Here is a 57,385-nt window from a genome sequence, read left to right as displayed (position 1 = left end):
CCTGCCGCTGACCCGCGCCGGCGCGCGCACGCTGGTGGCGGTACCGGTCGGCACACCGGCCTCCGGTGGCGTGCTGCTCGTCGCCGACGAACAGCGCCTGCGCCCCGACCCGACCACCGTCAACCTGATCGAGCTGCTCGCCGGGCAGGCGTGGACCTGCCTGGACCGGCTGCGGACGCTCGCCCGGCTCCGCGAGCAGGCCAGCTCGGACCCGCTCACCGGGCTGCGGCACACCGGCTCCTTCGGGCAGCGGATCGCCACCGCCACGCCGGGGCGTACCGCGCTGCTGGCGATCGACGTGGACGGGTTCAAGGACGTCAACGACACGTACGGCCACCAGGCCGGCGACCGGCTGCTGGTGGGTCTCGCCCGGGCCCTCGAAGGCGCGTTGCGTCAGGGCGACGAGCTGTACCGGACCGGTGGCGACGAGTTCGTGGCGGTGATCGAGGTGAGCCGCCCGGAGGAGGCGGTCCGGATCGCCGAACGGCTCACCGAGGCGGCCCGCCGTACCGGCCGGACGATCAGCGTCGGCGTCGCCCTGCCGAGACCCGGCGAGTCCCCCGAACGCACCCTGCACCGAGCCGACCAGGCCCTCTACGCGGTAAAGCGCCACGGCCGAGACGGAGTCCACCTCAGCGCCGCCTGACCCACCCCACCCCTCTCCCCCGCGATCTTGCACTTTCCGCCCGGGCGAAAGGTGCAATTACCCTGCCTTCAGGGCCGAAAGTGCAAGATCATCGCCAGGAGGCGAGGGCGCGGCCCGGGCGACGGCGGTTACGGGCGGGTCAGGTCCTTGGCCAGGAGTTCGGCGATCTGGGCCGTGTTGAGGGCGGCGCCCTTGCGGAGGTTGTCGCCGGTCACGAAGAGGTCCAGGGCGCGGGGGTCGTCGACCGCTCGCCGGATGCGGCCCACCCAGGACGGGTCGGTGCCGACCGCGTCGATCGGCATCGGGAACTCCCCGGCCGCCGGGTCGTCGACCAGGATCACGCCCGGGGCGTTGCGCAGCGCCTCGCGGGCGCCCTCGGCGTCCACCTCGGTGGCGAAGACCGCGTGCACGGCGACCGAGTGACCGGTCACCACCGGCACCCGTACGCAGGTGGCGGACACCTTGAGGTCGGGCAGCCCGAGGATCTTGCGCGACTCGTTGCGCAGCTTCATCTCCTCGGAGGACCAGCCGCCGTCGGCGAGCGAGCCCGCCCACGGTACGACGTTGAGCGCCAGCGGCGCCGGGAACGGACCCAGCTCGTCGCCGACGGCCTGTCGCACGTCACCGGCGCGGGAACCGAGCACCCGGTCACCGGCGATCTTGCCGAGCTGGAGGTGCAGCGCGTCCACGCCGGCCTGCCCCGCCCCGGAGACCGCCTGGTACGAGGCGAGCACCAGCTCGCGCAGGCCGTACTCGCGGTGCAGCGGCGCGACCGCCACGATCATCGCCAGCGTGGTGCAGTTGGCGTTGGCGATGATCCCCTTGGGCCGGTTGCGTACCTGCTCTGGGTTGATCTCGGGGACGACGAGCGGCACGTCGCGGTCCATCCGGAACGCGCCGGAGTTGTCCACCACCACCGCGCCGCGCGCGGCGGCGACCGGGGCCCACTGCGCGGAGACGTCGTCCGGCACGTCGAACATCGCCACGTCGACGCCGTCGAGCGCGTCGGCGGTGAGCGCCTGGACGGTCAGCTCCTCGCCCCGGCACTGCACGCGCCGGCCCGCCGACCGCTCGGAGGCGAGCAGCCGGATCTCGCCCCACACGTTGCGCCGGGAGGAGAGGATCTGGCACATCACCGTACCGACGGCACCTGTCGCCCCGACCACGGCGAGGGTGGGCAGCGACGGCATGGCGCGTTACCGCCCGGTGCCGGCGTAGACGACGGCTTCGGTGTCACCACCCAGCTCGAAGGCGTCGTGGATGGCCCGGACCGCCTTGTCGAGGTCGGTGTCGCGGCAGACCACGGAGACCCGGATCTCCGACGTGGAGATCATCTCGATGTTCACGCCGGCCGCGCCGAGGGCGGCGAAGAAGCCGGCGGCCACGCCCGGGTGCGAACGCATGCCCGCGCCGATCAGCGAGACCTTGCCGACGTGGTCGTCGTACAGCAGGCCCTTGAACTTGACCGACTCCTGGATCTTGCTGAGCGCGGTCATCGCGGTCGGGCCGTCGGCCTTGGGCAGCGTGAACGAGATGTCCGTGCGGCCGGTGCCCTCGGTGGACACGTTCTGCACGATCATGTCGATGTTGATCTCCGCGCCGGCCACGGTGTCGAAGATCGCCGCGGCGGCACCCGGCTCGTCGGGCACGCCGACGATCGTGATCTTCGCTTCGCTGCGGTCGTGGGCGACCCCGGTGATCAGTGCCTGTTCCACAGGAAGGTCCTCCATCGATCCGGTGACCATCGTGCCGGTGTTGGTCGAGTATGACGAACGGACGTGGATCGGCAAGCCCGCGCGCCGCGCGTACTCGACGCTGCGCAGGTGCAGCACCTTCGCGCCGCAGGCGGCCAGCTCCAGCATCTCCTCGTAGGTGATCTGCTTGATGTGCCGGGCGTTCGGCACGATGCGCGGGTCGGCGGTGAAGATGCCGTCCACGTCGGTGTAGATCTCGCAGACGTCCGCCTCCAGCGCGGCGGCGAGCGCCACGGCTGTGGTGTCCGAGCCGCCCCGCCCGAGCGTGGTCACGTCCTTGGTGTCCTGCGAGACGCCCTGGAAGCCGGCCACGATGACCACCGCGCCCTCGTCCAGCGCGCCCTTGAGCCGCCCCGGGGTCACGTCGATGATCCGGGCCCGGCCGTGCACCGAAGTGGTGATCACGCCGGCCTGGGAACCGGTGAACGAGCGGGCCTCGTACCCCAGGTTGTGGATGGCCATGGCGAGCAGCGCCATGGAGATCCGCTCCCCGGCGGTGAGCAGCATGTCCAGCTCGCGGCCCGGCGGCAGCGGGCTGACCTGGTTGGCCAGGTCGAGCAGCTCGTCGGTGGTGTCGCCCATGGCGGACACCACCACCACCACGTCGTCGCCGGCCTTGCGCGCGGCCACGATGCGCTCGGCCACCCGCTTGATCCGCTCGGCGTTGGCGACGGAGGACCCGCCGTACTTCTGCACCACGAGTGCCACGACGGTGCACTCCCTCCCAGCGACGACCCTGAGCGTGCCGACGCCGCCGGGTCTCTCGGTCCGGCGGCGCGTGTCAGACCGCCTCAGCCTATCGGGCGGGCCGCGACGCCGGGCCGGGTGATCCCACCATCCGGCCCCGGCGTGGGGCGGCTCACCAGCCCGGGAGGACGCGACACGCCAAGCGGTACAGCCGTACGGTGGGATGACCGGGACCGTGTCCACGACGCAGAATGAGCCGGTGCACGCTCATCGACGTGCGGCCCGCCTGACCGGCGTGGTCGCACTCACCCTGCCGGTACTGCTGGCCGCCTGCGACGGCGGCACTCCCGAGGCGGCGCCCACCGGCACCGCCGACCCGGTTCCGGTGCAGGTCGACGCCGCCCGCGAGGAACTGGCCGGGCTGGCCGCCGCGGCACAGGACCGGCACCTCACCGCCACGTACGCCTTCGCGCCCGCCGAGGGCTCCCCCCGCACGGTGTCCTTCACCAGCGCCAACGACGGCAGCTGGCGGGTCGACGTGCCCGGCTGGGGGCACGCCGGCACCGTGGACGTCTCGCTCGCCGGCACCTCCGACGGGCTGTTCCAGTGCGCGCTGCCGTCGGCCGGCTGGGCCCAGGCGGCGACCTGCGTGCGCCTCGGCGACGCCGACGACGCGGTGCCGCGCCGGCTCGACCCCCGGGTGCAGCACCCGTTCACCGACTGGCTGGAGGTGCTGACCGACCGGCGCGCGCCGCTCGCGGTCTCCCCCGCCGAGCCGCTGCCCGGCGCCGACGGCCCGTGCTACACGGTCGACAGCACCTCGGCGTCGCTGAACGCGCCGCTGGACGTGGGCATCTACTGCTTCCGGGAGGACGGCACACCGGCGGCGGTAAAGGCCGGATTCGGCACCCTGACGCTGACCGGCGAGCCCGGCGCCGCGCCGGGCACCGTCGAGCTGGCCGGCGCGGTGACCGACGGCGAGCCGGTCAGCCGGGACGCCCCGAGCCCGGGAGCGCCGTAGCCGACCACCGATCCGGTGACTCCGATCCCATAGTCCGGACCAGCCTTCCCACCGCACGTCCCACCACGTAGGGTGACCTTGTCATGTGGCGCGCGTACCTTCTCCTTGGCTGCCGCGACGAGGCCTGACCGGCCGGCACCTCGTCGCGGAGTAGAAACGCGCCGTCCAGCACATCCGATCTTCTTCTCGGCACCGCCGCGCACCGTCGCCCGGCATCTCGCCGACACCTTTCCGATCTGCTGACGCCACATGTTCCAGGGAGCACTCCGAGATGGCTCAACCTGTCACCGAGACCGATCCGTTCGCCAGCCAGCGCCCCAGCCGGATGCCGGTCCACCGCTACGTTCCGTACGACCGTGAGTTCGGCGTCGACCTGCCGGACCGCGCCTGGCCGACCCGCCGCGTCGAGGCCGCGCCCCGCTGGTGCGCAGTCGACCTCCGCGACGGCAACCAGGCCCTGATCGACCCGATGTCGCCCGAGCGCAAGCGCCGGATGTTCCAGCTCCTGGTGCAGATGGGCTACAAGGAGATCGAGGTCGGCTTCCCGTCGGCGAGCCAGACCGACTACGACTTCGTACGGCAGCTGATCGAGCAGGACCTGATTCCCGAGGACGTCACCATCCAGGTGCTGACCCAGTGCCGGGAGCACCTGATCGAGCGGACCTTCGAGTCGCTGCGCGGCGCCCGCCGAGCCATCGTGCACTTCTACAACTCCACCTCGACGCTGCAGCGCCGGGTGGTCTTCGGCCTGGACCGCGACGGCATCACCGACATCGCCACGCAGGGCGCGCGGCTGTGCCAGAAGTACGCGGAGATCCACACCCCGGACACCGACATCCACTACGAGTACTCGCCGGAGTCGTACACGGGCACCGAGCTGGAGTACGCGCTGGAGGTCTGCTCGGCGGTCATCGACGTGATCGACCCGACGCCGGACCGGAAGCTGATCATCAACCTGCCGGCCACCGTCGAGATGGCGATGCCGAACGTCTACGCCGACTCGATCGAGTGGATGCACCGGCGCCTGCCCCGGCGGGACAGCCTGGTGCTGAGCCTGCACCCGCACAACGACCGGGGCACCGGCGTGGCCGCCGCCGAGCTGGGCCTGCTGGCCGGCGCCGACCGGATCGAGGGCTGCCTGTTCGGCAACGGCGAGCGCACCGGCAACGTCGACCTGGTGACGCTGGGCCTGAACATGTTCTCCCAGGGCATCGACCCGATGATCGACTTCTCGAACATCGACGAGATCAAGCGCGCCGTCGAGTACTGCAACCAGCTGCCGGTGCACGAGCGCCACCCGTACGCGGGCGACCTGGTCTACACGGCGTTCTCCGGCTCGCACCAGGACGCGATCAACAAGGGCTTCGCCGCGCTGAACGCCGACGCCACGGCGGCCGGGGTGCCGGTCGACGACTTCACCTGGGCGGTGCCCTACCTGCCGATCGACCCGAAGGACCTGGGCCGCACCTACGAGGCGGTCATCCGGGTCAACTCGCAGTCCGGCAAGGGCGGCGTCGCGTACATCATGAAGACCGAGCACCAGCTCGACCTGCCGCGCCGCCTCCAGATCGAGTTCTCCGGCGTGGTGCAGCAGGTCACCGACCACGACGGCGGCGAGGTCGAGCCGGGCGCCATGTGGGGGATCTTCGCCCGCAACTACCTGGTCGACCACCAGGTCGACCCGGCCGTCAAGCTGGCCGAGTACACCATCGGCACCGTCGACGGCAAGGTCGAGATCGACGCCCGCGTCGGCTTCGGCGGCGACACCCGCGCGCTCACCGCCGTCGGCAACGGCCCGATCGACGCGTACGTCAACGCGTTGCAGTCCCTGGGCGTGGCGGTACGGGTGCTCGACTACCACGAGCACGCGCTGTCCTCCGGCGGGGACGCGCAGGCCGCCGCGTACGTGGAGTGCGAGGTGGACGGCCGCACGATGTGGGGCGTCGGGGTGGACGCCAACATCGTCACCGCCTCGATCAAGGCGGTCACAAGCGCGGTGAACCGCACCCGCGCCTGATCCCGGCGACGCGGGGGTCCGGCCTCAGGCCGGGCCCCCGCTCTGCTTCGGCGGGCGGTGGATCAGCACGGCGGCGAGCACCGCGCCGGCGAGCAGCAGCCCGGCGCACCACGCCAGCGCCCCCCGGTACGCGTCGGCCAGTGCGCCCTTCTGCTCGTACCCGGTGCCGGAGAGCCCGACCAGCAGCGGCAGCGCGGCCACCGCGAGCAGGCCGCCGGCCCGGGAGGCGGCGTTGTTGAAGCCGCTCGCCACCCCGGCGAAGCGGTCCGAGACCGCGCCGAGCACCGACGTGGTCAGCGGCGCCACCACGAGCGTGAGCCCGGCGCCGAACAGCGTCACGCCCGGCAGCACGTCCACCCAGTACGACGCGCCCGGCCCGACCCGGCGCAACAGCAGCAGACCCGCCGCGGCGATCACCGGGCCGACGGTGAGCGGCAGCCGGGGGCCGATGCGGGCCGACAGCGCGCCCGCGCGCGGCGAGCCGACCAGCAGCAGCACCGTCATCGGCACCGTGGCCAGGCCGGTGAGCAGCGCCGACCAGCCGACCACGTTCTGCAGGTAGACGGCGAGGAAGAAGGTGAACCCGCCGAGCGCCGCGTACACCACCACCGTGAAGACGTTCAGCACGGAGAACAGCCGGCTGGAGAACAGCCCGGTGGGCAGCATCGCGGTGTCGCCGCGCCGCCGCTCGACCAGCACGAACACCACCACGGCGGCCACTCCGAGCACCGCCGTGACCAGCACCGCCGGGGAGTCCAGGCCGCGCGCCGGCGCGTCGATCAGCGCGTACGTGACCCCGCCGAGCGCGAGCGCGCCGAGCAGCGCACCGGCCACGTCGAACCGACGCCCCTCCCCGGTACGCGACGCCTCCTCGTCCCGGCTCTCCGGCACCCAGCGAAGCGCGGCGAGCACCACGCCGACGGCCAGCGGCAGGTTGACGAAGAAGATCCACCGCCAGGAGAGCGTGTCGATGAGCCAACCGCCGAGCAGCGGACCGAGCGCTGTGGACACCCCGGACAGCCCGGACCAGGTGCCGATGGCCCGGCCCCGGTCGTCCGGGTGGAAGCTGGCCTGGAGCACCGACAGCGAGCCGGGGGTGAGCAGCGCCCCGCCGGCGCCCTGGAGGAACCGGGCGGCGACGAGCCACCCGGTGTCCTGGGCCAGCCCGCAGAGCACCGACGCCACCGCGAACCAGACCACGCCGAGCAGGAAGACGCGCCGCCGCCCGAACCGGTCCCCGAGTGCGCCGCCGAGCAGCACGAACGCGGCGAGCATGAGCAGGTAGCCGTTCACCGTCCACTGCAGACCGGCGACGGTGGCGCCCAGTTCGGCGCCGAGGCGCGGCAGCGCGACGTTGACGACCGTGCTGTCCAGGAACACCATGCCGGAGGCGAGGATCGCGGCGAGCAGCGTGCCGCGTCCGGCGGCGGAGCCGGTACGCAGCGCGGGAGCGGGTGCGGTCACGTCTCACCACTCTGCCCGCCGCCCACCGTCGACGCCACGAATCGCGGAAACCGCCGCCGGGTACTGTGCGGACTCGCCCGGAGCACGCAAGCTGGAGAGGTGTCGTCTGTGCGTACGAGATCAGGAGCCCGTGCCGGGCTGGCGGCCGCGCTGAGCGCGGTGCTCGCCCTCGGCGTGGCCGGCTGCGACGTGTCGGTCACCGAGCCGGAGGCGCCGCCGAGCGCCGCCGGGAACGTCAACAAGCAGCTCGGTGAGCTCACAGTGGCCACCGCCGGGTCGATGAAGGGCTACAGCCGCTCCCGTTTCCCGCACTGGCGCGGCACCGGCAAGAACTGCGACGTACGCGACAGCGTGCTGCAACGCGACGGCGAGGGCATCAAGCTGTCCGGCTGCAACGTGGTCGGCGGCCGGTGGGAGAGCGTCTACGACGGCGTGGTGCTCAACGATCCGTCGGCCGTGGACATCGACCACACGGTGCCGCTGGCCGCCGCGTGGCGTTCGGGCGCGGACGAGTGGGACGACTCGAAGCGCGGCGACTTCGCCAACGACCTGACCCGGCCGCAGCTCATCGCGGTTTCGGCGCGGTCCAACCGGGCAAAGGGTGACCAGGATCCGTCCCAGTGGAAGCCGCCGAACCGGTCGTCCTGGTGTCAGTACGCGGCGGACTGGGTGACGGTCAAGCACTACTGGCGGCTGACTGTGACAAGTGCCGAGAAGGCCGCTCTCACCGACATGCTGGAGGGCTGCACATGGGCGAGCAAACCGTGACCGGGCCGGACGCCACACCGGCCCCGGAGGCAGGCGGCGCACCGGCCCCGGAGTCCGCACCGGCCGGCCCGGCCTCGGCCGGGATGACGGCGGACGGCCGGCAGCCGGCGTCCGCCGACGTCGCCGGGGCGGGCATGACCGCCGACGCGGTGCCGGGTGCGCCGGCCGGCGGCGCGCCGGGTGGACCGGCGGACCGGACCGCTGACATCACCGCCGGCCCGGGCGGGGTCATGACGGACGAGGTGGGCGTGGTGACCGGCGAGTTGACGCTGCGCACCGAGCACGCCGACGGCCGGGTGACGCTGCGGGTGCAGTACAAGGACGCCGACGAGTGGTACGCGGTCACCGGCGGTTCCGCGCCGCTGGCCGACCCGGCCGCGCTGGACGCCGTGCACACGATCGCGGTGGGTCTGCTCAACCGCCCCGAGGGCTGACCGACGAACGAGCGCGTCCCCACCCGGGCCGGGTGGGGACGCGCTTCGTCGTGTCAGACGTACGATCCGGGCTCGCTGGGCGCGGAGACCACGCCCGGCTCCTCGCCCTCGCCCTCCGGCCGGGTGATCTTCGCGGTCACCTCGTGCGGGCGCAGCTCACCGGCGGCGATCTGCTCGGCCCAGTGGCAGGCGACCCGGCTGGCGCCGATCTGGCGCAGCTCCGGCCGCTCGTCGGCGCAACGGGTCGGCTGCGCCCACGGGCAGCGGGTGTGGAACCGGCAGCCCGACGGCGGGTTGGCGGGCGACGGCAGGTCACCGGCGAGCAGGATGCGCTCGCGCCGGTCCTCCACGTCCGGGTCCGGCACCGGCACCGCCGACATCAGCGCCCGGGTGTACGGGTGCAGCGGCTCGGTGTAGAGCCGCTCGCTCGGCGCCTCCTCCACCAGCGCGCCCAGGTACATCACGCCGACGATGTCGGAGATGTGCCGCACCACGGCCAGGTCGTGCGCGATGACCAGGTAGGTCAGGCCGAGGCTGTCCTGGAGTTCGTCGAGCAGGTTCACCACCTGCGCCTGGATCGACACGTCCAGCGCGGAGACCGGCTCGTCGGCGACGATCAGCTCCGGGCCGAGGACCAGGGCGCGGGCGATGCCGATGCGCTGGCGCTGGCCGCCGGAGAACTCGTGCGGGTAGCGGGACAGCGCCCATTTCGGCAGGCCCACCGCGTCGAGCGTCTCGCCGATGATCCGCCGCCGGTCATCCCGGTTCGCGCCGATGCCGTGGGTCTGGAGGCCCTCGGTCAGGATCGACTCGACGTTCTGCCGGGGGTCCAGGCTGGACATCGGGTCCTGGAAGATCATCTGCATCCGGCGGCGCATCGTGCGCAGCTTGCCGGCGGGCAGCGTGGTCAGCTCGACGCCGTCGAACGTCACCTCGCCGCCGGTCGGCGGGGTGAGCTGGAGCAGCGCCCGGCCGAGCGTGGACTTGCCGCAACCCGACTCGCCCACCAGCCCGTACGTCTTGCCGCGCGGGATGCTCAGGTCGACCCCGTCGACCGCCTTGACGTGCCCGACGGTCCGGTCGAAGATCACGCCCCGGCGGATCGGGAAGTGCACCTTCAGGTCGCGGACCTCGACGAGGATGTCGTCGTCGCTCATGGGGTCTCCTCCTCGCGCGGAGCCGGTCCGAAGCCGGGCACGGCGGGCGGGTCGGCCGGTTCGGCCTGGGCCGGCACGGCACCCGGTTCGGTGGTCGTCGGCGCGGTCGCCCGGGCGTCCGCCTCCGGGGTCAGGCCGGGGATCGGCACCGGATTGACGCAGCGGTAGCTGCGCGCGTCGTGGGTCAGCACCAGCTCCGGCGGTTCGCCCACGCACTCGTCGACCCGGCGGGCGCAGCGCGGGGCGAACGCGCAGCCGTCCGGCCAGGGCAGCACGTCGCGCACCGAGCCGGGGATGGGGTTCAGCCGTTCGCCACGGCCGGCGTCGAGGCGCGGCACCGAGGCGAGCAGACCCTCGGTGTACGGGTGCCGGGGCTGGCGGAACAGCGGACGGCGGGTGGCCGTCTCCACCACCCGACCGGCGTAGAGCACGTTGACGGTGTCGCACATGCCGGCCACCACGCCGAGGTCGTGCGTGATCATCACCAGTGCGGTGCCGGAGTCCCGGACCAGGTCCTTCAGCAGTTCCAGGATCTGCGCCTGGATGGTGACGTCGAGGGCGGTGGTCGGCTCGTCGGCGATCAGCAGCCGGGGCTGGCAGGCGACAGCCATGGCGATCAGGGCCCGCTGCCGCATGCCGCCGGAGAGCTGGTGCGGGTACTCCTTGAGGCGCCGCCGAGGGTCCGGGATGCCCACCCGGTCGAGCAGGTCGGCGGCCTCCCTGGTGGCCGCCTCGCCCTTCATGCCCCGGTGCCGGGCCAGCACCTCGGTCACCTGGAGCCCGATCGGGATGACCGGGTTCAGCGAGGAGAGCGGGTCCTGGAAGATCATCGCCACGTCGCGGCCGCGGATGTCGCGGCGGGCCCGGTCGTCGAGCTGGAGCAGGTCGGTGCCGTCGAAGACCGCCTTGCCGCCGACCCGCAGGCCCGGCTGCTTGGGCAGCAGGCCCATGATGGCCAGCGACGTGACGCTCTTGCCGCAGCCGGACTCGCCGACCAGGCCGACCACCTCGCCGGCGTCGACCGAGAAGGACACCCCGTCCACCGCGTGCACGGTGCGCTGCCCACGACGGGCGAACGTGACGGAGAGGTCGTCCACTTCGAGCAGTGCCATGGCTGACTGACCTACTTCCGCAGCTTCGGATCGAGAGCCTCGCGCATCGCCTCACCGAGCAGGGTGAACCCCAGTGCGGTGATGATGATGCCGAGCGCCGGATAGATCGCCAGGCCCGGCCGGATGCCCAGGTACGGCTGCGCGTCGGCGAGCATGACGCCCCACTCCGGGATGGCCGAGTCGGGGTTGCCGAGACCGAGGAAGGACAGCGCGGCCGCCTCGATGATCGCGGTCGCCAGCGTCAGCGTGGCCTGCACGATGACCGGGGCGATCGAGTTCGGCACCACGTGGGTGAGGGCGATCTTGGACCGCTTCACGCCGAGCGACGTCGCGGCCAGCACGTAGTCGCTGTTGGCCTGCGCGATCATCGAGCCGCGCAGCAGCCGGGCGAAGATCGGCACCGACACCACACCGACGGCGATCATCACGGTGGTGAGGCTGGCGCCGAGCAGCGCCGCGATGCTCACCGCGAGCAGCAGGCTCGGCATGGCCAGCAGCATGTCGATGAAGCGCATCAGGGTGGTGTCGATCCAGCGGCCCCAGCGCCCGCCGAGGCCGGCCGCGGCACCGGCGACGCCGCCGATCAGCGCGCCGACCGCGAGACCGATCAGGGTGGAGACCACGCCGACGAGCAGCGTCTGCCGGGCGCCGACGATGAGCCGGCTGAACTCGTCCCGGCCCTGGTGGTCGAAGCCGAGCCAGTGGTCGGCGGAGACGCCCGGGATGATGCCCTGGCCGGACTTGACCAGGCCCTCGCGGATGCCGATGGAGTCCGTCGGGCTGTACGGGACGAGGAACGGCCCGATGACCGCGACCAGGACGAAGACCGCCAGGATGACCACGCCGATGACGGCCGCCGGGTTGCGCCGCAGCCGGCGGAACGCCTCCTTCCAGAGGCTCACCCCCTGCTCGTCGTCGCGGGCGGCCAGCTCGGCGAGCCGGTCGATCTTCTCGCGCTTCTTGCCAGTGGTGATGGTCATCGCACCCTCACCCTCGGGTCGATCACGCTGTAGGAGAGGTCGACCAGGAGATTCACCAGCACGTACACCACCGCAATGATCATGATGAAGCCCATCAGCACCGGGTAGTCGCGCTGACTGATCGACTCGGCGACGAACGCGCCGATGCCGCTGAACGCGAACACGGTCTCGGTGAGCACCGCGCCGGAGAGCAGGAGACCGGTCTGGAGACCGATCGAGGTGGCCACCGGCAGCATGGCGTTGCGCAGCACGTGCCGGCGGCGGACGGTCCGCTCGGTCAGGCCCTTGGCCTCGGCGGTGCGGACGAAGTCCTCGTTGAGCACCTCCAGCACGCTGGCCCGGGTGATCCGGACGATGATCGCGAGCGGGATGCTGGCGAGCGCGATGCCCGGCAGCACGAGGTGCCAGAGCGCGTCGGCGGCGGCGTCCCACTCGCGGGTCATGAGCCCGTCGAGGACGAAGAAGTTGGTGACCCGGGTCGCCCCGATGGTCGGGTCCTGCCGGCCGCTGGAGGGGAACCAGCCCAGGTTCTCCGCGAAGATCGCCTTGAGCACGTACGCCAGGAAGAAGACCGGGATGCAGATGCCGATGAGCGATCCGCCGACCGAGGCGTGGTCGAGGAACCGGCCGCGGCGGCGGGCGGCCAGGTAGCCGAGCGGGATGCCGATGCCGACCGCGAGGATCATGGCCATGACGGTCAGCTCGACGGTGCCGGGGAACCGCTCCACGAACTCCGTGGTGACGGCCCGCTTCGTACCGGTCGAGGTGCCCAGGTCGAGCCGGATCATCCGCCGCAGGAAGCGGGCGTACTGGACCAGGATCGGCTCGTCGAGGCCGAGGTTGCGCCGGATGGCGGCGCGCGTCTCGGGCGTGCCCCGTTCACCGAGGATCGCGGTCTCGGGCCCGCCGGGAAGTCGGTGGAGCCAGATGAACAGCAGGACGGAGAGCCCGAACAGCGTTGGTATCAGCTGTAGCAGGCGTCTGATGATGAACCGGAACACGGGCGCCTCGGAAGGGGTGCGGAGGGGTGCGGGCGGGCGCTGTGGTCACAGCGCCCGCCCGCGTACGGTGCCTTCAGATCACTTGAACTCTGCGGTCGCGTACCGCTCGTCGGTGAGCGGGCTCGCCTTGATCCCGGTCACGTCCTTGCCGAACACGATCGCCGGCGGGGAGTGCGAGATCGGCACACCCGGCAGGAAGTCCATGATCGACTTGTTCAGTGCCTTGTACTTCTCCGTCCGCGCCGCCGCGTCGGCGGTGGTGTCGGCGTCCTTGAACTGCGCGAAGAGTGCGGGGTTGTTGAAGCCCCACTCGTCCTTCGGACGGTCGAAGAAGGTGCCGATGAAGTTGTACGCGTCGCCGTAGTCACCGGTCCAGCCGAGGAAGTGCAGGTCGTGCTTGTTACCGGAGGTGGTGGCGTTGAGGTAGTCCGGGCTCCACTTCAGCGGGATGGCCTGGACGTTGATGCCGACCGCCTTGAGGTCCGCCGAGAGCAGCTCGAAGATGTCCTTCGGGTTCGGCATGTACGGCCGGGTGACCTCGGTCGGGTAGTGGAACTTCAGCGTCAGGTTCGACGCGCCGGCCTCGGCCAGCAGCTGCTTGGCCTTCTCCGGGTTGTAGTCGTACTTGGTGACGTCGCCGTTCCAGCCCTCGACGGTGTCCGGGAAGAAGTTCATCGCGACCTTGGCGCCCGGGGGCAGCTTCGAGTCGACCAGGGCCTGCCGGTTCAGCGCGTGCGCGATGGCCTGCCGGACCTTCAGGTCGGCCAGCTTCGGGTTCCCCTTCTGGTTGATCGCCAGGTAGAGGATGTTGAAGGCGGGCCGGGTGAGGACGTTGAAGCCCTCCTTCTTCAGCGGCTCGACGTCGGCCGGGCCGACCAGGTCGTAGCCCTGGATGTCACCCGAGCGGAGCGCCTGCTTGCGGGCGTTCTCGTCCGAGATCGTCTTGAAGATGATGGTCTTCAGCTTGGCCTTGTCGCCGTAGTAGTCGTCGTTGCGCTCGATGGTGAGCGACTTGTTCGCGACGTCCCACGCCTTGAACTTGAACGGGCCGGTGCCGGTCGGGTGCTCCATCGCGTACGCCGGGTACTTGATGTCCTCGGCGGTGCCGGTCACGTTGCTGGCGTCGTACTGCTCCATCGCCTTCGGGCTCTGGATCGAGAACGACGGCAGCATGAGCGCGGCCGGGATCTTGCTGGAGACCCGGGTGAACGCCAGGTCCACAGTGGTGGCGTCCTTGGCGGTGCAGGACTTGAAGAGGCTCGGCGGCAGGTCCGGGTTCTCGTTCTTGGCGAACCCGCCCATGACGTCCTGCCAGTACGCGGTCACGTCCGGGCTCTGCATGAGGCCCTTGGCGTTGTACCAGCGGTTGAAGTTGACGCAGACGGCCTCGGCGTTGAAGTCGGTGCCGTCGTGGAACTTGACACCCGAGCGGAGCTTGAACGTCCAGGTCGTGCCCGCCGCATCCGGCGTCCAGGACTCGGCGAGGCCCGGCGTCACCTTGGTGCCGCCCTCCTCCGGACGGACCAGGGTCTCGAAGACCTGGCGTGCCACGCGCAGCGACTCACCGTCGCTGGCGAAGCTGGGGTCGAGCACCTTCGGGTCTCCGGCGACGCCGAAGACGAGGGTGTCCTTCTTGCTATCTCCGGAGCCACTCTCACGGTCGCTCTCGGCGCAGCCTGCAACCGCGAGGGCCGCGACCGCGACGGCCGCGATTGCGACCTTCGGCCTGGATGCACGCATGGTGCTTCACCTCGTCCTTGGGGGTACGGACAACGTGGTGACAGGGTCACCGATGTGCGCAGACCTTAGCCCTCGGGTGGACGGCGCGGAAACGGGCGGGGGGCGGGTTGGTATCGAATCGTGTCTGTTCCGCAACGAGGCATACGAATCGAAGGAGGATCCCTTACCTCGCCGAACTTTCGTCGGTTTGAAGGGCGAATTTATTACGTCGATCCGGTCCCGGACGCACGTTCCTGTTAGATCGACGGACATGCCGGTACGGCCCGGAGACACGTCCGGCGGGCACCCCGCAGGGCACCCGCCGGAGGCGGTACGACTGGATTCAGACGGCCCGTCGGCCCTCGAAGGCCCGGCCCAGCGTGATCTCGTCGGCGTACTCCAGGTCGCCGCCGACCGGCAGTCCACTCGCGAGCCGGGTCACCGCGATCCCCATCGGCTTGACCATCAGCGCCAGGTAGGTGGCGGTCGCCTCGCCCTCGGTGTTCGGGTCGGTGGCGAGGATCAGCTCGCGGACCTCGCCGCCGCCGAGTCGGGTCATCAGCTCACGGATCCGCAGGTTGTCCGGGCCGATGCCCTCCAGCGGATTGATCGCGCCGCCGAGCACGTGGTAGCGCCCGCGGAACTCGCCGGTCCGCTCGATCGCCACCACGTCCTTCGGCTCCTCGACCACACAGAGCACCTCGTCGGTGCGCCGTGGGTCGCGGCAGATCCGGCACTGCTCCGACTCGGCCACGTTGTAGCAGGTCGTGCAGAACCGGACCAGGTCCTTGACCTTGCGCAGCGCGCCGGCCAGCCGGTTGACGTCGGCCGGATCCGCCGACAGCACATGGAACGCGATCCGCTGGGCACTCTTCGGGCCCACGCCCGGCAACCGGCCCAGCTCGTCGATCAGATCCTGGATGGCACCCTCGTACATCTGCCGGCTCAGAACCCGGGCAGGCCGAGGCCGCCCATGCCGCCCGCGAGCGGGCCCATCTTCTTCTCGGTCAGCTCGCGGGCCGCCTCGGCGGCGTTGTGCACGGCCGCGACGACCAGGTCCTCGAGCGTCTCGACGTCCTCCGGGTCGACCGCCTTCGGGTCGATCTTGATCGCCTTCAGCTCACCGGTACCGGCGACGGTCGCGGTGACCAGGCCACCGCCGGCGGTGCCGGTCAGCTCCGCCTCGGCCAGCTCGGCCTGGGCCTTGGCGATCTGCTGCTGCATCTTCTGCGCCTGCTTCAGCATCTGCTGCATGTTCGGCTGTCCACCTGGGCGCACGGACCGCTCCTTCTTCCACTCGTCTGCTCGGCCGCGCCCAGCCTAGTCGGGCCACGGCACCGCTGAATCGCGGTCGGCGCGCGCTCAGCGCGCGTCCACCTCGTCGATCTTCTCCGCCCCGAACGTCTCGCGCAGCAGCTGCACCGCCTGCTCCTCGCTCGACTGCCGGGCGGTCCGCTCGTCGATCACCTCGTCCAGCGGCTCGTCGCCCGGATCGAACCCCTCGTAGGCGGGCGCCGCCGCCGGCGCACCCCCGCCCCGCACCGGGCCGTCGAAGTCCGGGTCGTAGGGCGGCTCGCCCGCCCACTCGGCATCAGCCGTCTTCCGCGCCGGCTGCGCCGCGCGCGGCCCCTTGCCGGGACCACCGCCCGCAGCGGCAGCCGCCGCGGCCGCACGCGCCGCCGCGATCGCGCTGTTCTTCGCCCCCGCCGGCCTCGCCCCACCGGCAGGCGCCGGCGCCGCCGCGGGTGCAGCAGGCTTGGGTACGACGACAGGGGCCGTAGCGGTCGCCGTGCCCCCGCCCGGACGGGCCGCCGCCGGCCAGTCCTCCCCGTCGCCGCCGCTCGCGGCCGAGGCGGTGCCGGTGGCAGAGGCCGTGCCACCGGGCCGGGCCGGCTCCGGCCAGTCCTCCTCGCCGGCCTGGTCTGCCGCAGCGGTCGCCGTCGAACGGTGCGAGGCGTCGGGCGAACCCGCGCCTGCCCGGCCCGCCGGTCCCCCGGCCTGGCTACCAGTGGCCTGGTTACCAGTGGCTCGGCTGCCCGAGCCGGATACCGGCCGTCCCGGGGCGCCGCCGACCGCGTCGGAGGCCGGGCGTCCGGCGACACCGGAGTCCGGACGGCCTGGCCCGGCGTGGGCCGAACCCGGGCGGCCCGGTCCTGCGTCGGAGCCGGGGCGGTTGGGTCCGGTGTCGAAGCCGGGACGGCCCGGTCCCGCGTCGGCTGCTGCCGAGTGGGAGGCGGCCGCGCCGACGGAATCGGGGCGCGCGTGAGCGGTGCCGGCCGCGCCGGAAGTGTCCTGTCCATACCCCGCGTCAGCCGCGCCCGCGTTCGGGCGGACACGCCCCGCGTCGGCGTCCGGACGGCCCTGAGCGGTACCTACCGCCCCGGAATCCGGGCGACCGGACCCGGTGTCGGACGCCGGGCCGGACGGGGCGGCCGCCGGGCGGGCCGGGGCGTTGTCGGACGCGCCTCGCCCCGGTGCGGCGTCGGTCTGCCCGCGGCTCGCTCCGGACGGGCGGGACGGGCCACCGAGTGAGGCCGCGCCGCGCTCGCCCGCCACCTCGCAGCGGATCTGCCAGCGACCGCCCAGCTCCTCGTAGAGCGCGTCGGTCAGCACGGCGGCGTGGTCGGCCATCATCTTCGCCAGCACCGTGGACTTCACGGTCAGCACCAGCGTGTCGCCGTCCAGGTCGCGTACCACCGCGTCCCGCATCAACGCGGCGATCCGCTTGTTGCTGCGGTTGACCTTGCCGACCACCTCGGGCCAGACCCGGCGCACCGCGACCGCGTCGAGCGCGCCGGGATTGCCCGCTCCGGGTCGGGGCGGCTCGGGCGTGGCCGGGTCCGGCATCACCGCGGAGGGCGGTACCGGGCGTCGGGCAGCGGCCTGCCCGGACGTCGTCGAGCCGGCGGCGGGTCGCTCGGCGGCGGCCGGCGCAGGGAACCCGGCGTCCGTGTCGGTGTGGACCTCGGCAGCCGCGGCCGCTTCGGTCGCCACCGGGGCGGGACGCGGGCCGGACTCGGCAACCGCACCGGCCGGCGCGGGGCGGGAATCGGCGCCCGCACCGGTCGGGGCCGGACGGGAACCGGGTGCGGCGTTCCGGGTACCCGCCGCAGCGGCGGCAGCGGCACGTGCGGCGGCGGCACCGGTCGGGGCGCCGGCAGCCGCCGGCGTGCCGGCGGAATCCGGGTGGACCGCGGCGGCAGCCGCGCCCGGGGCGGGAGCCGCCGGGCGTACCCCCTGGGTCTGGGTTGGGTGCGCGGAGTCGGCGGCGGCCGGCGGCAGCTCGGCGCCCCCGAGCGTCAGCCGGCGCTCCATCCGCTCCAGGCGCTGGAGCAGGCCGGCCGAGGAGTCGTCCGCGCCGGGCAGGAGCATGCGCGCGCAGATCAGCTCCAGCAGCAGCCGGGGCGCTGTGGTGCCGCGCATCTCGACCAGGCCGTTGTGCACGATGTCGGCGCAGCGGGACAGCGTGGCCGGGCCGAGGCGCTGGGCCTGGGCGGCCATCCGCTCGATCTGGTCGGCCGGGCCGTCGATGAGGCCCCTGGCGGCGGCATCGGGCACCTGCTGCAGGACGATCAGGTCACGGAGGCGTTCGAGCAGGTCGGCGGCGAAGCGGCGCGAGTCGTGCCCGGCCTCCGCGACCCGGTCGACGGTGGCGTACGCGGCGGCACCGTCACCGGCGGCGAGCGCGTCGCACATCTCGTCGATCAGCGCGGCGTCGGTGACCCCGAGCAGCGCGGCGGCCCGGGCGTAGTCGACGCCCTCCGGGCCGGCCCCCGCGATGAGCTGGTCGAGCACGGAGAGACTGTCGCGCATGCTGCCCCCGCCGGCGCGCACCACCAGCGGGAAGACCGCCGGCTCGACCTTGACGCCTTCTGCCTCGCAGAGCTGCTCGAGGTAGGGGCGGACCACCTTTGGCGGGAACAGCCGGAACGGGTAGTGGTGGGTCCGCGACTTGATCGTGCCGAGGACCTTCTCCGGTTCGGTGGTGGCGAAGATGAACTTGACGTACTCCGGGGGCTCCTCGACCAGCTTGAGCAGCGCGTTGAAGCCGGCCGACGAGACCATGTGCGCCTCGTCGATGATGTAGATCTTGAAGCGGCTGCGGGCCGGGGCGAAGAACGCCTTCTCGCGCAGCTCACGGGCGTCGTCGACACCACCGTGGCTGGCCGCGTCGATCTCGATGACGTCGATCGAGCCGCCGCCGTCGGGAGCCAGCCCGCGGCACGAGTCACACTGCCCGCACGGCTCGGGGGTGGGGCCCTGCTCGCAGTTGAGGGAGCGGGCCAGGATCCGGGCGCTGGAGGTCTTGCCGCAGCCCCGCGGACCGGAGAAGAGGTAGGCGTGGTTGAGCCGCCCGCTGCGCAGCGCCTGCGACAGCGGCTCGGTGACCTGCTCCTGGCCGATCATCTCGGCGAACGTCCGCGGCCGGTACTTGCGGTAAAGGGCCAGTGCCACCCGTCCCGCCTCCTCTCGACCGAGCCATTCTGCGCCGGTCGGCCCCGGGTGACCACCCACCACCCCGTGACCCGACCCGCAGCGACGTTACCCGGCCCGGGAGACAGAAAGGCCTCCCGTGCACCCGGCAGAGCTCGCTTATCCTTGCTGCCTTCCGGCCCTGGGGAGGTTCACGAGGTACCGCCGCACGGGAGGTGACGCCAAGCCTACCCGAAGGGTTGTGGATCTTCCGGGAGGGTGGGGTGGCCCGCCGTCGGGAGACCTGTATCCTGGCTCGCGGAGGATTCGCCTAGAGGCCTAGGGCGCACGCTTGGAAAGCGTGTTGGGTTAACACCCTCACGAGTTCGAATCTCGTATCCTCCGCTCTCTTGAGCAGCACGAACGCGAGGGCCGGCCCCGTCGGGGACCGGCCCTTCGTCGTCTCTACGGTCGCTCTCGTCTCAGTTGTCGTCTCATTTGCCCTGTTCCAGCCCCTCTGGCTGCCACTCGCCGGACTCCCCCGGCCGGCGCGGCGGGTCGCCCTCAGAGCAGCCCGCCAAGTTTGCTGCGCGATGTCGCGACGAACCTGATCGGTCATTGCTGGTACCGGACGGCCATTGCCGAGTTCGACCAGCCCATGATGCCCATCACGACGCGGCCGAAAACGCCGAGTACCAGGAGGACGGTCGCGGCGGTGTGCCGGGCGTCGTGCAGCCGGCGTCCCGCACTCCGGCGAGCTTGAGTAGCCGCTTCCATTCGTCGTAGTGCCTCGCCTGATGGATCGCTTCTCCGTTGGCGAGGCGAATACCCACCCCTCATCGCGTCAGAGCTGCGCGCGGTTTTGCGCTCGGCGTTCTGTTACTTTTGGTGCTGCCGGAGTAGTTCGATCAGGGATCCGGCAGGCCGATGGAGCGGCGGCCAGCGCACAATTTGGTGTCGCCGATACCGGGCGTTCGTTCACTCGGTCAGGGCATTGACCGGGGGTCTTATCCGCACTTTCCGTCGCACCATGCCGCCCTTTCGGCCGGAGTAGCGCTCGCCGCACGGTGGGTCATCCCGTGGTCTAAATCGACGTCCGGCCATTCAGGCCGAGCGCTTCGCCCTGGCGTAGCCCGCACACCGATTCATATCCGGTGAAGTGAAAGCCAAGTGGCGCGAAAGCGTTCCCGCGTTGCTACATTCGGATACCGCCACACGAAGGCCATTAGCGCAAAGGACATGGCGCACGTCGCCTCTAAAATATCCAATGCCTGCTCCAGAATGTCGTCGTGAAACAACTCTTCCACGATAGCATCAGCAGGAGATCTTGCGTGGGGCGGAAGGTGTCGTATCTTTACCGTATCTGCCAGGACCTCGTAGTCGTAATGAGCCTCAGCATTACGAAGCGTGCGGTCGACGCTACTCGTAATTGTTGGCGCTGAACCCGTCAGATCCCTATGAACCCCGCTTAAACGCCTGTTCTGAAATAGCGTCTCAGAGTTCAGCGAAGGAGCAGTCCCGGCTGCGACCTTTCCGGCGACGACGAGCAGCGATCCCAGTCTGCGGAAGGGGCCTTCCGCAATTTTGCTAAGCGCGTCGAGAACGCCGTCAACACGGACTAGGGAGTTTGCGCCTTCGAACTCACCGAGAATCCGTGCCGATTGGGAATTCAGTTGGCTCCACGCTGCAGAGAAGCTATCAACAAAGAGCGCCCCATCTTCAATCCAATTCGGATTGGAGATACTAGCGCTTTCGAGAATGTTCGCCGCCTCACTGAAGCGCTCTTCCCGTCGGTGCCGGTCCTGGCCCACCCGAGCCATCAGTTGGAGCTTCTCGACTGGACGAAGCATTGCAGGGTCGGCACGTGCGACACTAGAGAGCTCTGGAAACACCTCAATGACCGACCCCAGCGCGACGCCACTAACAGAGGCGAGAGGTATGCGACGCGCAGCGACTGGGGTTAGATTCCCAATGAGTTCGGCAACGTCGGACAAAAGGATTCCAGCTGCCAGCATATAGCTTTCGAATTCCTTAGCCCTCGCTATTGCCGCGCCTGGATCAGGTGCCACGAAACACCCCACGAATTCAGCGAGGGCCCGGGCAGCCCTCGTAACCGCTCGTATGCTCTGCCGGTGAATCGCGAGCAGGAGGATAGGCGGAACTACCAAATGCCCTTTGATAGCGCGGTCTATCGCATCGTGGCATATTTCCTGTACGCCAGTCCAGCCTGCAACCGTCCGAGCATTCTCGACATCATTCCAATTCGTCTTATCGAAAATATGGTTCAAGCGCTGGGTGTATTCCGAGAAAGGCTCGAATACTTCGCGATGAAGCCATCGCGAATATTCTCCCACCTCGGCGCGGCGCCCCTTCGAGGCGAATTCCATGTTGAGCAATGATTGAACTCGTTCTTGCAGCAATGTAATTTCCGGCCCGTACGCCGATTTGCGTTCGGACACTCGCTGATCCTCTTGGGCAGCATCTTTACCGAACGCGCCACAATGGAGGCACTTACCCTCCGTCGTCAGTCTAGAAACACCACCGCATTCTTCACAATCCCAGACTGTGAACGCAAGCGAAAGCCGAAGCCCTTCCAATTCTTCATTATCGTCAACCGTTCGTACGCCGCAAAGCGGACAATGCGAAAGGTGCTCACTGGAACGAAAGTCACAGTGTGGACATTTGCAGGGTTTGCGCCTTCCGAACAAAGCCGCACCTCTCGCCTGAAATCGACTTGGGGGATGGGGCGTGCGTGGTTCCAGCAAATCTACCGCCTCGCCTCGTTGAGGCGCACTTCCGAAACGGCTGTCGCGCAGGATGCGCGTAAGCTGGCACCTAGGCCGTCGTATCGCCTCGGCGACCAGCAGAGCAACCTGACGCCGCAATTAGCAGCTGTCGTGCCTCGTTCGTTCACGTACGCCAGTGCCCGGCGAGGTCCTTTCCAGAAGTGCTACACAGGCTGCAGACCGCGTGTTCGCTGGTGAACGGCAGCAAGCAGACTTCGAAAGCGTGCTGGGTTTCACACGCTCACGAGTTCGAATCTCGTATCCGCCGCTCGCAGACGTCAGGGCCGGTACCCGCAGGGGGACCGGCCCCGAGCCGTTCTCTGCGGCACCCCTCACCGGCCGCCCAACTGGTCCCGTCGCCGCTTCAGGTACGCCGTCTCCGCGCTGTTGCCCGCCAATTCGATCGCCCGGTCGTACGCCGCCCGCGCCTCCCCACCCCGCCCCATCCGGCGCAACAACTCGGCGCGCGTCGCGTGGTACGCGTGGTAACCCTCCAGCGGCAGCCCGTCCACCTCCGCCAGCGCCACCTGCGGCCCGTCCAGTTCGGCGATCGCCACGGCCCGGTTGAGCCGCACGATCGGTGACGGGTCGACCCGTACCAAATGGTCGTAGAGCGCGGCGACCTGCGCCCAGTCGGTGTCCCGGGCGTCGCGGGCGTCGGTGTGGACGGCGTTGATCGCGGCGAGGATCTGGTAGCGGCCCGGCGGCCGGCCGGCGGCGATGCACGTGCGGACCAGGGCGTGGCCCTCGGCGATGAGGTCGCGGTCCCACGCGCTGCGGTCCTGCTCGGCGAGGACGACGAGTTCGCCTGTCGCGGACACCCGGGCGGGTCGGCGGGCCTCGGTGAGCAGCATCAGCGCCAGGAGGCCGGCAGCTTCGTGGTCGTCGGGCAGCAGCGTACGGACCAGCCGGGTGAGCCGGATCGCCTCGGCGGTCAGGTCGGCGCGGACCGCCTCCTTGCCGGGGTCGGAGGCGAGGTAGCCCTCGTTGAAGATCAGGTACAGGACGGCGAGCACACCGCTGACCCGGGACGGCAGGTCGTCGCGGGACGGCACCCGGTACGGGATCCCGGCCGCCTTGATCTTCGTCTTGGCCCGGGTGATCCGCCTGCTCATGGCGGCTTCCTGGACCAGGTACGCCCGGGCGATCTCCGGCACGGTGAGGCCGCCGACCAGGCGCAGCGTCAACGCCACTCGCGCCTCCATGGCCAGCGCCGGGTGGCAGCAGGTGAAAATCAGACGGAGCCGGTCGTCGTCGATGACACCGAGCGGTTCCGGGGCGTCGGCCAGCATCAGCGCCTCCCGGTGCTTGTCCTCCCGCCGGCTCTCGCGCCGGATCCGGTCGACGGCCCGCCGGTACGCGGTGGTGGTGAGCCACGCGCCGGGGTTCGGCGGTACGCCGTCGGCCGACCACCGCTCGACGGCAGCGGCGAACGCCTCGGCTGTCATCTCCTCCGCGACGTCGAGGTCGCCGATGCGCCGGGCGAGCGTGGCGACGACCCGGGCCCACTCCTCGCGGTGGACCCGGGTGAGCGCCTCGCCGACGTCTGTCACGCGCTCAGGAACGGCCGCAGCTCGACCCGCCTGTTGCACCGCTGCGACGCCAGCGCGGCGAGTGGCAGCGCCACGTCGAAGTCCGGCGCCTCGATGATCCAGAACCCGCCGACGTACTCCTTCGTCTCCACGTAGGGCCCGTCGGTGAGCAGCGGGCTGCCGTCCCGCGCGTCCACGACTGTGGCCGTCTCTGGCGCCGCGAGCCCACCGGCGAAGACCCAGTGGCCGTCGGCTCGCAGCTGCTCGTTGAACTCACCGATCGCGGCCATCTCCGCGTCGGTGGCCGAGCCGGTCGTGTCGTCGAGTACGGAGATCAGGTACTGCGCCATCGGTCCCTCTTTCGCTCTCGTCGGCCGCCGGCCGGGCCGCCGTCACCCCGGCTACGAACGCCGCCACCCCGATCCGACAGCCTCCGACGAGGTCGATCAGGCGATTCTCGTACGTGGCACGTCAAAGCTCTCGTCGTAGTCATGGCCGGTTATGCGTTGCATGTATAACCGACAGTCACTGAGCAGGTTGAATGAGTACGTGATCGAGGCATCGAGGCCAAGCAGGTGTGCGCGCTGCGGCGCCAACCTGGCTGCCGACAACGGCTCGGGACGGTGCGCTCCCTGTCAACGAGCGGAACGGGACCGCATCGTCGCTGCTCCCGACGTTCCACCCAGCTTCTGGTCCCATGAACCGCTTCGCCATGCGCTTGCGGATCGGCACCTCGGTCGCGTTGTCCGCGCCTACCGTCACCATCCCTATCACGGGCGACAGCCGCTGCCCCAAACCACGGTCGCTGGCTGGTTCGGGATTACGCAGGCGCAACTGAGCCGCATCGAGAACGGACCGGCGGTGGTGCACCTCGACCGACTGGCACATTGGGCCCGCGTGCTGCGGATACCCGCGCACACCTTGTGGTTCCGACTACCGGCCGCACCAGGCGACACCCCGCTGCCGGCCGATGTCGTGGAGGTGGGTCCTCAACTGATCCGCGCACTCCGGTCCGCAGATCGTCAAGTCGGCGGCAAATACCTCTACAGCACCGTGCTGGCACACCTCGCCACCTTCTCCACGCCGACAGGTCGTCCTCCTGCCATGCCCCCGCAAATACTCATGGCGGTGGCCGCCCTGCACGAGATGGCCGGTTGGATGGCACACGATTCCGGGGACAGCACGACGAGTAGACGGCACTTCCTTGACGCCTTGGCGCTCGCCGTCGACAGCAGAGACGCGCTGCTGGTGGCGCAGGTACACGGAAGCCTGAGCCACCTCGCCTGCCACGGCGGAAGCGCGGAGGCCGCGATCTCACATGCCAGCGACGGGCTCGGGGCCGTCGCTCAAGAGGAGGCCGGTGCTCTGATACGCGCCCGTCTTCTCGCCTTGCAGGCACGCGGCCTCGCCGCAGCGGGTCTCACCGCCGACTGCCACGCTTCCCTTCAGCGGGCTGAGTCCGCCTTCGCGGAGGCGGCACCTGCACCCACCGAATGGCTGACTCCATTCGACCGCACCTCGTTCGATATCGAGTCGGCGCGCTGCCTGCTTCGCCTCGGTGACGTCACGGCCGCTCTTCGCATCCTCAACGGCAACGTCGCCGAGCGGCCGGGCGGCCGGGTGCGGAGTCAGGCGCTCGCCCGGATGCTCCTTGCCACCGCGCTCGTCGGACAGGCCCGGATCGAGGAGGCGTGCGACCTGACGCACCAGACCGTCGAACTCACCCACGGTCTGGGCTCGGCTGTCGTCCTCGACCAGCTCAGACATCTCGCACTGCTCCTGCGGTCGCATGCCGTCCGGTGCCCGGACGTGCCACAGCTTCTGGACCGGCTTCGCGACACCATCTGGGAGCGGAGATGGGTGGCGCTGCCGCTGCCGACGGGGTGAGGACGGCTGACAATCGTCGGTATGGCCGACGAGCGTCCCCTGTACGAGCGAGATCCGGCTGCCTGGCAGGTCCACCTCGCCGAGGGCAACGCGCGGCAGCCCCGGAAGCGGGTGGGAGCCGACGTACTGCTGCGCAACGGTGACGGCGACATCCTGTTGGTAGATCCACGCTACAAGCCCGACTGGGACCTGCCGGGCGGCATGGCGGAGGCGAACGAGCCGCCGCACCTGGCCGCCGAGCGGGAGGTACGCGAGGAGCTGGGTCTCGAACTGCGCGTCGGACCGTTGCTGGTGGTGGACTGGGTGGCACCGCACGGCCCCTGGGACGACAGCTTGATGTTCATCTTCGACGGCGGCGCGCTGCCTCCCGCCGAGCCGTTGAAACCGGCTGACGGCGAACTGGCCGACGCACGATTCGTTGCGCTCGATGATGCGCAGGCGCTGCTTCGCCCGTACGTTTGGCATCGGCTGCGTCACGCGGTGGCCGCGCTGAGCGACGGACGCCCGAGGTACCTGACCAACGGAACCGCCTGAGGCCGTCGTACACATGTTCCATCCACAGCCTGTGGACGCCGAGAGGACCGGATGAGTTACCAGCTCAGCGCCGTGGTCGCCGACGTCGAGTTGCTTCGTGAGCAGACCGCCGACCTGGACCACGCGGTGCTCGCCGCGCTCCGCCAGGACTTCGCGCTGCTGCCGGTCACCCCGCAACTGGTGCAGGAACTGACCGGCGGCCTGCCGGACTACGCCACCGACGAGCCGCGCGCCGAGCGCCCGTTCCGGCTGGTGCTGTCACCGCCGCTGGCGGGGGTGCTGGCCCGGTGGTCGAGGAGCGGCCCGGTGGCGTACCTGGAAGCGGAGTTCGCGGGCGGCCTGGGCCACCAGTCGGCCGTGGTGTGGCTCGGCGGCGAGGTGAGCTGGGGCCCGCGGTACGACGCCGCGCTGGACCGGCCGCGGACCGAGTGGCCGATCAACACGGCGCTCGCCCGCCTGGGCGCGGAGCCGGGCGCGTGGATCGACCCGTTCGCCGAGCTGGGCCTGCACCTGGAGCGCGACACGGACGGCTGGCTGGCGCACGGTCGGCGTGGACTGTCCGCCGACTACTGGGACGAGCTGGCCGAGGAGTGGGAACTACGCCAATCCGACCAACAACAGCAACCTCATCGCCCCGGTCCCGTTGGTGACTGGGGGATTGCATGAAACTACGACAATTCGGCTTTATTGCCGCACTGCTTGCTGCCGCGTCCGCGGCCGGCAGCGGCGTTCATCCACAGTGGCCCGCCCGCCCGGTCGGCGCCGCTCAGGTGGTCAGCCTGGAGGGCCTGCGCAACGCGGAGTTCGGCGACACCGAGGCGGACCTGACCCGGCGCGGCGTACTGCGCGCCGACGAGGCGGCCTGCGGGCCTGCGCTGGTCGGGCACGGTGCGGTCAGCCCGATCTTCGTGGACGACCGGCTCGTCCTGCTCTGGCTGGACGACCCGATGAGCACGCCCGAGGGCATCAGCGCCGGCACGCCGGTCGGCGAGGTCCGCGCCGCGTACCCCGGCGCCGTCGACCTGCCGGCGCCGCCCGGCAGTCACCGCTTCGACGGGCTGCTCGCCCGCGACGGCGACCGCGCGTACCTGTTCCTGCACGACGGGGTCACCGTCCGCGAGATCATCGCCGGGTACGCGGACTGGGCCCGCCGCCTCTTCGAAGAGGGCTACGGCCCCTGCTGACATCCGGCTCGACCCAGCTGTCGAACGCCCGGCCGAGCTGACAGCGGTCAGTACTTCCGCGACGGCTCGGCACCCGGCACGCTCGCGGGCAGTGCCGGTTGCAGGGCCTCCAGCGCCCGGCTGACGCCCAGGCCGACGAGGACCGCCAGCGCGAAGACGACCGTCGACAGCCACCGGGGGCCGTCCGCGAGGAGGATGGTCATCTGCACCAGGCTCAGCAGGGCGACTCCCAGCACGGTGCCCGCGAAGCCGCCCCGCCCGCCGGCCACGCTCACGCCACCGAGCAGGACGGCGCCGGCCACGAACGCCAGCTGGCCGATGTCGGCCGACAGGGTCGTGGCGCCGATCCCGCCGACCAGCAGGACCCCGCCCGCGCCCGCGATCAGGCTGGAACCGCCCAGGCCGACGACCGCGCCCAGCAGCCGTGCGCCGAGGGGCGACGGCGGCTCCCCGGCGACGACCCGGTTGCCGCTCAGCGCCCGCCGCACCGCCGGGATCGACCACACCACCGCGCCGCCGATCGACAGCAGGAGAAACAGCACCAGCCACCCGGCCGCGGCGCCGTCGGATCGGATCCAACCTTCCCTCGCGAGCCGCTGCGGACCGCCGCTGCCGATGGCGGCGAGCAGTATGCCCTGCGTCAGCGCCAGCCCGCCCAGCGACACCGCCCACCCGGGCGCCCGCAGCAGCCCGGCGACCAGGCCCATCCCGAGACCGACGAACGCCGCGGCGGCGATCGCGGCGACCGCCGCGACGAAGACCGGGGCGCCGCCGTCGAGCACCTCCGCGTACGTCAGGCCGGCGAGGGCCGCGACGCCGACGACCGCGAGGTTGGGCGTGGCCGTGCGCATCGACAGCGCGAAAGCGGTCGCCAACAGGCCGGTGGAGGCGATGTTGAACACCAGCGGCGACAGCCGCGACCCGTCTTGGGAGTACCACACCACCGCGGCGACGACGGTCAGCGCCAGCAGCACCGCCTCCCAGAACAGGTGCGGCCGAAAGGAATTATCGGAACGGGACGTGACCGGTCCGGCGGGTGCCGACGGTTGTGCAGGCGTGAAAACCACAGCGATTCCTCCCTTGCGCGGACGCTGACACTAACCCGCAGATCACCGGAGATACACGAGCCCGGATACGTAGGCCGGGCCGGGGTCGAGTACTCAGCTCCACCACACGGCCAGATGCGGAACGCCCGGCCGATCCTCACGGATCGACCGGGCGTTCTCGCTGTTCACGAGCGGTGGCGGCGGGATTTGAACCCGCGGAGGGCGTAAACCCTCACACGCTTTCGAGGCGTGCTCCTTAGGCCACTCGGACACGCCACCGCCGACGAGGGTACAGGACCGCCGGCTTGGACGCCGAACCGGTATCCCTCGGCCCGGCCTGGCAGGATCTTTGCCATGAGTACGCACATCGGCGCTGAGCCGGGAGAGATCGCCGAGCGGGTCCTGATGCCGGGCGACCCGCTGCGGGCCAAGTGGATCGCGGAGACCTACCTGGAGGGGGCCCGCTGCTACACGACGGTGCGCGGCATGCTGGGCTTCACCGGGAAGTGGAACGGTGTCGACGTGTCCGTCCAGGGCTCCGGCATGGGCATGCCGTCCGCCTCGATCTACGCCCACGAGCTGGTCAACGAGTACGGCGTGAAGTCGCTGATCCGGGTCGGCTCCTGCGGGGCCCTGACCGAGGATCTGCAGCTGCGGGACGTGGTGGCGGCGATCGGGTCGTCCACCGACTCGAACATGAACCGGATGCGCTTCGACGGGCTGATCGACTACGCCCCGGTGGCCGACTTCGGGCTGCTGCGTACCTCGGTCGAGGTGGCCGAGCGGCGCGGCATCAGCATGCGGGTGGGGCCGATCCTGGCGGCGGACGCCTTCTACACGGACCGGCCGGACCTGTACGACCGGCTCGCCGACTACGGCGTGCTGGCGGTGGAGATGGAGTCGGCGGCGCTCTACACGATCGCGGCGCGCTTCAAGGCCCGCGCGCTGACCATCCTGACCGTCAGCGACCACATCAAGACCGGCGAGAAGACCACGTCGCAGGAGCGCGAGCAGACGTTCGGCCAGATGGTCGAGATCGCGCTGGACACCATCATCGCCTGACCTGATCGATCCTGGACCGCCTCGTCGCCGCAAGGTGGCGGGGCGGTTCGCGTTACCCGGGTCACAGAAATAAATACGACCGGTCGTGCTTGTTTCCTCTACGCTGACCGCATGACCTCCGACGGCCGCGTCGCCCGTGGCGACCGCACCCGCACCGCGGTGCTGGACACCGCAGTGGCGCTGGCCACCGAGGTCGGCCTGCACGGCCTCTCCCTGGCCCAGCTCGCCGACCGGCTGGAGGTGAGCAAGTCCGGCCTCTTCGCGCACTGGCGTTCCAAGGAGGCGCTGCAACTCGCCACCGTCGAGCGGGCGGTCGCGCAGTGGCAGGAGCGGATCGTCGCCCCCGCCCTGCACGCCCCACGGGGCGTACGCCGGCTGCGGGCGCTGCACGAGGCCCGGATCGACTTCTACGCCGCCCGGGTGCTGCCCGGCGGCTGTTTCTTCGCCAACACCGAGTTCGAGTACAACGCCCGTCCCGGCCCGGTCCGGGACCGGCTCGCCGAGGCGTTCGCCCGCTGGACCGCGCTCCTCGAACGCATCGTCCAGGAGGCCGTCGACCTCGGCGAACTTCCCGCCGACCTGGACGTGCCGCTGCTCGCGTACGAGATCGACGCGCTGGGGATCAGCGCGGTGATGCGGTCCCGGCTGCTCGACCCGGACGCCACCTACCGGCATGCCCGCCAGGGCCTGCTGACCCGGCTGCGGGCGCTCTGCCCGGATCCGACCCTGCTACCGGAAGGCCAGTCATGAGCCACGCCGCAGTCGACCGGCCGGTCGCCGAGTTCGGGCACGTCGAGCACGTGCCCGTGCACTTCGACGACCTCGACGCCATGGGCATCCTGCACAACGCCCGCTACGCGGTGCTGCTGGAACGCGCTTTGACGCCCTACTGGGCCGAGCGCGGCGTCGCCTTCCGGGGCGACGTGCACGCCGCCCCCGACGTGTTCCACGCGGTCCGCGAGTTCACCATCACCTACCAGGCGCCGGTCATCGGCGTCGGCACGGTGGCGGTGCACTTCTGGCTGGAGCACTTCGGCACCAGCAGCGCCCGCTACGCCTTCGAGTTCCGCTCGACCGACGGCGACACCGTGCACGCCACCGGCACCCGGTCCATCGTCCGGCTGGACCCGGCCACCCTGCGCCCGACCGCCTGGACCGAGGTCGGCCGCGCGATCGCCGCGACGCTGCTGCGTCCGACGACGACGCACGCCTGAGTCGGGACGGTCAGCGGAAGAAGGCGCGCAGCACCGCCGCGCTCTCGCGTTCCAGCACGCCGCCGTACACCTCGGGGCGGTGCGTGACGCGGCGGTCGCGCAGCACGTCCCAGAGCGACCCGACCGCGCCGGTCTTCGGTTCCCAGGCGCCGAACACCACAGTCGAGACGCGGGCCAGCGCGATCGCACCGGCGCACATGGTGCACGGTTCCAGCGTCACCACCAGCGTGCAGTCGTCCAGCCGCCAGCGGCCCAGCCGCTGCGCGGCCCGGCGCAACGCCAGCACCTCGGCGTGCGCGGTCGGGTCGCCGGTCAGCTCCCGCTCGTTGCGTCCGATCGCCAGTTCGGTGCCGTCGGGGCCGTAGAGCACCGCGCCGACCGGCACGTCGTCGGCGTCGGGGGCCGCGTCGTCCGGGCCGGTCACCGCGACCTCGAGGGCCCGGCGCATCCACAGCTCGTGCCGCTGCCGGCGACCCACCGCGCCCGGGTCGGCGAGCGCCTCGTCGGCGCCGGGACCGACGCGCGCGGCCCGGCCGGGGGTGGGCTGCCCCGGGCGTACGGTCTCCAGCGCCGGATCGGTCGCGTCGGCCGGTTCGGCGGCGCCGGGCGTCAGGGACTCCCCGGGCTCAGACCTCACGCAGCTCCTCGACCTCGTCCGCGCAGCCGAGCACCTGGCAGATCTCGGCGGTCACGTCGGCCGGCATGGAGCCCTCGTGCGCGCAGAGCGCCAGCAGCTTCTGCGCCGGGATGCCCAGGTCGGCGAGGAGGTCCGCGTCGCCGACCGGGTCGGCCTCCGGGTCCACAGCGGGCTGCTCGGTGTCGTAGTCGCCGCCGGAGGCGCGCGGCTCGTCGACGTCCTCCAGGCCGGTCACCGAGGTCTTCAGGTCACCGACGAGCAGCGCGCCCAGCCGGGACTCCTCCGCGTACGCCGAGTCCGAGCCGAAGATCCGCAGATCCTCCCCCTCGTCCAGGCGCAGGATGACCAGGTACGTGTCGTCGGCCTCGACGAACAGCAGCGAGAGGTCGGCGTCCGGCTCGACGTCGCGCAGCCGGTCGGCCACCTCCTCGATGTCGGTGACGCCACGCAGGCTCACCTCACCGGCGGTCCAGCCGCCGTCGACGCGCGCCACGGCAGCAGCGAAGTACGACACGGTCCCCCCAAATTGGCCTCGGCAGCACGCCGACACGTCACGCGATGCACGTTAACCGGTCGGGTCGGCGGGCGAGCGGTCAACGCCCCGTATGGGCCGGCCGTTCCTTCAGAGAAAAGCCGGTCAGCCGACGACGCGCCGGCGGGTGGCGATGAGTTGGCGCAGCCGCTCGGTGCGGGCCCGCTGCGGCCGCTGGCGCTGCTGTACCGCACGGGCACCGGCCAACTCGGCGAGGAGTTGCAGGCGACGGCGGCTCCGATCGGGGTCGAGCCGCGGCGGTGTGGTCCAGGCCATACCGCGAGCGTGGACCGTCCTCAGGCGTACGTCAAGGTGGCCTTCGCTACGCAGCGAGACCGGCACCGAAGGTCACCAGAGCGGCCAGTCTCCGGTCTGCGCCCACCGCGTCGCGACGATCGCGGCGGCGATGCTCCAGCCACCCGCGGTGACGATCGCCACGCCCGTCGCCACCCCCCGGTCGCCGTGGCGGACCAGCACCGCGGCGGCCAGCCACGCCAGGCCGCCGGCCAGCAGCGTCCACCAGGCGTAACCGGCGACGCCGCCGCCGACCAGCCCGAACAACAGCAACCAGGCGAACGCGACGAGCGCGCCGACCGCGACGCCGGCGCCGGTGACCGGGTACGGCTCGCGGTAGCTGGGCCGCATCGACGTGCTCGACGGGAACAGCCCCGACGGCGTACGCGGCGGCGGTGGGAACGCCCCCGGACCGGTCCCCTCGGGTCCGCCGTGCCACCCGTGCGTCACCGCCGCCCCCTTTCCCGGGCCGTCCGTCCCGCGTTCGGCTTTCGTCCCTACGGTAGTGGTCTGTCAGGATGACCGGATGCGCTCGCCATCGATCGGTCGTCGCACGCTGCCGGCGTACCCGGTCCTGCTGCTCGTCGCGGCGCTCGCCGCCGGGTGCGGCTCCCCCACCGGGCGGGCCGACAGGTGGCAGGAACCGAGCCCGATGGCGACGGCCGCGCAGCGCGCCGACTCGGCCGGTCCGGTACCGCCGGCCGCCTCCCCGCCGTCACCGGCGCGCACCGACGTGAAGCGGGTCTTCCCGGTGCGGGCCGGCAACGTCGACTACCACCCGACGCACGGCGGCTACCCGGGCACCGACGTGTTCGCCGACTGCGGGGAACCGGTGGTGGCGGTCACCGACGGTGTGGTGCTGGAGGTGAGCCGCGTCGACCGGTTCGACAGGCGCGGGCCGCTGGGCCCGAACAACGGCGGGCTCTCCGTCTCGCTGCTCGGCGACGACGGGGTGCGCTACTACGGCTCGCACCTGAGCGCGATCGACGCGGGTGTCGACGCCGGGGTGCGGGTGCGCGCCGGGCAGCAGCTCGGCAAGGTCGGCCGCACCGGCAACGCCAACAACGTCTGCCACCTGCACTTCGGGCTGTCCCCGAAGTGCACCGGCGCCGACGACTGGTGGATCCGCCGGGGCGTGGTCTGGCCGGCGCCGTACCTGAACTCCTGGCGCAAGGGCGGCAACCGCTCGCCGGTCGCCGAGGTCACCGCCTGGCAGCGCAAGCACGGCTGCCCGGCCTCGCCCGGCCGGTCCACCCGCAGCGGCTGACCGACTCGCGCCGCGGGGACACGCGGCGGACGGCGGATGCGCGTAGTTTCCAGGACATGAGTGCCCAGGATCCCATCGCCGACCTGCGCCGGATCGCGTTCCTGCTGGAACGGGCGAACGAGGCCACGTACCGGGTCCGGGCGTTCCGGTCGGCGGCGAAGACGCTGGGCGCGCTGCCCGCCGCCGAGGTGGCCGAGCGGGCCCGCACCGGCAAGCTGACCGAGCTGTCCGGCGTCGGTGACGTGACCGCCCGCTGCGTGGCCGAGTCGCTGGCCGGTGAGGAGCCGGTCTACCTGCGCCGGCTGCTGGCGACCGAGGGCACCGATCTGGACGAGGCGGCGGCGAAGCTGCGGGACGCGCTGCGCGGCGACTGCCACACCCACTCGGACTGGTCCGACGGCGGCTCGCCGATCGAGGAGATGGCGCTGGCGGCGGTCGAGCTGGGCCACGAGTATCTGGTGCTCACCGACCACTCGCCGCGGCTCACAGTGGCCCGGGGTCTGACCGCGGAGCGGCTGCGCAAGCAGCTCGACCACGTCGCCGCGGTCAACGAGGCGCTGCCGAAGGGTTTCCGCATCCTCACCGGCATCGAGGTCGACATCCTCGCCGACGGCTCGCTCGACCAGGACGAGAAGCTGCTGGCCCGCCTGGACGTGGTGGTCGGCTCGGTGCACAGCGGCCTGAACGACGACCGGGCGAAGATGACCCGCCGGATGCTGACCGCGATCGCGAACCCGCACCTGGACATCCTCGGCCACTGCACCGGCCGGATGGTCTCCTCCCGGCCCGCGGGGGTGACCGGGCCCGGCGACCGGGGGCACCGGGCGCGTACCCGCAAGGAGAGCGAGTTCGACGCGGACGCCGTCTTCGCCGCCTGCGCCGAGCACGACGTGGCCGTCGAGATCAACTCCCGGCCGGAGCGGCAGGACCCGCCGAAGCGGCTGATCCGCCTCGCACTGGAGGCCGGGTGCCGGTTCGCGATCGACACCGACGCGCACGCGCCCGGCCAGCTCGACTGGCAGCGCTTCGGCTGCGAGCGGGCCGCGCTGTGCGGCGTACCGGCGAAGCGGGTGGTGAACACCTGGACGGCCGACCGCCTGGTGAAGTGGACGGCCGGCCGCGGCTGACGGTCAGCCCCGCGTGGCCGGTTCGGCCGTGCGGGCGGCGGTCGTAACCGCCTCCGGGCGTGGACGGCGCCGCCCGAACAGGCCCTGGGCGACCGCCACGCCGACGAGCACCACGAACGCGCCCACCGGTTGGTGCCAGTTCATCCGCTCGCCCAGCACCACCGCGCCGACGAGCACCGCGAACACCGGGATCAGGTACGTCACTGTGGACGCCGTACTGGCCCCGGCCAGCCGGATGTTGCGCATGTTGATCACGAAGGCGAGCCCGGTGCCGAGCGCGCCGAGCGCCAGCACGCTCGCCGCCACGCGCGGGGAGAGGCCGATCGGCGACGGCGTCGTACCGACGAACGGCGCGACCAGCGCGAGCTGCGCGGTCGCCACCAGCAGCTGGGCCGCCGACAGCGACAGACCGGAGTACGCGCTGCCCGCGACGAACTTCTTCTGGTACGGGATCGCCAGCCCGTAGCAGGCCGCCGCGCCGAAGCACATGAGCTGGCCGACGAAGTGGGCGCCGCCCACGCCCTCCCAGACGCCGAGCACCACGAGCACGCCGACGAAGCCCAGCCCCAGCCCGACGGCACGGCGGGCGGTCAGCCGCTCGGTGCGGAACACCAGCACCGCCAGCGGCAGCACGATCAGCGGCGTGGTGGCGTTCCAGATGCCGGCGAGCATCGACTCGACCCGCTGCTCGCCGTAGCCGAACAGCGTGAACGGCACGGCGACGCCGAACGCGGCCACCACGAGCATGTGCGCCCACACCCGCAGGTCGCGGGGCAGCCGGTCGCGCAGCACTGCGAGCACCACGAGCAGCGTCAGCGCGCCGGTGGCCACCCGGTAGAGCGTGAGGTGCACGGGGTGCAGCTCGGTCACGCCGACCTTGATGAACAGGAAGCTGGAACCCCAGATGGCGGCGAGCGCGACGAACCCGGGCAGCCAGCTCCGCACCGGCGCGCGGTCAGGAGTGATCTCGACGTTCACCCCTGACACTCTGCCGCAGAGGTACGACGAAGTCGCGCGGTATTCCGGATGCGGCGTCACGTAGGGTCGCCTGGTGGGACGAATCGATGACCTCGCCAACCGGTACGTGGCCGAGTGGGCTCCGCTGAGCCCGACCGGCGCCACCTACGTCGGCATCGCCGGCTACGACGACCAGCTCGACGACCTGTCGCCCGAGGGTTACGCCGCCCGCGCCGAACTGGCCCGTCGCACGCTCGGCGAACTCGACGTGACCGAGCCGGAGACCGAGGCGGAGCGGACCGCCAAGGAGGCCATGCAGGAACGCCTCGGCCTGGAGCTGGCCCGCCACGACGCGGGCGAGACCGGCAGCGAGGTCAACGTGATCGCGAGCGGGCTGCACGAGATCCGGATGGTCTTCGACCTCATGCCGACCGACGGCGAGGAAGCCCGGGCGAACGTGGCCGCGCGGCTCAACCGCTTCGCGTCCGCGCTGGACGGCTACAAGCGCACGCTGCGCGAGGCCGCCGCGGCGGGACGGGTCAGCTCGCGGGTGCAGCTCGTCGAGGTCGCCAAGCAGTGCGACGTCTGGGTCGACCCGGAGGGCGACAACTTCTTCCACGGGATGGTCGAGCGGATCGACGCCGACGGCGCACTCGGCGCGGAGCTGCGCAAGGGCGCCGCCGCCGCGACCGCCGCCACCGCCGAGTTCGGGCAGTTCCTGCGCACCGAGCTGGCGCCGGTGGGCCGGGAGAAGCAGGCCGCCGGGCGGGAGCGCTACGAGCTGGCCTCGCAGTACTTCCTCGGCGCGAAGGTCGACCTGGACGAGACGTACGCCTGGGGTTTCGCGGAGCTGGCCCGGCTGGAGGCCGAGATGCGGGCGGTGGCCGCGCGGATCGCCGGGCGCGGCGCCTCGGTCGACGACGCGGTACGCGCGCTCGACGCCGACCCGGCTCGGACGGTACGCGGCAAGGAGGCGTTCCGGGACTGGATGCAGGCGCTCGCCGACAGGGCGGTCACCGAGCTGAACGGCACCCACTTCGACATCCCCGAGCAGGTGCGCCGGATCGAGTGCTGCCTCGCGCCGACGAGCGACGGCGCCATCTACTACACCGGCCCGAGCGAGGACTTCTCCCGGCCGGGACGGATGTGGTGGGCGGTGCCGCAGGGCATCACCGACTTCTCCACGTGGCGCGAGGTGACCACCGTCTACCACGAGGGCGTGCCGGGTCACCACCTCCAGGTCGCCCAGACCGCCGTCCGGGCCGACCTGCTCAACCGCTGGCAGCGGCTGCTGTGCTGGGTCTCCGGGCACGGCGAGGGCTGGGCGCTCTACTCGGAGCGGCTGATGGACGAGCTGGGCTACCTCGACGACCCGGGTGACCGGCTCGGCATGCTCGACGGGCAGGCGCTGCGCGCGGCCCGGGTCATCGTGGACATCGGCATGCACCTGGAGCTGGAGATCCCGAAGGACAACGCGTTCGGCTTCCACCCGGGCGAGCGGTGGACGCCGGAGCTGGGCTGGGAGTTCATGCGGGCGCACTGCCGGGTGCCGGACGAGAACCTGCGCTTCGAGCTGAACCGCTACCTGGGCTGGCCCGGGCAGGCGCCGTCGTACAAGGTGGGCGAGCGGATCTGGTTGCAGGCCCGGGAGGACGCGAAGGCCCGCAAGGGCGCCGACTTCGACCTCAAGGAGTTCCACCGCCAGGCGCTCGACCTGGGTTCGCTGGGACTCGACCCGCTGCGCAAGGCGCTGGCCCGGATCTGAGCCGGTGCCGGGTGCCGGCGGTGAGTCCCGCCGGCACCCGCACGCGTCAGGCGCCGAGCGTCAGCCGCAGCGTCGGCCGGCCGGTGAGCGTGTTGCTGGTGACGTACGCCAGGTCGATGACCGGGTCGGTGAACGTCACCGGGATGGGCAGCGTGACCGGCAGGCCGTCCGGGAACGGCAGGTCCGGGGTCAGCGTCAGCTTGATGCCGGCGAGCTTGCCGACGAACCGGGTGCAGTAGAACGCGACGTCGTCGCGGACCGTGAGGCGGTCGGTCGCGTACCGCTGGGTGCGGCCCCGGGGACCGTCGGCGACCAGCAGGAAGTCGTCGGTCACCGCCTCCTTCATGCTGAACTTCAGCACCTTGAGCACGCCCTGCTCGGTCTGTAGGTCGGTGATCCCCTCGAACCGCAGCCCGGTCATGGTCACCTTGGAGCCGGTGAGCTTCGACGGCTGCTGGCCCACCTTCGGCAGGCTCGGGTCGGCGGCGATACGCGGCAGCGGCTTGCCCGGTTCCACCTTGCCGGGCTTCGCCGGTTCCTCCTTGCCCGGCTTGCCCGGCGCCGGGCAGTCGGTCGGGCCGGGACGGGTCGTCGGCTTGCTCGTCGGGGTCGCCGACCCACTCGCGGTCGGTGTGGGCGAGGGCGTCGCGCTCTTGTCGCTGCCGCCCTTGAACAGGTCGCCGATCCCGTCGAAGAAGTCGGTGATGATGTTGCCTTCCCGCGTCGGGCTCGCGCTCGGCGTCGGGGTGGGCGTCGCGGAGGGTGCGCTCGCGCCGGACGACGGCGTGGCGGACTTCGACGGGCAGGCGCTCGCGGCGGGCTTGCTCGGGGCGGCCTGCACCGCCTGCGGCTGTACGGCCAGGCCGGCGGCGGCGAGGCCGAGCACCACGAGGACGATGCCGAAGGTGCGCGGGTCCGCCGAACGTCCCGCCCACTCCGGCGGGCCGCCGTCGGATCCGGCCGCCTGCCCGTTCGCCGACTGCCGAGGGACCGGCCGCTCCCCGCCCGGCCGCTCGGCAGTCGGCTGCTCGACGGCCGGCCGGACGCCGACCGGCACCTCGACGGTCGGCCGCTCGTCCGCGGTCTGTGCGTCCACGGGCTGTGCGTCCACAGGCTGCGCGTCGACGGGCTTTGCGTCCACGGGCTGTGCGTCCACGACGGTCTCGGGCTCGTCGTCCACCGTGGTGCCGGGCTCGTCGGTGTCGCGCTCGACCTCGGCCGCTTCGGCACCGGCGGGACCGGCCGGCGGGGTCGGCACCCAGGCGAACGCGAGCGCGCTGCCCACGATGCCGAGCAGCAGGCCGAGGAAGAAGCCGCCGAGGTTGAGCCCGATCAGGGAGTAGACGGCGGTGATCGCCGCGACGATCGAGTAGAACAGCCGCTGCGCCGGACTGAGCCAGAGCAGCACCCCGCAGGTCACCAGGATGCCCGGGATCAGCAGGGAGAGCAGGCCGGTGGCGCCGCTGCTGAAGCTCAGGCCGTTGAGGGTCAACCGGGTGGAGGCGAGCATCTCCACCCCGGCCAGGATGATGAACAGCCCGCCCCAGAACGGCCGGGTCCGCTGCCAGCGGCGGAAGGTCCGCCAAGCCCGGGCCGCGGTGCCGAGCCGGGCGTGGGACGGTTCGACGGTTGTCACGTACTCCTCCTGGCGGAGCGGGGACGGGGACGGTGGGGCGGGCCCGCGGTGGTCGGCCACCGCGGGCCGTGCTCAGCTCAGAAGCACTCCTTGCCCTTGGCGTCGTCGCCCACGTTGACCTTGAGCCGGAGCCCGACCAGGTTGAACGTCGAGGAAGTGGTGTAGCGGGACACCTGCTTCAGATCACGGATGGTCACCCGGTCGGAGTTCTGGCCGAACGAGCCTCGCTGCGCCGTCGGGTTGAGGTCGCTGGCGTCGCGGCCGATCTGGATGTTGGTGAAGGTGGCGTTGCCCTCGAGCGAGTCCATCGCGATGACGAGGTCCTTGGCCCGGGCGGGGTCCTTGCCCTCACCGGCGTTGATGGTGAGCACCACCGGCAGGCCGGGCAGGTCGGCGCGGACGGACTGGCAGAGCTTGTACAGCTCGGCGCTGCTGATCTCGGCCATCGCGACCGGGCGCGTGGTGCCGGCCTTGCCGTCCTCGCCCTTCTCGCGGACGATGCCGCCGTACTGCTTGAAGCCCTCGCCCTCCAGGCGCTCGGCGCCGATCTTGAACGTCTGCCCGGATACGGTGATGTCGGAGGCGATGGCGCCGGTCGACATGCCGAACAGGATGGCACCGGCGGCGGCCGTGGTGGGCACGATCATGGCGGCGAACCGCCGCCACCGGGTACGACCCTGGTTGTCGAGCCGATTCTGCACGGAGTTCCTCCTCGAACGAATGTGCGCGGCGGCCGGTTGCGAACCGGCGGCCCGCGCCGGGCCCGTCCTTCTGTTACCGACGGGTAACGATCGAGCCTGATCGTGCACCCGATGCGGTGTGGCTCACAACCCCCTGATTACCCGGCGGTAACACCGGGGGGATACGGGCAGGTGACCGGGCGTCACGAAATCCCAGGCCACGGCGGGAGATGAGGGCGAAATGTCGCGCCAAACCGGGCATCGATGGCGATGAGCGCGACGGAAAGTTACCGGATATCTCGCCGTTACAATCGAGTAACGAATGTAAAGTACGGTCGCCCGCATGGGCGATCTGCACGACGGAGGGGTGGACCGCGGTGCGGCCCACCCCTCCGTCGTGCTTCCGGCGTACCGGTCAGCGGCGTTCCACCTCACCGGCGCCCGAGCGCTGGGCCGGCACCGACGGATCGTCGGACCGCCAGTTCGTCGACGCCGGCGGGATCTCGTCGTCGAGCGGGCCACCGACGGGCTCCTGGTCGACGCGGGTGGGCGTCGGGTCGGAGGTCGGCGCGTCCGCGCGATGCCGGGCGTTGCCGTCGCCCTTGGGCCGGGTCACCAGCCACACGCCCGCGATCAGGGCGATCAGGCCCAGCACACCGGCGATGATCGGGCCCCAGACACTGATCATGCCGATCTTGAAACGGTTGTCCTTCACCGTCTCGACGCTGCGGCTGATCGTGTCGTCGTTGTAGTTGAAGTCCGCGTCCAGCAGCACGGTCGGGGCGCCGGTGTCCGGACGCAGCTCCTTGTACTGCTGCTCGCGCACCTTGATGTAGGCGCCGGTCACCGGGTCGACCCAGAGCGTACGGGTGTTGCTGTAGACGACCTGACCGCTGGTCGCGGTCGGCGCGAACTTGCCCAGCAGCGTCTTGACGCTGTCCGCCGGGGTGTTCAGCGGCTCGTTCTCGATCCGCTGCTCGAAGCGGTACGTCTCGACGCCCTTGATCTTCTCGGTGCCGGTGAACCGCGCCGGGAAGGTCTTCTTCAGGTCGCGGTCGAACACCTGGTAGTCACGCTTGCCGGTGCCGAACGGGAACTTGTAGATCTGGCCGGAGTAGCGCACGTTGCCGACCGGGGTCTGTTCCGCGCCGGACTCGTTGAGCCACTGCTCGTCCCACGGCGCCGCCGCGCCGGAGATCCGGTAGAGCGCCAGCTCGGTGCTGTACTGGCTGATCACATCCTGGTTGTCGCTGCGCTTGACCGTCTGGAAGACGTTCCAGATGACCGCGTCGCCCTTCAGCTCCTTGGGCACGCGGTCCTTGGTGTCCTCCGGCTGCGGGATGACCTCGATGCTGGACACGAGATCGGCCTGCGGCACCTCGATGCTCACCGCGCCGGCTTCGGACTTGATCTGTAGGAACTTCGCGCCCTTCGCCTCCGCGACGGACGTCGTTGGTTCCAGGTCATAGGGCAGCTTGGTCACGGCGGGGGCCACGTAGAACGGCAGCCCGGCCGCGAAGACCAGCAACAAGACACCTAGCCCGAAGAGCGCGGCGCCCACGCGAAGCTTCACTCATCCTCCTGTAACCTGCCGCCCTACGGTCTGTCGTCCGGGGCACCCGATCCTTAGCATTGGCGGGAGGTTACTCCCCAGTCACCTTCAAAAGCGACCCCCTGGATGTCCAGATGTCCACAGCCACCACGCCAACAGTCCCGGAGCCATCGGTAACGGGCCGTCTTCCCGCCCTCGACGCGCTGCGAGCGATCGGCGCGGTGGCGGTCGTCGGTCACCACGTCGGCTTCCAGACCGCCGTCACCATGAACACCACGTGGGGCGGCTGGTTGGCGCGCCTGGACGTGGGCGTGGCGATCTTCTTCGTGCTGTCCGGCTTCCTGCTGTTCCGCCCGTGGGCGCTCAGCGTCGCGACCGGACGGCCGCGGCCTCGCACCAAGCGGTACTTCTGGCGCCGGGCGCTGCGGATCCTGCCCGCGTACTGGCTGGCGGTGGTGGTCTGTTTCGTCGTCCTGCCCGGCAACCACCCGGTGTCGGCAGGTGACTGGCTGCGCCACCTCACGCTCACCCAGATCTACGAGGCCGGGCAGCTCGGGCACGGGCTCAGCCAGACCTGGAGCCTCGCCACCGAGGTCGTCTTCTACCTGCTCCTGCCGCTGCTCGCCGTGCTCGCCGTGGGCCGGACCTGGCGTCCCGTCCGCACCGTGCTGCTCGCCTCCTCCGGGGCGCTGCTGACGCTCGGGTGGGTCGCCATGATGGGCGCCGGCTGGCTCGACGGCGCGCTGCACACGATGTGGTTCCCCTCGTACGGCGCCTGGTTCGGCGGCGGCATGGCGCTGGCCGCGGCGCACGTGGCCCTGCGTACCGGCACCGCGCCGGCCGCCTTCCGGGTGCTCGACGACCTCGCCTCGGCGCCGCTCGCCTGCTGGGCGGCAGCGGTCGCGGTGATGGCGATCGCGACGACGCCGATCGCCGGCCCGCGCGACCTGACCAGCCCGACCGCCACCGAGTTCGGCACCAAGCTGGCGCTCTACCTCCTGATCGCCGTCCTGATCACGATCCCGGTGGCGTTCGGCGGGCGGACCCGGGCGAAGGAGGCCTTCAGCAGCGGGTGGGCACGGTGGATGGGGCACGTGTCGTACGGCCTGTTCCTGTGGCACCCGCTGGTCATCGAGCTGATCTACCTGCTCGAGGACCGGCCGCTGTTCACCGGCCAGTTCGTCAACGTCTTCGCCCTGACCATGGTCTTCGGCCTGGCGTACGCCGCGGTCAGCTACTACGGCGTCGAGCGCCCGCTCCAGACGCTCGGCACGCAGAGCCGCCGCCGGCCGACCGGGCGCGGACCGGCATCGGGGACGTCCGCCGTCCCGGCCACCACACCGGACGTCGCGGCTCCCGCCTAGCTGTCACGTACCGCTCACCTTCAGTGACCCGGCGACGGCCGGCGGCCCGACGCCGCCGGTCGGGGCATTGCCGGGCGCAGGCCCAGCCCTTAATGTGACGCGCACCGCTAAATTACTTGAGAGTAGGGTTCGCGTGGAGCGTCGCTTCGGCATGCCCGGACACGTGCTGTTCCTCAACTGGCGAGACACTCGCAACCCCGAGGGCGGCGGTTCCGAGGTGTACGTGGAACGGATCGCCGCCGAGCTGGTGGCGCGCGGATTCCGCGCCACCCTGTTCTGCGCCGCGCACCGCGAGGCCCCCGCCGACGAGGTCAACGACGAGGGCATCCGGTTCGTCCGGCGCGGCGGCCGGCACACCGTCTACCTGTGGGCCGCGCTCTGCTACCTGGCCGGGGCGTTCGGCCTCGGCCCGCTCGCCGCGCGCCGGGGCGGCCGGCCGGACATCCTCGTCGACGTCTGCAACGGCCTGCCGTTCCTCTCCCCGCTCTGGGCCCGCCGCCCGGTGGTCAAGCTGATCCACCACGTGCACCGCGAGCAGTGGCCGGTGGTCCTGCCGCAGTGGGCCGCCCGGTTCGGCTGGTGGGTCGAGTCGTCGCTTGCGGTACGCGTCTACCGGCGGTGCCGGTACGTCACCGTGTCCGAGGCGACCCGGCGCGAACTCGCCACCCTCGGCGTACCGCCGGAGCAGGTCTCCGTGGTCTACAACGGCACGCCGGAGCTGCCCCGCACCGACGTCGAACGCGCCCCGTTCCCGCTGCTCGTGACGCTCAACCGCCTGGTGCCGCACAAGCGGGTGGAGGTGGCGCTGCGCGCTGTCGCGGCGCTCGCCGACGAGCTGCCCCAGCTCCGGCTGGTGGTCGCCGGGCAGGGCTGGTGGGAGTCGCACCTGCGCGAGGTCGCCGACGAGCTGGCCATCACCGACCGGGTGGACTTCCGGGGCTTCGTGACGGAGGAGGAGAAGGCCGCGCTGCTCGCCTCGGCCTGGGTCGCCCTGACGCCGTCACTGAAGGAGGGCTGGGGGCTGACGATCGTGGAAGCCGGCGCGGCGGGTACGCCGACAGTGGCGTTCCGGGAGGCGGGCGGCGTCGCGGAGGCGGTGGTCGACGGACGTACCGGCCTGCTGGCCGACGACATCGACGACTACCTGGCGAAGGTGCGCGCGCTGCTGCACGACGACGAGATGCGTCAGGAGATGGGCGCTCAGGCCCGGCGGCACGCGGCGAACTTCACCTGGCCGGTGGCGGGGGAACGCTTCGCGACCCTGCTGGAGACTGCGGACTCGCCCCGCCCGGTCCAGCGGCGGGGCGACCCGTCCTACCTGTTGCCGTAGACCTCGGGGGCGTACGGGTCCTGCTTCCCGGCCCGCTTGGCCGCCTCCGTGGCGTTACGCGCCTCGGTCGCGGCCTCCTCGGCCGTGGCGGTCGCGGCGGCCGAGAGCCCGCCGAGGGCCAGGACCCCGAGCAACGCCGCCACCAGGCCGGACACGACAAGGGTCAAAGCTCTACGCATGCCATTCCTCCGATGGTGAGACGTGCGAGCGGACGTTACCACGCAGTAGCTCGCCGGCGTAGGGTCGAAAAGGCGGCAGCCATGACCGCCAGAACGGCAGTTCCGCACGCGAGCACGACCAGCCAGCGGCTCGCTCCGGCCCGCGGCGGCGGACCCGAGGCGGCCGGGTTCCGGTAGAGGCTCAGCGACTCCCCCTCGTACCGGAGGTCGAGACCGGCCAGGACGGCCGCGTCCACTGTGCTCGGCGTACCGTGCTGCACCACCACCCAGCCCACGCCCGTGGCCGAGACCGGCCGCCCCTCGGCGAGCACCCGGCGCACCTCGCGCAGGCGCGGATTCTCCCCGGCCACCGCGACGTCGTCGACCACGAGCGTGTCGTCGGTGAGCACGGTTCCCGGCAGGTAGCGGGGCGCCGGGTCCAGCACCACCCGGCCCGGGTTCCACGGATAGGCCCGGTAGGTGGTCAGCGGCAGGGCGAGGATCTCACCGGGGTCGTCGGGCAGGCGCTCGGCGACCGCCCGCCAGTCCGCCGGGTAGCGCACCGGGCTGATCCGGCCGGCCCCGCCGAACGCCAGGTCGGGCATCACGGCCACCGGCAGGAGCAGCAGCCCGGCCAGCACGATCCCGGCGACCTCGCGGTCGATCCGGGCCACCAGCCGTTCGGCACCCAGCGCCGCGCACACCACCAGCACGAGGGCGTACGGCGCGAGGAACTTCTGCCCGTCGCGGAGCAGCCCCGCGCCCGGCACGTGCGCCACCGCCCAGCTCAGCGCCGCGTTTCCACCGGGCAGCACGGCGAGCGCGGCCAGCAGGTACGCGCCGCCGGCCAGCACGCCCAGCCGTACCGCCGCGCCCGCCGGCAGCCGCCGCCGCAGCAGGCCCGCGCCGACCACCGCCAGGACCACGAGCACCACAGTCGCCAGCGGGGCCAGCGTGGCGGACCGGCTGGCCGGGGTGGCCTGCACGTTCCAGATGCCGCCGGTGCCCGCGAGCGCCACCAGCGGGCCCGCCCAGTTCTCGGCACGCGCCGCGAACGCCGCCACGCCCGCCGGGTCGGACGTGCCGCCCGCGCCGGTGACCAGGGCCGCCACGATCCACGGGGCGTTCAGCAGCGCGACACCACCCACCGCGACCGCGGACAGCCGCAGCCGCGCCCGGTCCGCCGCCAGCACCAGCACCGTCGCCAGCGCGATCAGGCCACCGGTCGGGGTGATCGCGGCGGGCGCGGCGAGCAGCACCACCCGGGCGAGCGCGCCGTCGCGGCCCGCCCGCAGGTCCAGCGCCGCCCGCACCAGCCAGGGCAGTGCGGCGTACGCCAGCAGCAGCCCCCACTGCCCGATCAGCAACCGCTCGGCCAGGTACGGCGTCCACGCGTACGCCACGGCGGCGACCAGCCGCACCGCGCGCCGCTCGGTCGGCACCAGCCGTCCGGCGCCCACGGCGGCGAACAGGACCGCCCCGGCCAGCGCCACCCGCTGCACCACCCAGCCCGGCACGAGCTGGGTCACCAGCGAGACCAGCGCGTCCATCGGCACCGCCCGGGGCAGGCTCTGCGCCGGGGCCACCAGATCCCAGCTCAGCGGCTGCCGGGGGACGAACACCATGTCGTACCGCAGCGCGTAGCCCGGCGCCGCGAGCGGAGCCAGGATCAACACGGTGACGACCACCGCCACGAGGTACAGCGGCAGCGACTCCCGCCACCGCCGGACCGCGGGGCTGCCGCCCTCGGCGGGACGTCCGGTCATTACGGCTTCGGCACCGCCCGGCCGATGGTGACCAGGTTGGTGCACAACCGGACGCCGGGCGTGTTCACGGTCAGTTCGACGGCGGACCCGGCGCCCTCCAGCATGAAGAACACGTCGTTCAGCCCGCTCTTCAGCGTGATCTCGCGGGTGGCGTCGCCGAGCTTGAACACCGCCGTCGAGTCGCCGGAGCTGACGTAGCCGAAGTGCACCACGTACGGCCACTCCACCAGGTAGCCGTCCATCGGGATGCGGACGGTCCGGCCGCCCTCGGCCAGGTGCCCACAGCCCTCCACGGTGCCGGGCGCGACCTTGCGCCCCTCGACCACGACCGGCCGGATCCGGCCGTTCTCGTCGAACGTCGACGGCTTCTCGCTCATCGTCACGAACGTCGGCCGCCGCTCCGCCGGACGGAAGAAGTGGGACTGGAGGTTGTCCGGCCAGAAGTACCCGGCCACGACCCGGTCCGGGACGGTCGTGTCGAAGAAGACGGTGCCGGGCGGCGCGGCGGCCAACTCGGCCTGCGTCGTGGCCAGGTAGTCCCGCCCGTGCTTGGTGCTCCAGTTGTCGCCGAACCGCGCGGTGCTCCACAGCGTGCCCACCCCGATGGTGGCCAGCAGCACGACCATCGAGACCAGGCCGACCGCGAACGCGCCCGGCTCCCGCAGCACGGTCGGCAGCGGCCACGCGGAGACGTCGTCCTCGTCGCTGTCCTTCATCCCGAGCAGCGCCACCCCGACGCAGATCGCGGCCACCAGCACCACGTCCGCGACGTACCGGGGGACGACGCCGACCAGCGGCCCCAGCGGTCCGCCGAGCCGGGTCACCGCGAACAGCGCCGCGACCAGGCCGAGGTAGCAGGCGAGCAGCAGCCAGGCCCGCCCGGCGGACGGCCGCCGCCGCACGGTGACCACGATCAGCGCCGCGAGCACCGCCCAGGACAGCCACTTCGCGATGTCGTACGGGTCGGACAGCGGCGGCCCGTCACCGGCGTACGTCCAGCGCCACGGTCCGCCGAGCAGGCCCGGCACCACCGTGTCGCCGATCAGGTCGCCCAGGAAGGTGAAGACCTGCCCGACCGAGGTGGGCTCGTCCAGCCCACGGGCCGGGCGGGTCAGGTAGTACGCCAGGTAAGCCCCGGACAGCACGGTGAGCATCAGCCACGCCGGCCAGAACCGCACGACGGTGGTCACCAGGCTGCGCCACGCGCGGCCCTTGGTGAACAGGAACGCGGTCAGCAGGAACAGCAGCGGCACGATCAGCAGCGCCTTGGTGTCGAAGAGCAGGCCGAACACCAGCCAGAACGCGACCAGGACGAGGTGCCGCCTCCGGCCGGTGCGCACGTACCGGACCTGGGCCGCCACGGCGAGGACCAGGGCGAGCTGCGGCGGCAGCACGAGCAGGCCGACCAGCCACAGCGACGACACCTCGAGCGTCAGCGGGCTGAACAGGAACAGGCTCAGCGGGACGAGCAGCCCCCAGCCGGGCCGCAGCAGGTCACGGAGCAGCCGGTAGAGGGCGATCCCCACCGCCGCCTGCCCGGCCGCCAGCAGCAGGATCCACGGCCAGCCGGCGAAACCGGCCGCCCGGACCATCAGCCAGGCGACCGCCAGCCCGCCCGGCATGAGGTGGTTGTTGAACGTGCCCAGCAGGTAGTCCGGGTCCAGCCGGGTGTCGAGCACCTGCGCGGCGATGACGAACTCGTCCTGCGAGAACCAGCCACGGGCGGCCAGCCCGGCGCGCGACGCGACGGACACGATGATGAGCGCGATCGCGACCGCGCGGACGCGGTCGGCGGCTATCCAGCGACCGAGCGGTCCGGGTCCGTCGTCCTCCGCGCCGACGGCTGCCGGATGCGTCTCGGCCGCTGCTTGTGGCATTGACATGGTCGGCAGCCTGCCACACGCTTACACGCCGTGGGGACGGCCGTTCTCCTGATAACGCCCCGCAGCGCCCCCAGGTCGCCGCTGCGCGTCCGGTCCGGATAACGTCGCGCGACACGCGTCATGTTGCAGGTGCGCGTACGGCCGGCGAGACAGGAGCCGAAAATGCGTGCGGACGGGACGACAACGTCGCCGACGGGGACGGACACCCCCGCCCGGGAGACCGGCCGGGCCCGGCAGACGGCGCGACGGTTCCGGCACCTGACGATCTGTCTCGCGCTCACCGCCCTCGCCTTCCAGCAGGCACCCGGGCAGGTCGTCCCGGACACCAAGGTCGACCTGAACGTCAATCCGGCCGGGTGGCTGCTGCGCTCACTGCACCTCTGGGATCCCACCGGCACGTTCGGCCAGCTCCAGAACCAGGCGTACGGATATCTCTGGCCGATGGGCCCGTTCTTCCTGCTCGGGACGGAACTGGGCATCGCGCCGTGGATCGTCCAGCGGCTGTGGTGGGCGCTGCTGTTCTGCGTCGCGTACCTCGGTGTGGTGCGGCTGGCGGGCCGGCTCGGCATCGGCAGCCCCGCCGGCCGGATGATCGCCGGCGTCGCGTTCGCGCTGTCCCCGCGCATCCTGACCCAGCTCGGCTGGTCGTCGGTGGAGTCCTGGCCCAGCGCCGTCGCGCCGTGGGTGCTCATCCCGCTCGTCGGACTCGCCCGGGGCGCCCGGCTGCGCCGCGCGGTCGCCGGGTCGGCGATCGCCGTCGCCTGCGCGGGCGGCGTCAACGCCACAGCCGTCGCCGCCGTGGTGCCGCTCGCCCTGCTCTGGCTCGCCACGCTCCGGCCGCTGCGCCGCCGCGTCACCGCCCTCGCGGCCTGGTGCGGCGCGGTCGCCCTGGCCACCGCGTGGTGGCTGATCCCGCTGCTGGTCCTCGGCCGGTACAGCCCGCCGTTCCTGGACTACATCGAGACCGCCCGCAACACCACGAGCGTCACCGACGCGGTGACGACGCTGCGCGGCGCCTCCTACTGGGTCGCCTACCTGGCCTCCCCGTTCGGCGCGACCATCCCGGCCGGCGCGCGGCTGGCCAGCGACACGCTGCTCGTCGTGGCCACCCTGGCGGTCGCCGCGCTCGGCGTGCTCGGCCTGTCCCGGCGGGGGATGCCGCACCGGCGGTTCCTCATCACCGGCCTGCTGCTCGGCGTCGCGCTCGTCGGGCTCGGGCACACCGGCGACCTGCCGAACATCCTCGCCGGGCCGCAGCAGCAGTTCCTCGACGGCATCGGCGCCCCGCTGCGCAACGTGCACAAGTTCGACGTGCTGCTCCGCCTGCCGCTGGCGCTCGGCCTGGCGCACCTGGTCAGCCTCGCCGTACGCGCCGCCCGGACCGCACCCGAGCAGCGCCGCGGCCGCGCCACGGCCCGGGCCTGGCTCACCGCCGGCACCGCGATGGTGGCGGTCGCGGGCGTCGCCTCACCGGCGCTCGCCGGCGGCCTCGCCACCCCTGGGGCGGTCAAGGACGTGCCCGGCTACTGGCACGAGGCCACCGACTGGCTGGACGCGAACACCGGGCGCGGGCGCGTGCTCGTCGTCCCCGGCGCGCGCTTCCCCGCGTACGACTGGGGCAGCACCACCGACGAGATCGCCCAGCCGCTGCTGGACAGCCGGTGGGCGGTCCGCAACGCCATCCCGTTCACCCCGCCCGCCACGATCCGGCTGCTCGACGCGATCGAGTCGACGCTCGCCACCGGCGCCGGCTCGGCCGGCCTGGCCGACCTGCTCGCCCGCTCCGGGATCAGCCACGTCCTGTTCCGCGCCGACCTCGACCACGGCCGCTCGGACACGGCCCGCCCGGCGGTCGTCCGGCAGGCGCTGGAACGCTCGCCCGGGCTGACCCGCGTCGTGTCCTTCGGCCCGGTACGCGGCGGCTCCGACTCCCCGGACGAGTTCCGCGACCAGGGCCTCGACGTGCCCGGGCGCGCACTCGAGGTGTACCGGGTGGACCGGCCCGTCCAGCCGGTGGTCGCGTACGACCGCGACGACGTGACCACAGTCGTCGGCGGTCCCGAGTCGCTGCTCGACCTGGCCGCCTCGGGCCAGCTCGGCGCCGCGCCCACGATCCTGGCCGGCGACGCGAAGGCCGGCGAGACCACCGGGCGGGTCGTGATGACCGACGGGCTGCGCCGGCGCGACGTCTCGTTCGGCCGGCTGCGCGACAACTCCTCCCAGACACTCACCGCGGACGACACCTTCGCGGTGTCCGCGCCCGCGCACGACTACCTGCCCGACTGGGGGCCGGAGTGGTCGACCGTCGCCCGCTTCGAGGGCATCAGCGGGATCCGCGCCTCGACCGCCCGTTCCCAGATCGACGCCACCGGCGGCGCCCGGCCGGAGTACCAGCCGTACGCGGCGATGGACGGCGACACCGCCACTTCCTGGCGGTCGGCGCCGCACTCGCGCAGCGACAGGCAGTGGATCGAGGTCAACCTGGCGAACCCGACCCGGGTCACCCGGGTGGAGGTGTGGTTCGACCTGAAGGCCGACGCCCTGCCCACCACGGTCACCGTGACCGCCGGGTACGAGAGCCGCACCGTCGAGCAGTTCGGCGACCACATGGTCTTCGAGCTGCAGGGCGTCCACGCCACCCGCAAGGTCGAGGTCTCCGTCGACGCCGCGTTCGACCTGCGCCCGTTCGGCGACAAGTCGGTCGGCATCACCGAGATCAAGATTCCCGGCGTCGAGACCGGCCGGACCCTCCAGTTGCCCGCCGCCCCCGCCACCGACCAGCCGGCCGGCGTCGTCGTGTCGGCGGCGCCGTCCACGCCCGCCTGCTTCACAGTCGACGGCCGCCCGCGCTGCTCCACCGACGCGATCCGCGGCTCGGAGGACGCCTCCACCATCGACCGCACCTTCACGCTGCCGGTGGCCGGGACGTACGACGCGAGGCTGTGGGCACGGCCGACGCCCGGCCCGGAGCTGAACGCCGCCCTGGACAAGCTGGTCGCGGACGCCCAGCCGTTGCGCCTCGCGCCGCAGGTCACCGCGTCCTCGACGGCGGTACCCGACCCGGTCGGCCGGCCCGGCGCGGTCCTCGACGGCGACCCGGCCACGAGCTGGTCACCGGCGCCCAACGACGAGGCCCCGATCCTGCGCCTCACCTGGCTCGAACCGCAGGTCATCAGCCGGATCCGCTTCACCGTCGAGGAAGGGACCGCCGCCACCCGGCTCGGCAGCGTCCGGGTGGTCGGCAACGACGGGTTCCGCAGCAACCTGCTCACCAACGACGGCGTGCTCACGCTCGACCCGCCGATGCGGACCGACTCGATCACCATCCAGTTCCTCGACAAGCCGTCCGCCACCAGCATCGACCCGTACGGCCTGCGCCTGCCCGAGCCGCTGCCCGTCGCGGTCGGCGAGGTGACGGTGCTGCCCCTCGGGACCACTGTCGCGCCCCGCCCGGAGACGCCGCTGAAGCTGGCCTGCGGATCGGGCCCGACGCTCCAGGTCGGCTCGTCCCGGATCACCACCACGCTCACCGGCACCGTGCGCGACCTGCTGGAGATGCGCGAGATGCCGGTCACCGCCTGCGGCCGCAACACGCCGAAGCAGCTCGACCTGGGCAGCGGCGAGCACCGCGTCGTCACCACGGCGAGCACGCTCGCCACCGCCACCCGGGTCGCGCTGGCGCCACGTACCGCCACGCCCGCCGCGGCGGCCACCGCCGGCGACATCCAGGTGGGTTCCTGGTCGGCCACCGAGCGGCGGGTACGGGTGTCCGAGCACCCCGTCGACCGGGTGCTCGCGGTCCGGGAGAACACCAACACCGGCTGGCAGGCGACCATCGGCGGGAAGACGCTCACGCCGCTCGTGGTGGACGGCTGGCAGCAGGGCTGGATCCTTCCCGCCGGTGTCTCCGGGGACGTGGTGCTGCGCTTCACGCCGGACACCCCGTACCGGATGGGTCTGCTGGTCGGCGGCGTCCTGCTGGCGGTGGTGGTCCTGCTCGCGGTGCTGCCGGACCGCCGACCGGCCGGGGATCGCGAGGTCGTCGCCGTACCGGCGGCGCGGCGACGGCTCACCCGCTCGCTGCCGCTCCTCGGAGTCGGCGCCGCAGCGCTCGTGCTCCACAGCGGTCTGCTCGGCGCCCTGCTGGTCGCGGCGGGCTTCATGCTCGCCGTGCCCGGGCCGCGCCGCCTGCCCTGGACCGGTGACCCCCGGCGGGTCAGGAGGATCGCCCGGGCGGCCGAGACGTGGCTTCCCGGCGCGCTCGTGGCGCTGGCCGGGTGGGTCTACCTGGAATCGGCCGACCAGCACACCGACGCGCTGCCGCAGCTCCTGACGGTCGCCGCCCTGGGCGCGCTCTGGCTTCCCACGACCGCCCGCCGACGGCCCGTGCGCCGGATCAGGCCGACCTCGGCGGCCGCCCCGGCCGTGCCGGCCCTCCGAGCGCCGGAGCCGGCCGGGCAGCCGACGCCCGTCCCCGCCCTCGCCGCCGCTGCCGTCGCCGCTCCGGCCACAGTCGCCGCTCCTGCCGCCGCACCCACCGGTCCGGTTGCGGGCCTGGGACCGGACCACGAGACCGGTCGGGTCGGCAGCCGCGACGCCGGTCCGGGCGGGAGCCGCGACGCCGAGCCTGGACCGGGCCGGGACGCGGACCGCGACGCCGAGCCGGGCGCGGACCGCGACGCCGAGCCGGGCGCGGGCCGAGGCCCGGACCACGACGCCGAGCCGGGACCGGACCTGGACGGTCGCGCCGTGCCGGGTCCCGAGGGGCGGCCGGGACCGGACGCCATCCCGGGCGCGGACGACGGCCCGGGCGCGGACGACGGCCCGGGCGCGGACGACGGCCCGGGCGCGGACGGCGTGCCGGGCTCGGACGGCGGCCCGGTGTCCCGCGTCTCGGAGATCACGTGAGCGAGGGCCGGCCGGGCCCCGGGCCGGAGGCGGCGGACGACCGGAGAACCGGGCTGGGCGCGGCGGGCGTCGCGGTCACGCTGGCCGGTGTCCTGGTCAACGGACTGGCCTATCTGGTGCCGGTGCTCGCCGCCCGGAAGCTCGACGCGGACGACCTCGGCGCGCTCGCCACCGCCCTCGGCCTGGTCGCCATCGCCGGTGTGCCGGGGCTCGGCCTGCAACTGGCGGTCGCCGTGCACCACGCCCGGCACGGCCAGTCCGACACCCGGCGGCTCACCGTGCTGACCGCCGCCGTGTGCGCGGGGGCGCTGCTGGTGGCGACGCCGGTGCTGGTCGCCGCGCTGGACCTGCCGGCGGTGGTGCCCGCGCTGCTGGCCGTCACCACCGCCTCGGTGGTGCTCTCGTCGCGCTCGCTCGGCGAACTGCAGGGCGGTCAGCGCTTCCTGCGGCTCGCCACCGCGATGGCGCTGCTGGCCGCCGCCCGTTACGGCGGGGTGATCGTGGGGCTGCTGCTCGGCGCGGGCCTGACCGGCGCGCTGGGGATCGGGGCGCTCACCGCCGCGCTGGCGCCCCCGGCGCTGGCCTGGCTCACCGGTACGCCCCGGCGCCCGTCGGCCGCCCCGCGCCTGACCGTCGCCCAGGTGACCGCCGGATGCGGGGCGACGCTGGCGATGCTCGTCGTCTCCTACGCCGACCTGCTCCTGGCCCGGCAACTGCTGCCACCGTCGGGCTCCGGGGCGTACTCGGTGGGGACCGTCCTGACCAAGGGCGCGCTCTGGGCGCCGCAGGTCGCCGCCGTCCTCGCCCTGCCGCGCCTGGCCCGCGGGGACCGCCGCAGCCGCACCGTCGCGCTCGCGGTGACGGGTGCGTGCGGTCTGGTCCTGGTCGGCGCGTCGGCGGTCGCGGGCGGGTTGGCCTTCCGGCTCGTCGGCGGACCCGACTACACGGCGCTCGGCCGGTACGCGCCGCTGTTCGCCGCCGTCGGCGCGCTCTACGCGGTGACGTTCGTGCTGCTCAACGACCGGCTCGCCGGGGGCGTCAGGTGGGCGGCGGCACCGCTGTGGCTGGGCACCGCGGCGCTGGTGACGGTCGCCGCGATCGTGCGCCCGCGTACCGTCGGCGGTCTCGTCGCCGCGGCCCTCGCGACGGCCGTGGTCACGACGCTGCTGATGGCCGTGCCGGCGGGTCGGCGGACAGCCAGTCACCCAGCAACAGGTGATCGATCGAGTCCGGCCGACCCAGCGACCGGCCGGACGCGATCCGCTCCCGCAGCTCCGCCCGCGTGAACCAGCGCGCGTCCAGCAGCTCCACGCCGTCGACGCGGACCTCCTCGGAGGCGGCGACGGCCCGGAAACCCACCATCAGGCCGGCGGGGAACGGCCACGCCTGCGACCCCTGGTAGGTCACGTCGGTGACGGTCACGCCCGCCTCCTCCTGAAGCTCCCGGCGGACCGCGTCCTCCAGGCTCTCGCCGACCTCGACGAAACCGGCGAGCGTCGACCAGGCCCCCTCGGCCGCGCCCGCGTGCCGGGCCAGCAGGCAGCGCCCCGGCGGGCCGGGCGCCTCGACGAGCACGATGACGGCCGGCTCGATCCGGGGGAACAGCAGCCGCCCGCACTCCGCGCCGGCGCAGGCCCGGACGTGCCCGCCACCACCGGCCACCGCCGCCGCGCCGCACGCGCCGCAGTAGCGCTGCTGCCGGTGCCACAACAGCAACCCCCTGGCGTACGCCTGCACGGCCGCCCCGGCCGGGTCGAGCCGGCCGGCCAGCGCCCGCAGGTCGAGAGCCTTCGTCGCGGAGGCCGCCTCCACGGCGGCCCGCTCGCCCAGCGCGGAGAGATCCACGGCGAACACCGCCGCGTCGCCGTCGACCCCGAGGAAGACGGTCTCGCCCGCGGCGGCCCGGACGGCCGACGCACGCTCCCCGGTGAGCCGGACCGGACCGTCCCCGTCGACGAGGCAGCGGTCCCGCCACAGCGGCAGCACCACGCTCGCCGGATCGGTCAGCCGTTCGGCCAGCCAGTCCGCGTCGGCGCGCCGCTCCGCAGCCCGGTCCAGCCATCCGCCGCCGTACGCCGGCACCCGATCCTGTGTCCGCACCAGCTCACCGTGTCACGATCCACGCCCCGGCACGGCCCCGAAACGGGTGATCGGTGCGACACCGGCGGTCCGCCGACACGACCGCGGACCGGACACTCCCGGCGGGCCCGAGCGTTGGTTACCGTAGGTGTCTCCCGCGGGGGAAGCGGTCCCCGCGTGTACTTCCGATCGAGGTTGCAGTGACGATGTACGGCGAGAAGATGCCGGCTGCCGACGACCGGCCCACCATCAAGGTGACGGCGGTGAGCTGGCCCGGCGTCGAGATGGAGCCGGTCGCCACACCACCGGGAGGCGGCGGCAAGCCGGCACGCTCGCGACGGGCCCGGCTGCTGCTGGCCGGCGGGATCGTCGCGGCCGTGCTCGCCGGCGGCGTCGGCCTGGGCGCCTACGCGTACGCCGGTGACGTGCCCCGCGGCACCACGGTGCTCGGCACCGAGCTGGGCGGGCGGAGCAAGGCCGAAGCGGCCCAGGCGCTCCGCGCCGAGCTGGAACGCCGGGCCGACACGTTGAACACCCCGCTCGCGGTCACAGTCGGTGGGAACAAGGCCGAGCTGAAGCCGTCCGACGTGGGGCTCGCCATCGACGTGGAGGCGACTGTGGCGGCGGCCGCCGAGGCGGACGCGCACGCGGTGAGCCGGCTCGTCGGCTCCCGGACGGTCGAGCCGGTGGTCACCGTCGACCAGGCCAAGCTGGGGGCGGCCCTGCGCAAGGTGATGGGCGCGCAGGGGCGTGAGATGACCATGCCGGCGATCATCTGGACCGGGACCACACCGAAGCCGGTCTACCCGAAGCCGGCACTGACGATCGACACCGACGGCGCCGCCGCCGTGGTGAAGGCCGGCTGGCTGGCCGCCGAGCCGGTCACCGTGCCGCTCGTCGAGAAGTGGCCGGCCACCACCCGGGAGGAGGTGGACCGGCTCGTCGCCGAGCTGGCCCGGCCCGCGGTGGCCGCACCTGTCACGCTCACCACCGACGGCGGTTCGGTCACCGTCCCGCCCGCCGCCATCGCCCGGTCGCTGCGCTTCTCCGCCGACGACGCCGGCACGCTCACCCCGAAGATCGACGTCAAGCGGCTGCGTACCGCGCTCGGCGACAAGCTGACCAAGCTCGAGGTCGAGCCGCGGGACGCCGGGCTGACCATCAGCGGCGGCAAGCCGAAGGTGCTGCCCAGCAAGGCCGGGCGCCAGGTCGACGCCGCCGCGCTCGGCCCGGCCCTGCTCGCGGTGCTGCCGAAGACCGAGGGCCGTACGGTGACCGCCGAGCTGAAGCCGGCCGCCCCCGAGCTGACCGAGGCGGAGCTGGCGAAGCTCGGCATCAAGGAGCGGGTGTCGACGTTCACCACCCACTTCACCGGTGGCCTGTCGTCGCCGCGCAGCCAGAACATCGTCCGGGCGGCGAAGGACGTGGACGGCGCGCTGGTGAAGCCCGGCGAGACGTTCTCGCTCAACGGGCACACCGGCGAACGCGGCTACGACCAGGGCTACAAGGACGCCCCGACGATCGTCGGCGGCAAGCTGGTGCCGGGCGTCGGCGGTGGCGTCTCGCAGTTCACCACCACGCTGTTCAACGCCACTTACTACGCCGGGCTGGAGGACGTCGAGCACAAGCCGCACTCGTTCTACTTCAGCCGCTACCCGGCGGTGATCGAGTCGACCATCTACTGGCCGCAGCTCGACTTCAAGTTCCGCAACAACACGCCCTACGGCGTACTGATCGACACGTCGTACACGTCCAGCTCGATCACCGTGTCGATCTGGAGCACCAAGATCTACGACAGCGTGAAGACCGAGTACGGCCCGCGCCGCAACATCACCCAGCCGAAGACGGTCTACCTGACGCCGGGGCCGACCTGCATCGCCGCCGCCGGCGCAGTCGGGTTCGCCCAGGACGCGTACCGGGTCATCAAGAAGGACGGCAAGGTGTTCAAGCGGGAGAAGTTCAGCTGGCGCTACGACGCCGAGCCGCGCTTCATCTGCGCCCCGAAGCCGGGCGGCGACGACTGATCCATCGAACGCGAGAAGGCCCCGCCGGAGATCCGGCGGGGCCTTTCCCATGCTTGTCACGGCCGTGCCGCGGCCAACCCTTCGCGTACGCCGTCGGCGTCCCGATCGGTGCCGTAGACGGGCGTGTCCGGCTGCTGCCGCCAGCTCTCGTCCAGGGTGCCCGCGTCGACCGGGTCGAAGCCCAGCTCGTCCACCAGGCCCATGACGGTCCGCTTGGCGTCCGCGTCGTCGGCGGCCACCGGCAGCGCGATCCGGCCGGAGGTGCCCGCCGGCTTGCCCCCGTCCATCAGGTGCGCGGCCTGGATGTTGTTGAAGACCTTCACCACCCGCGCGCCCTTGAGGTGGTCAGCGGTCCAGCGGCTGGAGCTGAGGCTACGGTCCAGCAGCTCGGGGATGTCGCCGTCCCGCTGGGGGTAGTAGTTGTTGGCGTCGACCACGAGCTTGCCGTCGAAGAGCGCCGCCGGGAGCTGCGGCACCGCCTTCAGCGGGATCGCGATGACCACCAGCTCGGCGCCCTGGACGGCGTCCTCCACCGACACGGCCCGGGCGCCGGTCTCGGCGCCCAGGTCGGCCAGGCTCTCCGGCCCGCGGGAGTTGGCCACCGCGACGTCGTGACCGAGTGAACGCAGACGACGGGTGAGGGTGCCCCCGATGTGCCCCGACCCGATGATTCCGATCTCCATGCCCACTCCTGTACCCCGTGCGGTCAGACCCGATCACGGTCCCGGCGTACGACACGTCACGTTTCGCGCCGCCGAGCCGGCGGGCGAGCGTGCGTCGACGGTCCCGGCTCGACGGTACGAGACCGAGGCGGCCCGTCGTGGCAATTCCGGTGGGATACGCAATTCAGGGCCACCCCGTGCGGGGTGGCCCTGAATTGAAAGATTGTCCGGCGGTGTCCTACTCTCCCACACCCTCCCGAGTGCAGTACCATCGGCGCTGGAGGGCTTAGCTTCCGGGTTCGGAATGTGACCGGGCGTTTCCCCTCCGCCATGACCGCCGTAACTC

The 57,385-nt window shown here is 72.1% G+C and carries 48 protein-coding genes, 2 tRNA genes, 1 rRNA gene, 1 other RNA gene and 1 pseudogene (1 of these 53 cut by a window edge); 21 read left to right on the top strand and 32 right to left on the bottom strand.

The features are described from left to right. Positions 1-646, top strand: the final stretch of a protein-coding gene (locus M8C11_RS02785; protein ID WP_252448196.1) for a diguanylate cyclase. The gene continues 812 nt to the left of window position 1, outside the view; only the last 646 of its 1,458 coding nucleotides appear in the window; its start codon lies off the left edge, out of view; it ends in the stop codon at positions 644-646. A gap of 128 nt (positions 647-774) precedes the next feature. Here the strand turns inward: M8C11_RS02785 and M8C11_RS02780 are convergent, their stop codons facing one another. Together M8C11_RS02780 and M8C11_RS02775 are read right to left on the bottom strand one after the other, a co-directional pair. Further along, on the bottom strand, positions 775-1,836 hold the full coding sequence (locus M8C11_RS02780) for an aspartate-semialdehyde dehydrogenase (protein WP_091330619.1): 1,062 nt from the start codon (positions 1,834-1,836) through the stop codon (positions 775-777). Positions 1,837-1,842: 6 nt separating this feature from the next. Further along, positions 1,843-3,108, bottom strand: coding sequence for an aspartate kinase (locus tag M8C11_RS02775; protein WP_091330618.1), 1,266 nt, complete (start codon positions 3,106-3,108; stop codon positions 1,843-1,845). A 238-nt stretch (positions 3,109-3,346) separates the two neighbouring features. On the opposite strand from M8C11_RS02775, the gene M8C11_RS02770 reads away from it, so the two are divergent. Together M8C11_RS02770 and leuA are read left to right on the top strand one after the other, a co-directional pair. Beyond that, a complete protein-coding gene (locus M8C11_RS02770; RefSeq protein WP_233585928.1) occupies positions 3,347-4,108 on the top strand; it encodes a hypothetical protein in 762 nt (253 codons plus the stop codon). Between the two features lie 271 nt (positions 4,109-4,379). Beyond that, positions 4,380-6,125, top strand: coding sequence for a 2-isopropylmalate synthase (gene leuA / locus M8C11_RS02765; protein WP_252448195.1), 1,746 nt, complete (start codon positions 4,380-4,382; stop codon positions 6,123-6,125). Positions 6,126-6,149: 24 nt separating this feature from the next. Here leuA and M8C11_RS02760 read toward each other — a convergent pair whose 3' ends face one another. Further along, positions 6,150-7,589: an MFS transporter gene (locus M8C11_RS02760; RefSeq protein ID WP_252448194.1), complete on the bottom strand. Its 1,440-nt coding sequence runs from the start codon at positions 7,587-7,589 to the stop codon at positions 6,150-6,152. A gap of 108 nt (positions 7,590-7,697) precedes the next feature. On the opposite strand from M8C11_RS02760, the gene M8C11_RS02755 reads away from it, so the two are divergent. Both M8C11_RS02755 and M8C11_RS02750 read left to right on the top strand, forming a co-directional pair. Beyond that, entirely contained in the window at positions 7,698-8,357 is a 660-nt protein-coding gene (locus tag M8C11_RS02755; protein ID WP_252448192.1) for a DUF1524 domain-containing protein, read from the top strand. Then, entirely contained in the window at positions 8,339-8,791 is a 453-nt protein-coding gene (locus tag M8C11_RS02750; RefSeq protein WP_252448190.1) for a hypothetical protein, read from the top strand. Before M8C11_RS02755 ends, M8C11_RS02750 begins: the two co-directional genes overlap by 19 nt. A gap of 53 nt (positions 8,792-8,844) precedes the next feature. Here the strand turns inward: M8C11_RS02750 and M8C11_RS02745 are convergent, their stop codons facing one another. The 9 genes from M8C11_RS02745 to ffs form a co-directional block, all read right to left on the bottom strand. Next, on the bottom strand, positions 8,845-9,948 hold the full coding sequence (locus tag M8C11_RS02745) for an ABC transporter ATP-binding protein (RefSeq protein WP_252448189.1): 1,104 nt from the start codon (positions 9,946-9,948) through the stop codon (positions 8,845-8,847). Next, positions 9,945-11,060: an ABC transporter ATP-binding protein gene (locus tag M8C11_RS02740; protein WP_252448188.1), complete on the bottom strand. Its 1,116-nt coding sequence runs from the start codon at positions 11,058-11,060 to the stop codon at positions 9,945-9,947. The genes M8C11_RS02745 and M8C11_RS02740 overlap by 4 nt, the downstream gene beginning before the upstream one ends. Positions 11,061-11,071: 11 nt before the next feature. Then, positions 11,072-12,040 (bottom strand): ABC transporter permease, encoded by a 969-nt coding sequence (locus tag M8C11_RS02735; RefSeq protein WP_252448187.1) that lies wholly within the window; start codon positions 12,038-12,040, stop codon positions 11,072-11,074. Continuing rightward, on the bottom strand, positions 12,037-13,041 hold the full coding sequence (locus tag M8C11_RS02730; protein WP_013289048.1) for an ABC transporter permease: 1,005 nt from the start codon (positions 13,039-13,041) through the stop codon (positions 12,037-12,039). Before M8C11_RS02730 ends, M8C11_RS02735 begins: the two co-directional genes overlap by 4 nt. Before the next feature lie 78 nt (positions 13,042-13,119). Further along, positions 13,120-14,781, bottom strand: coding sequence for an ABC transporter substrate-binding protein (locus M8C11_RS02725; protein WP_120572732.1), 1,662 nt, complete (start codon positions 14,779-14,781; stop codon positions 13,120-13,122). A 322-nt stretch (positions 14,782-15,103) separates the two neighbouring features. Beyond that, the gene (gene recR / locus M8C11_RS02720) at positions 15,104-15,697 is read right to left on the bottom strand and encodes a recombination mediator RecR (protein WP_013289050.1); all 594 of its coding nucleotides are present in this window, start codon (positions 15,695-15,697) and stop codon (positions 15,104-15,106) included. A gap of 8 nt (positions 15,698-15,705) precedes the next feature. Continuing rightward, entirely contained in the window at positions 15,706-16,014 is a 309-nt protein-coding gene (locus M8C11_RS02715; RefSeq protein WP_064446817.1) for a YbaB/EbfC family nucleoid-associated protein, read from the bottom strand. A 108-nt stretch (positions 16,015-16,122) separates the two neighbouring features. Continuing rightward, positions 16,123-19,215, bottom strand: a complete 3,093-nt coding sequence (locus M8C11_RS02710; protein WP_252448186.1) for a DNA polymerase III subunit gamma and tau — start codon at positions 19,213-19,215, stop codon at positions 16,123-16,125. Between the two features lie 107 nt (positions 19,216-19,322). After that, an RNA gene (gene ffs, locus M8C11_RS02705) (signal recognition particle sRNA small type) lies at positions 19,323-19,412 on the bottom strand. Positions 19,413-19,493: 81 nt separating this feature from the next. Here ffs and M8C11_RS02700 point away from each other — a divergent pair. Next, positions 19,494-19,578, top strand: a tRNA-Ser gene (locus tag M8C11_RS02700). A 210-nt stretch (positions 19,579-19,788) separates the two neighbouring features. Here M8C11_RS02700 and M8C11_RS02695 read toward each other — a convergent pair. The 4 genes from M8C11_RS02695 to M8C11_RS02680 form a co-directional block, all read right to left on the bottom strand. Next, complete coding sequence (locus tag M8C11_RS02695) at positions 19,789-19,950, bottom strand: tyrosine-type recombinase/integrase (RefSeq protein WP_252448185.1); 162 nt, start codon at positions 19,948-19,950, stop codon at positions 19,789-19,791. Positions 19,951-20,318: 368 nt separating this feature from the next. Continuing rightward, positions 20,319-21,632: a hypothetical protein gene (locus M8C11_RS02690; protein ID WP_252448184.1), complete on the bottom strand. Its 1,314-nt coding sequence runs from the start codon at positions 21,630-21,632 to the stop codon at positions 20,319-20,321. Between the two features lie 659 nt (positions 21,633-22,291). Further along, positions 22,292-23,512, bottom strand: a complete 1,221-nt coding sequence (locus tag M8C11_RS02685) for an RNA polymerase sigma factor (RefSeq protein WP_252448183.1) — start codon at positions 23,510-23,512, stop codon at positions 22,292-22,294. Continuing rightward, positions 23,509-23,841: a YciI family protein gene (locus M8C11_RS02680; protein WP_252448182.1), complete on the bottom strand. Its 333-nt coding sequence runs from the start codon at positions 23,839-23,841 to the stop codon at positions 23,509-23,511. The genes M8C11_RS02685 and M8C11_RS02680 overlap by 4 nt, the downstream gene beginning before the upstream one ends. A 199-nt stretch (positions 23,842-24,040) precedes the next feature. Between M8C11_RS02680 and M8C11_RS02675 the strand changes: the two genes are divergently transcribed. From M8C11_RS02675 to M8C11_RS02660, 4 genes are read left to right on the top strand one after another with little or no spacing between them, the layout of a single operon-like run. Then, entirely contained in the window at positions 24,041-25,378 is a 1,338-nt protein-coding gene (locus M8C11_RS02675) for a helix-turn-helix domain-containing protein (protein WP_121684574.1), read from the top strand. A gap of 21 nt (positions 25,379-25,399) precedes the next feature. Then, a complete protein-coding gene (locus M8C11_RS02670) occupies positions 25,400-25,912 on the top strand; it encodes an NUDIX hydrolase (RefSeq protein ID WP_120572673.1) in 513 nt (170 codons plus the stop codon). Positions 25,913-25,963: 51 nt separating this feature from the next. Further along, positions 25,964-26,578 (top strand): hypothetical protein, encoded by a 615-nt coding sequence (locus tag M8C11_RS02665; RefSeq protein WP_252448180.1) that lies wholly within the window; start codon positions 25,964-25,966, stop codon positions 26,576-26,578. Next, a complete protein-coding gene (locus tag M8C11_RS02660; RefSeq protein ID WP_252448179.1) occupies positions 26,575-27,096 on the top strand; it encodes a hypothetical protein in 522 nt (173 codons plus the stop codon). Before M8C11_RS02665 ends, M8C11_RS02660 begins: the two co-directional genes overlap by 4 nt. Positions 27,097-27,143: 47 nt before the next feature. Here M8C11_RS02660 and M8C11_RS02655 read toward each other — a convergent pair whose 3' ends face one another. Beyond that, a complete protein-coding gene (locus M8C11_RS02655; RefSeq protein WP_252448178.1) occupies positions 27,144-28,070 on the bottom strand; it encodes a hypothetical protein in 927 nt (308 codons plus the stop codon). A gap of 264 nt (positions 28,071-28,334) precedes the next feature. Further along, positions 28,335-28,421: transfer RNA gene (locus tag M8C11_RS02650), tRNA-Ser, on the bottom strand. 75 nt (positions 28,422-28,496) lie between these two features. On the opposite strand from M8C11_RS02650, the gene deoD reads away from it, so the two are divergent. The 3 genes from deoD (at position 28,497) to M8C11_RS02635 (ending at position 30,418) form a co-directional block, all read left to right on the top strand. After that, positions 28,497-29,204, top strand: coding sequence for a purine-nucleoside phosphorylase (gene deoD / locus M8C11_RS02645; RefSeq protein ID WP_047891806.1), 708 nt, complete (start codon positions 28,497-28,499; stop codon positions 29,202-29,204). 111 nt (positions 29,205-29,315) lie between these two features. Further along, positions 29,316-29,954, top strand: a complete 639-nt coding sequence (locus M8C11_RS02640; RefSeq protein WP_252448177.1) for a TetR/AcrR family transcriptional regulator — start codon at positions 29,316-29,318, stop codon at positions 29,952-29,954. Next, positions 29,951-30,418: a thioesterase family protein gene (locus M8C11_RS02635; protein ID WP_121684571.1), complete on the top strand. Its 468-nt coding sequence runs from the start codon at positions 29,951-29,953 to the stop codon at positions 30,416-30,418. Before M8C11_RS02640 ends, M8C11_RS02635 begins: the two co-directional genes overlap by 4 nt. Before the next feature lie 10 nt (positions 30,419-30,428). Here M8C11_RS02635 and M8C11_RS02630 read toward each other — a convergent pair whose 3' ends face one another. From M8C11_RS02630 to M8C11_RS02615, 4 genes are all read right to left on the bottom strand, one after another. Beyond that, positions 30,429-30,896, bottom strand: a complete 468-nt coding sequence (locus M8C11_RS02630) for a nucleoside deaminase (RefSeq protein WP_374667049.1) — start codon at positions 30,894-30,896, stop codon at positions 30,429-30,431. A 148-nt stretch (positions 30,897-31,044) separates the two neighbouring features. Then, positions 31,045-31,569 (bottom strand): tRNA adenosine deaminase-associated protein, encoded by a 525-nt coding sequence (locus tag M8C11_RS02625; protein WP_252448176.1) that lies wholly within the window; start codon positions 31,567-31,569, stop codon positions 31,045-31,047. Between the two features lie 123 nt (positions 31,570-31,692). Beyond that, positions 31,693-31,863: a hypothetical protein gene (locus M8C11_RS02620; protein WP_018786529.1), complete on the bottom strand. Its 171-nt coding sequence runs from the start codon at positions 31,861-31,863 to the stop codon at positions 31,693-31,695. Positions 31,864-31,935: 72 nt separating this feature from the next. Beyond that, positions 31,936-32,232, bottom strand: a complete 297-nt coding sequence (locus M8C11_RS02615) for a hypothetical protein (RefSeq protein ID WP_252448434.1) — start codon at positions 32,230-32,232, stop codon at positions 31,936-31,938. Positions 32,233-32,407: 175 nt separating this feature from the next. On the opposite strand from M8C11_RS02615, the gene M8C11_RS02610 reads away from it, so the two are divergent. Next, on the top strand, positions 32,408-33,148 hold the full coding sequence (locus M8C11_RS02610; protein ID WP_252448175.1) for a M23 family metallopeptidase: 741 nt from the start codon (positions 32,408-32,410) through the stop codon (positions 33,146-33,148). 56 nt (positions 33,149-33,204) lie between these two features. Beyond that, entirely contained in the window at positions 33,205-34,275 is a 1,071-nt protein-coding gene (locus tag M8C11_RS02605; protein WP_252448174.1) for a PHP domain-containing protein, read from the top strand. A gap of 3 nt (positions 34,276-34,278) precedes the next feature. On the opposite strand, the gene M8C11_RS02600 is transcribed toward M8C11_RS02605, so the two are convergent. Beyond that, on the bottom strand, positions 34,279-35,253 hold the full coding sequence (locus M8C11_RS02600) for a DMT family transporter (RefSeq protein ID WP_252448173.1): 975 nt from the start codon (positions 35,251-35,253) through the stop codon (positions 34,279-34,281). Between the two features lie 73 nt (positions 35,254-35,326). Between M8C11_RS02600 and M8C11_RS02595 the strand changes: the two genes are divergently transcribed. Beyond that, positions 35,327-36,997: a DUF885 domain-containing protein gene (locus M8C11_RS02595; protein ID WP_252448172.1), complete on the top strand. Its 1,671-nt coding sequence runs from the start codon at positions 35,327-35,329 to the stop codon at positions 36,995-36,997. A 46-nt stretch (positions 36,998-37,043) separates the two neighbouring features. Here the strand turns inward: M8C11_RS02595 and M8C11_RS02590 are convergent, their stop codons facing one another. The 3 genes from M8C11_RS02590 to M8C11_RS02580 all read right to left on the bottom strand — a co-directional run bounded on the left by M8C11_RS02590 (position 37,044) and on the right by M8C11_RS02580 (position 40,886). Beyond that, positions 37,044-38,633, bottom strand: a complete 1,590-nt coding sequence (locus M8C11_RS02590; protein WP_252448171.1) for a DUF6114 domain-containing protein — start codon at positions 38,631-38,633, stop codon at positions 37,044-37,046. A 77-nt stretch (positions 38,634-38,710) separates the two neighbouring features. Next, a complete protein-coding gene (locus M8C11_RS02585; protein WP_252448170.1) occupies positions 38,711-39,334 on the bottom strand; it encodes a DUF6230 family protein in 624 nt (207 codons plus the stop codon). Between the two features lie 394 nt (positions 39,335-39,728). After that, a complete protein-coding gene (locus tag M8C11_RS02580) occupies positions 39,729-40,886 on the bottom strand; it encodes a DUF3068 domain-containing protein (protein ID WP_120572659.1) in 1,158 nt (385 codons plus the stop codon). 113 nt (positions 40,887-40,999) lie between these two features. On the opposite strand from M8C11_RS02580, the gene M8C11_RS02575 reads away from it, so the two are divergent. Next, entirely contained in the window at positions 41,000-42,229 is a 1,230-nt protein-coding gene (locus M8C11_RS02575; protein WP_252448169.1) for an acyltransferase, read from the top strand. Between the two features lie 151 nt (positions 42,230-42,380). After that, positions 42,381-43,559 carry a glycosyltransferase family 4 protein gene (locus M8C11_RS02570; RefSeq protein WP_120574092.1) on the top strand — a complete coding sequence of 393 codons (1,179 nt, stop codon included), beginning with the start codon at positions 42,381-42,383 and terminating at the stop codon, positions 43,557-43,559. Here M8C11_RS02570 and M8C11_RS02565 read toward each other — a convergent pair. The 3 genes from M8C11_RS02565 to M8C11_RS02555 are packed head-to-tail and all read right to left on the bottom strand — an operon-like array spanning position 43,544 to position 47,360. Further along, a complete protein-coding gene (locus M8C11_RS02565) occupies positions 43,544-43,738 on the bottom strand; it encodes a hypothetical protein (protein WP_091425994.1) in 195 nt (64 codons plus the stop codon). The two genes, M8C11_RS02570 and M8C11_RS02565, sit on opposite strands and share 16 nt — an antisense overlap. Before the next feature lie 35 nt (positions 43,739-43,773). Beyond that, positions 43,774-45,483 (bottom strand): DUF3367 domain-containing protein, encoded by a 1,710-nt coding sequence (locus M8C11_RS02560; protein ID WP_252448168.1) that lies wholly within the window; start codon positions 45,481-45,483, stop codon positions 43,774-43,776. Then, on the bottom strand, positions 45,483-47,360 hold the full coding sequence (locus M8C11_RS02555; protein ID WP_374667044.1) for a hypothetical protein: 1,878 nt from the start codon (positions 47,358-47,360) through the stop codon (positions 45,483-45,485). The genes M8C11_RS02560 and M8C11_RS02555 overlap by 1 nt, the downstream gene beginning before the upstream one ends. A gap of 168 nt (positions 47,361-47,528) precedes the next feature. Here M8C11_RS02555 and M8C11_RS02550 point away from each other — a divergent pair, with 168 nt between their 5' ends. Together M8C11_RS02550 and M8C11_RS02545 are read left to right on the top strand one after the other, a co-directional pair. Beyond that, positions 47,529-52,274 carry an alpha-(1->3)-arabinofuranosyltransferase family protein gene (locus M8C11_RS02550; RefSeq protein ID WP_252448166.1) on the top strand — a complete coding sequence of 1,582 codons (4,746 nt, stop codon included), beginning with the start codon at positions 47,529-47,531 and terminating at the stop codon, positions 52,272-52,274. Next, entirely contained in the window at positions 52,271-53,560 is a 1,290-nt protein-coding gene (locus M8C11_RS02545; RefSeq protein WP_252448165.1) for a lipopolysaccharide biosynthesis protein, read from the top strand. Before M8C11_RS02550 ends, M8C11_RS02545 begins: the two co-directional genes overlap by 4 nt. Here M8C11_RS02545 and nudC read toward each other — a convergent pair. Further along, positions 53,451-54,374, bottom strand: a pseudogene (nudC, locus tag M8C11_RS02540) (NAD(+) diphosphatase); the annotation flags it as partial. The gene M8C11_RS02545 and the pseudogene nudC sit on opposite strands and share 110 nt — an antisense overlap. 185 nt (positions 54,375-54,559) lie before the next feature. Here nudC and M8C11_RS02535 point away from each other — a divergent pair. After that, positions 54,560-56,377: a VanW family protein gene (locus tag M8C11_RS02535; RefSeq protein WP_252448432.1), complete on the top strand. Its 1,818-nt coding sequence runs from the start codon at positions 54,560-54,562 to the stop codon at positions 56,375-56,377. A 56-nt stretch (positions 56,378-56,433) separates the two neighbouring features. Here M8C11_RS02535 and M8C11_RS02530 read toward each other — a convergent pair whose 3' ends face one another. After that, on the bottom strand, positions 56,434-57,060 hold the full coding sequence (locus M8C11_RS02530) for an NADPH-dependent F420 reductase (protein ID WP_252448164.1): 627 nt from the start codon (positions 57,058-57,060) through the stop codon (positions 56,434-56,436). A gap of 204 nt (positions 57,061-57,264) precedes the next feature. Then, positions 57,265-57,381: ribosomal RNA gene (rrf, locus tag M8C11_RS02525) — 5S ribosomal RNA — on the bottom strand. Positions 57,382-57,385: the final 4 nt, after the last annotated feature.

The sequence above is a fragment of the Micromonospora sp. CPM1 genome (assembly GCF_023896895.1).
GTDB lineage: Bacteria > Actinomycetota > Actinomycetes > Mycobacteriales > Micromonosporaceae > Micromonospora > Micromonospora tulbaghiae.
The sequence above is the reverse complement of the archived record's forward strand: the minus strand, read 5'-3'. Positions and strand labels throughout refer to the sequence as shown.

Excerpts from the sequence above, each read along its gene's own strand:
- M8C11_RS02780 (WP_091330619.1), bottom strand. The coding sequence starts at position 1,836 with ATGCCGTCGCTGCCCACCCTCGCCGTGGTCGGGGCGACAGGTGCCGTC.
- leuA (WP_252448195.1), top strand. The coding sequence starts at position 4,380 with ATGGCTCAACCTGTCACCGAGACCGATCCGTTCGCCAGCCAGCGCCCC.
- M8C11_RS02750 (WP_252448190.1), top strand. The coding sequence starts at position 8,339 with ATGGGCGAGCAAACCGTGACCGGGCCGGACGCCACACCGGCCCCGGAG.
- M8C11_RS02745 (WP_252448189.1), bottom strand. The coding sequence starts at position 9,948 with ATGAGCGACGACGACATCCTCGTCGAGGTCCGCGACCTGAAGGTGCAC.
- M8C11_RS02740 (WP_252448188.1), bottom strand. The coding sequence starts at position 11,060 with ATGGCACTGCTCGAAGTGGACGACCTCTCCGTCACGTTCGCCCGTCGT.
- M8C11_RS02735 (WP_252448187.1), bottom strand. The coding sequence starts at position 12,040 with ATGACCATCACCACTGGCAAGAAGCGCGAGAAGATCGACCGGCTCGCC.
- M8C11_RS02725 (WP_120572732.1), bottom strand. The coding sequence starts at position 14,781 with ATGCGTGCATCCAGGCCGAAGGTCGCAATCGCGGCCGTCGCGGTCGCG.
- recR (WP_013289050.1), bottom strand. The coding sequence starts at position 15,697 with ATGTACGAGGGTGCCATCCAGGATCTGATCGACGAGCTGGGCCGGTTG.
- M8C11_RS02715 (WP_064446817.1), bottom strand. The coding sequence starts at position 16,014 with ATGCAGCAGATGCTGAAGCAGGCGCAGAAGATGCAGCAGCAGATCGCC.
- M8C11_RS02695 (WP_252448185.1), bottom strand. The coding sequence starts at position 19,950 with ATGGAAGCGGCTACTCAAGCTCGCCGGAGTGCGGGACGCCGGCTGCAC.
- M8C11_RS02680 (WP_252448182.1), bottom strand. The coding sequence starts at position 23,841 with ATGGCGCAGTACCTGATCTCCGTACTCGACGACACGACCGGCTCGGCC.
- M8C11_RS02670 (WP_120572673.1), top strand. The coding sequence starts at position 25,400 with ATGGCCGACGAGCGTCCCCTGTACGAGCGAGATCCGGCTGCCTGGCAG.
- M8C11_RS02665 (WP_252448180.1), top strand. The coding sequence starts at position 25,964 with ATGAGTTACCAGCTCAGCGCCGTGGTCGCCGACGTCGAGTTGCTTCGT.
- M8C11_RS02660 (WP_252448179.1), top strand. The coding sequence starts at position 26,575 with ATGAAACTACGACAATTCGGCTTTATTGCCGCACTGCTTGCTGCCGCG.
- deoD (WP_047891806.1), top strand. The coding sequence starts at position 28,497 with ATGAGTACGCACATCGGCGCTGAGCCGGGAGAGATCGCCGAGCGGGTC.
- M8C11_RS02640 (WP_252448177.1), top strand. The coding sequence starts at position 29,316 with ATGACCTCCGACGGCCGCGTCGCCCGTGGCGACCGCACCCGCACCGCG.
- M8C11_RS02635 (WP_121684571.1), top strand. The coding sequence starts at position 29,951 with ATGAGCCACGCCGCAGTCGACCGGCCGGTCGCCGAGTTCGGGCACGTC.
- M8C11_RS02620 (WP_018786529.1), bottom strand. The coding sequence starts at position 31,863 with ATGGCCTGGACCACACCGCCGCGGCTCGACCCCGATCGGAGCCGCCGT.
- M8C11_RS02615 (WP_252448434.1), bottom strand. The coding sequence starts at position 32,232 with ATGCGGCCCAGCTACCGCGAGCCGTACCCGGTCACCGGCGCCGGCGTC.
- M8C11_RS02610 (WP_252448175.1), top strand. The coding sequence starts at position 32,408 with ATGCGCTCGCCATCGATCGGTCGTCGCACGCTGCCGGCGTACCCGGTC.
- M8C11_RS02605 (WP_252448174.1), top strand. The coding sequence starts at position 33,205 with ATGAGTGCCCAGGATCCCATCGCCGACCTGCGCCGGATCGCGTTCCTG.
- M8C11_RS02575 (WP_252448169.1), top strand. The coding sequence starts at position 41,000 with ATGTCCACAGCCACCACGCCAACAGTCCCGGAGCCATCGGTAACGGGC.
- M8C11_RS02570 (WP_120574092.1), top strand. The coding sequence starts at position 42,381 with ATGCCCGGACACGTGCTGTTCCTCAACTGGCGAGACACTCGCAACCCC.
- M8C11_RS02565 (WP_091425994.1), bottom strand. The coding sequence starts at position 43,738 with ATGCGTAGAGCTTTGACCCTTGTCGTGTCCGGCCTGGTGGCGGCGTTG.
- M8C11_RS02560 (WP_252448168.1), bottom strand. The coding sequence starts at position 45,483 with ATGACCGGACGTCCCGCCGAGGGCGGCAGCCCCGCGGTCCGGCGGTGG.
- M8C11_RS02555 (WP_374667044.1), bottom strand. The coding sequence starts at position 47,360 with ATGCCACAAGCAGCGGCCGAGACGCATCCGGCAGCCGTCGGCGCGGAG.
- M8C11_RS02550 (WP_252448166.1), top strand. The coding sequence starts at position 47,529 with ATGCGTGCGGACGGGACGACAACGTCGCCGACGGGGACGGACACCCCC.
- M8C11_RS02535 (WP_252448432.1), top strand. The coding sequence starts at position 54,560 with ATGTACGGCGAGAAGATGCCGGCTGCCGACGACCGGCCCACCATCAAG.
- M8C11_RS02530 (WP_252448164.1), bottom strand. The coding sequence starts at position 57,060 with ATGGAGATCGGAATCATCGGGTCGGGGCACATCGGGGGCACCCTCACC.